General features: G+C 59.6%; 54 protein-coding genes. 2 read left to right on the forward strand and 52 right to left on the reverse strand.

All coding sequences use genetic code 11. The annotated features are described in order from the left end of the window. Nucleotides 1-55: 55 nt before the first annotated feature. Complete coding sequence (locus tag AAEZ03_RS16080; RefSeq protein WP_350579930.1) at nt 56-730, reverse strand: NmrA family NAD(P)-binding protein; 675 nt, start codon at nt 728-730, stop codon at nt 56-58. Between the two features lie 114 nt (nt 731-844). Here AAEZ03_RS16080 and AAEZ03_RS16085 point away from each other — a divergent pair, with 114 nt between their 5' ends. Beyond that, nucleotides 845-1747, forward strand: coding sequence for a LysR family transcriptional regulator (locus AAEZ03_RS16085; RefSeq protein WP_350579933.1), 903 nt, complete (start codon nt 845-847; stop codon nt 1745-1747). 110 nt (nt 1748-1857) lie between these two features. Next, nucleotides 1858-2796, forward strand: coding sequence for an RHS repeat-associated core domain-containing protein (locus tag AAEZ03_RS16090; protein ID WP_350579936.1), 939 nt, complete (start codon nt 1858-1860; stop codon nt 2794-2796). Between the two features lie 145 nt (nt 2797-2941). On the opposite strand, the gene AAEZ03_RS16095 is transcribed toward AAEZ03_RS16090, so the two are convergent. The 51 genes from AAEZ03_RS16095 to AAEZ03_RS16345 form a co-directional block, all read right to left on the reverse strand. Beyond that, the gene (locus AAEZ03_RS16095; RefSeq protein WP_048371360.1) at nt 2942-3334 is read right to left on the reverse strand and encodes a DUF2802 domain-containing protein; all 393 of its coding nucleotides are present in this window, start codon (nt 3332-3334) and stop codon (nt 2942-2944) included. Then, nucleotides 3335-3814 (reverse strand): chemotaxis protein CheW, encoded by a 480-nt coding sequence (locus AAEZ03_RS16100; protein WP_350579938.1) that lies wholly within the window; start codon nt 3812-3814, stop codon nt 3335-3337. 64 nt (nt 3815-3878) lie between these two features. Continuing rightward, a complete protein-coding gene (locus tag AAEZ03_RS16105) occupies nt 3879-4676 on the reverse strand; it encodes a CheW domain-containing protein (RefSeq protein ID WP_350579940.1) in 798 nt (265 codons plus the stop codon). Nucleotides 4677-4760: 84 nt separating this feature from the next. Continuing rightward, complete coding sequence (locus tag AAEZ03_RS16110) at nt 4761-5549, reverse strand: ParA family protein (RefSeq protein WP_123752209.1); 789 nt, start codon at nt 5547-5549, stop codon at nt 4761-4763. A gap of 50 nt (nt 5550-5599) precedes the next feature. Next, nucleotides 5600-6490, reverse strand: a complete 891-nt coding sequence (gene motD, locus AAEZ03_RS16115) for a flagellar motor protein MotD (protein WP_048371370.1) — start codon at nt 6488-6490, stop codon at nt 5600-5602. A gap of 2 nt (nt 6491-6492) precedes the next feature. After that, complete coding sequence (locus tag AAEZ03_RS16120; protein ID WP_350579943.1) at nt 6493-7233, reverse strand: flagellar motor protein; 741 nt, start codon at nt 7231-7233, stop codon at nt 6493-6495. Beyond that, nucleotides 7233-8363: a protein-glutamate methylesterase/protein-glutamine glutaminase gene (locus tag AAEZ03_RS16125; protein ID WP_278938955.1), complete on the reverse strand. Its 1131-nt coding sequence runs from the start codon at nt 8361-8363 to the stop codon at nt 7233-7235. Before AAEZ03_RS16125 ends, AAEZ03_RS16120 begins: the two co-directional genes overlap by 1 nt. A gap of 49 nt (nt 8364-8412) precedes the next feature. Continuing rightward, nucleotides 8413-10608, reverse strand: a complete 2196-nt coding sequence (locus AAEZ03_RS16130) for a chemotaxis protein CheA (protein ID WP_350579946.1) — start codon at nt 10606-10608, stop codon at nt 8413-8415. A 65-nt stretch (nt 10609-10673) separates the two neighbouring features. Then, nucleotides 10674-11462, reverse strand: coding sequence for a protein phosphatase CheZ (locus AAEZ03_RS16135; protein WP_048371378.1), 789 nt, complete (start codon nt 11460-11462; stop codon nt 10674-10676). 20 nt (nt 11463-11482) lie between these two features. After that, complete coding sequence (locus AAEZ03_RS16140; protein WP_162207692.1) at nt 11483-11854, reverse strand: chemotaxis response regulator CheY; 372 nt, start codon at nt 11852-11854, stop codon at nt 11483-11485. A 208-nt stretch (nt 11855-12062) separates the two neighbouring features. Beyond that, nucleotides 12063-12806: an RNA polymerase sigma factor FliA gene (gene fliA / locus AAEZ03_RS16145; protein WP_227024854.1), complete on the reverse strand. Its 744-nt coding sequence runs from the start codon at nt 12804-12806 to the stop codon at nt 12063-12065. Further along, nucleotides 12803-13633, reverse strand: coding sequence for a flagellar synthesis regulator FleN (fleN, locus tag AAEZ03_RS16150; protein ID WP_048371384.1), 831 nt, complete (start codon nt 13631-13633; stop codon nt 12803-12805). Before fleN ends, fliA begins: the two co-directional genes overlap by 4 nt. 116 nt (nt 13634-13749) lie before the next feature. Further along, nucleotides 13750-15069 (reverse strand): flagellar biosynthesis GTPase FlhF, encoded by a 1320-nt coding sequence (flhF, locus tag AAEZ03_RS16155; protein WP_123752205.1) that lies wholly within the window; start codon nt 15067-15069, stop codon nt 13750-13752. An 11-nt stretch (nt 15070-15080) separates the two neighbouring features. After that, nucleotides 15081-17210 carry a flagellar biosynthesis protein FlhA gene (gene flhA / locus AAEZ03_RS16160; protein ID WP_350580004.1) on the reverse strand — a complete coding sequence of 710 codons (2130 nt, stop codon included), beginning with the start codon at nt 17208-17210 and terminating at the stop codon, nt 15081-15083. 183 nt (nt 17211-17393) lie between these two features. Next, nucleotides 17394-17654 (reverse strand): short-chain dehydrogenase, encoded by a 261-nt coding sequence (locus AAEZ03_RS16165; protein WP_350579950.1) that lies wholly within the window; start codon nt 17652-17654, stop codon nt 17394-17396. A 230-nt stretch (nt 17655-17884) separates the two neighbouring features. After that, entirely contained in the window at nt 17885-18454 is a 570-nt protein-coding gene (locus AAEZ03_RS16170; RefSeq protein WP_262122994.1) for a hypothetical protein, read from the reverse strand. Nucleotides 18455-18590: 136 nt separating this feature from the next. After that, on the reverse strand, nt 18591-19727 hold the full coding sequence (flhB, locus tag AAEZ03_RS16175) for a flagellar biosynthesis protein FlhB (protein WP_350579954.1): 1137 nt from the start codon (nt 19725-19727) through the stop codon (nt 18591-18593). Nucleotides 19728-19729: 2 nt separating this feature from the next. Further along, a complete protein-coding gene (gene fliR, locus AAEZ03_RS16180; RefSeq protein WP_048371396.1) occupies nt 19730-20512 on the reverse strand; it encodes a flagellar biosynthetic protein FliR in 783 nt (260 codons plus the stop codon). After that, nucleotides 20513-20782 (reverse strand): flagellar biosynthesis protein FliQ, encoded by a 270-nt coding sequence (gene fliQ / locus AAEZ03_RS16185; protein ID WP_016781562.1) that lies wholly within the window; start codon nt 20780-20782, stop codon nt 20513-20515. A gap of 4 nt (nt 20783-20786) precedes the next feature. After that, complete coding sequence (gene fliP, locus AAEZ03_RS16190) at nt 20787-21530, reverse strand: flagellar type III secretion system pore protein FliP (RefSeq protein WP_350579958.1); 744 nt, start codon at nt 21528-21530, stop codon at nt 20787-20789. After that, on the reverse strand, nt 21530-21970 hold the full coding sequence (gene fliO / locus AAEZ03_RS16195; protein WP_048371402.1) for a flagellar biosynthetic protein FliO: 441 nt from the start codon (nt 21968-21970) through the stop codon (nt 21530-21532). Before fliO ends, fliP begins: the two co-directional genes overlap by 1 nt. Next, a complete protein-coding gene (fliN, locus tag AAEZ03_RS16200) occupies nt 21971-22435 on the reverse strand; it encodes a flagellar motor switch protein FliN (protein WP_048371405.1) in 465 nt (154 codons plus the stop codon). 37 nt (nt 22436-22472) lie between these two features. Continuing rightward, a complete protein-coding gene (gene fliM / locus AAEZ03_RS16205) occupies nt 22473-23441 on the reverse strand; it encodes a flagellar motor switch protein FliM (RefSeq protein ID WP_048371407.1) in 969 nt (322 codons plus the stop codon). An 8-nt stretch (nt 23442-23449) separates the two neighbouring features. Further along, the gene (gene fliL, locus AAEZ03_RS16210; protein ID WP_350579963.1) at nt 23450-23941 is read right to left on the reverse strand and encodes a flagellar basal body-associated protein FliL; all 492 of its coding nucleotides are present in this window, start codon (nt 23939-23941) and stop codon (nt 23450-23452) included. A 155-nt stretch (nt 23942-24096) separates the two neighbouring features. Next, entirely contained in the window at nt 24097-25359 is a 1263-nt protein-coding gene (locus AAEZ03_RS16215; RefSeq protein ID WP_350579966.1) for a flagellar hook-length control protein FliK, read from the reverse strand. A gap of 75 nt (nt 25360-25434) precedes the next feature. Beyond that, nucleotides 25435-25800 (reverse strand): Hpt domain-containing protein, encoded by a 366-nt coding sequence (locus tag AAEZ03_RS16220; RefSeq protein ID WP_178110214.1) that lies wholly within the window; start codon nt 25798-25800, stop codon nt 25435-25437. Nucleotides 25801-25830: 30 nt separating this feature from the next. Then, nucleotides 25831-27540, reverse strand: a complete 1710-nt coding sequence (locus tag AAEZ03_RS16225; RefSeq protein WP_350579969.1) for an ATP-binding SpoIIE family protein phosphatase — start codon at nt 27538-27540, stop codon at nt 25831-25833. Next, nucleotides 27537-27842 carry an STAS domain-containing protein gene (locus tag AAEZ03_RS16230; protein ID WP_350579972.1) on the reverse strand — a complete coding sequence of 102 codons (306 nt, stop codon included), beginning with the start codon at nt 27840-27842 and terminating at the stop codon, nt 27537-27539. Before AAEZ03_RS16230 ends, AAEZ03_RS16225 begins: the two co-directional genes overlap by 4 nt. Nucleotides 27843-28024: 182 nt before the next feature. Further along, the gene (gene fliJ / locus AAEZ03_RS16235) at nt 28025-28477 is read right to left on the reverse strand and encodes a flagellar export protein FliJ (protein WP_048371419.1); all 453 of its coding nucleotides are present in this window, start codon (nt 28475-28477) and stop codon (nt 28025-28027) included. A 6-nt stretch (nt 28478-28483) separates the two neighbouring features. Continuing rightward, entirely contained in the window at nt 28484-29842 is a 1359-nt protein-coding gene (gene fliI / locus AAEZ03_RS16240) for a flagellar protein export ATPase FliI (protein WP_262126159.1), read from the reverse strand. Continuing rightward, entirely contained in the window at nt 29832-30602 is a 771-nt protein-coding gene (gene fliH, locus AAEZ03_RS16245) for a flagellar assembly protein FliH (protein WP_123752029.1), read from the reverse strand. The genes fliI and fliH overlap by 11 nt, the downstream gene beginning before the upstream one ends. Continuing rightward, nucleotides 30603-31625: a flagellar motor switch protein FliG gene (gene fliG / locus AAEZ03_RS16250; protein ID WP_350579977.1), complete on the reverse strand. Its 1023-nt coding sequence runs from the start codon at nt 31623-31625 to the stop codon at nt 30603-30605. Next, the gene (gene fliF, locus AAEZ03_RS16255; RefSeq protein WP_048371426.1) at nt 31618-33408 is read right to left on the reverse strand and encodes a flagellar basal-body MS-ring/collar protein FliF; all 1791 of its coding nucleotides are present in this window, start codon (nt 33406-33408) and stop codon (nt 31618-31620) included. The genes fliG and fliF overlap by 8 nt, the downstream gene beginning before the upstream one ends. A gap of 15 nt (nt 33409-33423) precedes the next feature. Continuing rightward, nucleotides 33424-33756 (reverse strand): flagellar hook-basal body complex protein FliE, encoded by a 333-nt coding sequence (gene fliE / locus AAEZ03_RS16260; RefSeq protein ID WP_048371428.1) that lies wholly within the window; start codon nt 33754-33756, stop codon nt 33424-33426. Nucleotides 33757-33979: 223 nt separating this feature from the next. Beyond that, entirely contained in the window at nt 33980-35341 is a 1362-nt protein-coding gene (locus tag AAEZ03_RS16265) for a sigma-54-dependent transcriptional regulator (protein WP_350580007.1), read from the reverse strand. 5 nt (nt 35342-35346) lie between these two features. Then, nucleotides 35347-36492: a sensor histidine kinase gene (locus AAEZ03_RS16270; protein WP_314916593.1), complete on the reverse strand. Its 1146-nt coding sequence runs from the start codon at nt 36490-36492 to the stop codon at nt 35347-35349. A 285-nt stretch (nt 36493-36777) separates the two neighbouring features. Next, entirely contained in the window at nt 36778-38253 is a 1476-nt protein-coding gene (locus AAEZ03_RS16275; RefSeq protein WP_350579981.1) for a sigma-54 dependent transcriptional regulator, read from the reverse strand. Nucleotides 38254-38432: 179 nt separating this feature from the next. Then, on the reverse strand, nt 38433-38726 hold the full coding sequence (fliT, locus tag AAEZ03_RS16280) for a flagellar protein FliT (protein ID WP_048371434.1): 294 nt from the start codon (nt 38724-38726) through the stop codon (nt 38433-38435). Between the two features lie 18 nt (nt 38727-38744). Further along, complete coding sequence (fliS, locus tag AAEZ03_RS16285) at nt 38745-39140, reverse strand: flagellar export chaperone FliS (RefSeq protein ID WP_048371436.1); 396 nt, start codon at nt 39138-39140, stop codon at nt 38745-38747. Between the two features lie 96 nt (nt 39141-39236). Then, nucleotides 39237-40598, reverse strand: a complete 1362-nt coding sequence (gene fliD, locus AAEZ03_RS16290) for a flagellar filament capping protein FliD (protein ID WP_350579985.1) — start codon at nt 40596-40598, stop codon at nt 39237-39239. Between the two features lie 81 nt (nt 40599-40679). After that, on the reverse strand, nt 40680-41030 hold the full coding sequence (locus AAEZ03_RS16295) for a flagellar protein FlaG (protein ID WP_350579988.1): 351 nt from the start codon (nt 41028-41030) through the stop codon (nt 40680-40682). 72 nt (nt 41031-41102) lie between these two features. Continuing rightward, nucleotides 41103-42818, reverse strand: a complete 1716-nt coding sequence (locus AAEZ03_RS16300) for a flagellin N-terminal helical domain-containing protein (RefSeq protein ID WP_350579991.1) — start codon at nt 42816-42818, stop codon at nt 41103-41105. Between the two features lie 354 nt (nt 42819-43172). Next, nucleotides 43173-44102, reverse strand: a complete 930-nt coding sequence (locus AAEZ03_RS16305) for a ketoacyl-ACP synthase III (RefSeq protein ID WP_350579994.1) — start codon at nt 44100-44102, stop codon at nt 43173-43175. A 361-nt stretch (nt 44103-44463) separates the two neighbouring features. Further along, nucleotides 44464-46053, reverse strand: coding sequence for a flagellar hook-associated protein 3 (locus tag AAEZ03_RS16310; protein WP_350579997.1), 1590 nt, complete (start codon nt 46051-46053; stop codon nt 44464-44466). A gap of 14 nt (nt 46054-46067) precedes the next feature. Then, on the reverse strand, nt 46068-48113 hold the full coding sequence (flgK, locus tag AAEZ03_RS16315; protein WP_153392203.1) for a flagellar hook-associated protein FlgK: 2046 nt from the start codon (nt 48111-48113) through the stop codon (nt 46068-46070). A 10-nt stretch (nt 48114-48123) separates the two neighbouring features. After that, nucleotides 48124-49380 carry a flagellar assembly peptidoglycan hydrolase FlgJ gene (gene flgJ / locus AAEZ03_RS16320; protein ID WP_350580000.1) on the reverse strand — a complete coding sequence of 419 codons (1257 nt, stop codon included), beginning with the start codon at nt 49378-49380 and terminating at the stop codon, nt 48124-48126. Nucleotides 49381-49390: 10 nt separating this feature from the next. Next, the gene (locus AAEZ03_RS16325; RefSeq protein WP_048371451.1) at nt 49391-50500 is read right to left on the reverse strand and encodes a flagellar basal body P-ring protein FlgI; all 1110 of its coding nucleotides are present in this window, start codon (nt 50498-50500) and stop codon (nt 49391-49393) included. A gap of 11 nt (nt 50501-50511) precedes the next feature. Further along, a complete protein-coding gene (gene flgH, locus AAEZ03_RS16330) occupies nt 50512-51207 on the reverse strand; it encodes a flagellar basal body L-ring protein FlgH (RefSeq protein ID WP_048371453.1) in 696 nt (231 codons plus the stop codon). A 21-nt stretch (nt 51208-51228) separates the two neighbouring features. Next, nucleotides 51229-52014 carry a flagellar basal-body rod protein FlgG gene (gene flgG, locus AAEZ03_RS16335; RefSeq protein ID WP_048371455.1) on the reverse strand — a complete coding sequence of 262 codons (786 nt, stop codon included), beginning with the start codon at nt 52012-52014 and terminating at the stop codon, nt 51229-51231. Between the two features lie 46 nt (nt 52015-52060). Then, a complete protein-coding gene (locus AAEZ03_RS16340; RefSeq protein WP_048371638.1) occupies nt 52061-52801 on the reverse strand; it encodes a flagellar basal body rod protein FlgF in 741 nt (246 codons plus the stop codon). A gap of 301 nt (nt 52802-53102) precedes the next feature. Next, nucleotides 53103-54665 (reverse strand): sigma-54-dependent transcriptional regulator, encoded by a 1563-nt coding sequence (locus tag AAEZ03_RS16345; RefSeq protein ID WP_048371457.1) that lies wholly within the window; start codon nt 54663-54665, stop codon nt 53103-53105. Nucleotides 54666-54753 lie beyond the last annotated feature (88 nt).

Consider the following 54753-nt stretch of genomic DNA (forward strand, 5'->3'; position numbering starts at 1 on the left):
AGCTGGGATGGAGGCTTGAAAAAGCTGGGTAGTTTTTTTGAATAAAAACAATGGGTTATTTTATGTTTGATAAGAGCAAGCGGGCGAAGGTCTCGGCAATCTGGTTCGGGGTAATACGCTGCGCGCCTTCCAGTTCAACAATGCGCTGCCCTTGCCAGGTCTCCTGCAACAACTCGGCAGCTACCCGCCCCACGTCCGCCGTGGCAATCATGGGCACCGGCTTGTCCAACGGCTGCAAAAAGCTTGGGATCAACCCGCTCTCAATCGCCGGGGCGACATCCCACAAGGCGTTTTCCATAAACCAGCCGGGGCGCAGAAACGTCACCGGCATGGCCAATGACCTCAAGGCCTGTTCAAGCAGTTGCAACTGGTTCAGCAGGTTGGGCTGTGTGGCCTGAGCGCCGATGGTTGACAGGCAAACCACCTTGCCCGGCCGGGCGCATTGCAGTGCCTGGCGAATGTTGTCGACCAACACCCGCGCCTCAGGGAATCCCGGCGAAGGATCGAAGTTAGACGGCAACATGATGAACACCCCGTCGACACCGCTAAACGCCTGCGTCATGGCCTGGGCATCGTCGACTTCTGCCAGCGCCAGCTCACAACTCAATTGGGCCCAAGGCAGCCCTTTTTCGGCACTGCGCACCACCGCCCGCACCGGCTGACCGGCACCGAGCAATGCCCGCGCGACAGCGCCACCCACTTTCCCGGTAATGCCTGTGACTGCGTACATATGTGCCTCTCCTCAACTCAAACAACGGCTGTTGTGTTGGCAGAAATTATCCAGCGCAGACACCTGATTCTTCGATAGCATCAGTGTCATTGCATACGTGACAGGTAATCACTAATGAGCTTTGATCCGGGTTTGGCCAGCGGCATGGGCGTGTTGAGCGCGGTGGTCGACAGCGGCAGTTTTGCCAAGGCCGCCGACCGGCTGGACATGACGCCTTCCGGGGTGAGCCGGGCGATTTCGCGGCTGGAGAAACGCTTGGGCATTCGCCTGTTCGACCGCACCACGCGCTCGGTGCAATTGACCGATGAAGGGTGGCGCTTTTATCAGGAAGTCGCCCCGCTGCTGGCCGGGCTTGAAGACGCGGCCAATTCGGCGGCTGACAGCGCGCTGACCGTACGCGGGCGCTTGCGGGTCAATATCGACCCGTATTTCTCAAGGCTGGTACTGGGCCCGGTATTGGGCGAGTTCATGCGCCGCCACCCGCAATTGCAGTTGGACTTGCACACCAAGGACCAACTGGGCGATCTGGTGGCAGACGGCTTTGATCTGGCCATTCGCTTTGGCCACCCGCAGTCGTCTTCGCTGGTGGCGCGCAAGCTCATGGAGGTGCGTGTACTGACCGTCGCTGCACCCGCGTATTTTCAGCGTTACGGGCGCCCTGCCATACCGCAGGACCTTGAACACGGCCAGCATGTGTGCATCGACTTTCGCGACACGCAGACCGGGCGGCCGTTTGCATGGGAGTTTCATCGCGACGGGCACATACTCATCGTGCCCACCAATGGCCGGTTGATCATCAACGACGCCAGCACTTTGTACAGCGTGTGCGAGCACGGTCACGCGGTGGCGCAAATGCTCGATCTGGGGCTGGCGCCCGCGCTCAAGGACGGGCGCCTGGTAGACGTATTCCCCGACTGGCCCGATGAGCGTTTTCCGCTGTACGCGTTCTACCCGTCGCGGCATTTACCGGCGGCTAAAGTGCGGGCGTTTCTGGAGTTTGTGCAGGGGTTGTGTTGAGTTCACGTCGCAGACAATGACCATGATCTACCTGTCAGTTCTGCTAGTAGACAACGCCATTCATACAACCGATTCTGCGATCTTGAACTTACCTGACAGGAGTTCCGGGCATGGCCGCTATGTATCGTTATGATCCGCTGGATCGATTGATGAGTTGTTTGTCAGACACGCAAGCCAGCGGACAACGCTTTTATTGCGCCAATAAACTTGTGACAGACATTCAAGGACCGGCCAGTTATTCGCTGTTCCAATACGACAAAAACAGCTTGGCACAGTTTCGCCAACAAGGACCTCAACGGGAAAATATTCTATTAGCCAATGACCCACAAGGTTCGGTGACTCAAGCAATAACAGAAACGCAGTTTAATACCCTTACTTATACCATTTACGGATATCAGTCCGATCACAGCGGGTTCGTCAGTCTATTAGGTTTTAATGGCGAGCGTTGCGAGTCGTTGACCGGACATTATTTATTGGGCAATGGCACTCGCGCTTTCAATCCCGTACTGATGAGATTCAATAGCCCTGACCCCATGAGCCCCTTTGCGGGAGGAGGCATAAATGCTTATGCCTATTGTAAAAACGACCCCATTAACTGGCGTGATCCGTCGGGCAACATTCCCATAAAGACAATAGTTTCCTCAGTCTCTAAAACTCGAAGATCCAGGTCCGCAATGACTGCATTTCAGCGCACAAAACTACGACTTGCGGAAAATCTACGTAATCATCAAAAAAAACTTGATTATGATCTCGCCGTCGCCGCTGAGAAACGGGGTGAATTTATAGGTCGCGTCTCAATCCATGACACTCTGTCTTCTCCCACTGATATCGATAATGCTTACAAGCTTGCTAAAAAAGAGTACAAGTTTAATAAAATACCCTCACCCAATATAACTCCAGATTACTTCTCCGACCCTCTCGGCGGCCCTCTCGCAGTCGACACCTCCGCATTTGACGCTACCCACATTTATTTCAAAAAACAAAAAAAAAGAATTATTAAAAATACCCAGCGACAAAAGAAGCGAAAGACAAAGCAACGATTTAAATAATTCAAGACTCAGCTTAAAACTCAACAGAATGAACCGGCTTATACATATTCACAAATCGCTTAATAAAAACATCCGAAATTCCTGAATATTCACTCTAAAAAAACAATGCTGTATCAATACGCTGCCGAGCAAGAAGCAGCCTTTCTCACCCCTTGTGCATCTTGCTCATCAACTCGGCCTCGGCCTGGGTCAGGCCGCAGGACTGGGTCAGTTCGTCAACGCTGGCACCCATGCCGACCAGACGCGCGGCCTGGTCGAAGGACAGGCTGGTGGGGTCGCGTTGTTCAAGGCGGGTGAGTTTTTCTGGCAAGGGGGCCACCACCGAGCGCATTTCGTGCAGCTCTTCGCCCATTTGCACGTTGCCGTTCTGGTAGGTGTCCAGGCGGCGGCTGAGCTCCTTGAGGCGGCGGTCGCGGCGGGCGTCGGCCTCGGCCTGCTGCACGGCGGCCACGCGCTGTTTGCGCACGTAGAGCACAAACGCACACAGGCTCGCGGCCCACAGCAGGGCCAGCACGATTACCGCCACCTCAAGGATCAATCAGATGTTCTCCAGGTCTGACCACTCTTCTTCGGTCATCATTTTGTCCAGCTCAACCAGAATCAGCAACTCGCCGTTCTTGTTGCACACGCCTTGAATGAACTTGGCCGACTCGTCGTTGCCCACGTTCGGCGCCGTTTCGATTTCAGACTGACGCAGATACACCACTTCCGCCACGCTGTCGACCAGAATGCCCACCACTTGCTTGTCGGCTTCGATGATGACGATACGTGAGTTGTCGGTGATATCAGCGTTGTACAAACCAAAACGCTGGCGGGTGTCGATAACAGTCACCACATTGCCGCGCAGGTTGATGATGCCCAGCACGTAGGCTGGCGCACCCGGCACCGGGGCAATTTCGGTGTAGCGCAGCACTTCCTGCACCTGCATGACGTTGATGCCGTAGGTCTCGTTGTCCAGCTTGAAGGTGACCCATTGCAGGATCGGATCATCGGAACCCTGTGCGGCTGATTGCTTCATACCCCAAACCCCTGACTAAAAACTTAACGGTGTGTGTTGTCTAACCGCGCTCAAGCCCGGTCATTTATGTGTCTGCCTGATGGCGGGTCGCGCCGCTGGCGATCAAGTCGGCAAGTTCTGCCACGTCCAGCAACGCGCACATGTGTTCGATCACGGTGCCCGCCAACCACGGACGTTGCCCGCGCTGCGAACGCCATTTGATCTGGTTGGGGTCCAGGCGCAATGAACGGCTGACCTGATGCACCGCCAGCCCCCATTCATAGCCCTGAACCGAAATAACGTATTGCAGCCCTTCTCGAAAATCGTCGCGGTAACGCTCCGGCATCACCCAGCGCGCCGTGTCGAGCACATTAAGCTTGCCGCTCTGGCTTGGCAGAATCCCCAAAAACCAGTCAGGTTGACCAAACAGCGGGGTCAACTCGCGATTGTGCAACGCGTAAATCGACCCCAGGCACACCAGCGGCACCGCCAGGGTCAGCCCAGCGACATCGAACAGCAGGCATTCAAACGGCTCGCTGGCCCACGCCGGGCGACCATCGTCCTGCACCGGCAAGCGGGTGCCGGTTGCGTTCGGCCGCTGCACGTCGAGCAGCGGTGGCGCCATTAAGTCGGCATTCGGCAGCACCTCTGACAGCGGCACCGGCACCGCCAGTTCCTGCACAGGCTCTTGGGGCGCCAGGCGGGCATCACGGACTTGCTCTTCCAGCACCGCAGCGGCGAATTCGTCCAGCGCCTCGGGCTCGGCCGTCAGTACAGGCTCCGGCGCTTGCAGTGCCTCTTCGGTTGCATCAAACAGCAAATTGTCCAGGTAAGCCTGCAAGGCCACTTGCGGGCTTGTAGACAGCGCGACCGGTTGCTTCATCAGGTGCCTCACTCAACCTTGGCGCGACCATGACCTCTAGGGGTTATCGGCCACGTCATGCAGATACTTGAATGCACGCCCAGCTCACACCGGCTGCGGTGTGAGTTGCTGGGTCAACATGTGTTTGAGCAACGCGCGATACGCAATCGCACCCCGGCTTTTGCCGTCGAACTGCGAGGGCGTGAGCCCGGCCCGGCTGGCGTCACGCAGACGCGTATCGACCGGGATAAAGCCCTGCCACAGGGTTTCGGGGTGTGAATCACGCAGTACCCGCAAGGTGCTCATGGAGGCCTGGGTGCGGCGGTCAAACAGGGTCGGCACGATGCAGAACGGCAACGCCTGTTTGCGCGAACGGTTGATCATCGCCAGGGTGTTGACCATGCGCTCCAGGCCCATCAGGGCCAAGTGCTCGGTTTGCACCGGGATGATCAACTGCTGGCTGGCCGCCAATGCATTGACCATCAGCACGCCGAGCAAGGGCGGGCTGTCGATGATCGCGTAGTCGTAGTCCTGCCACAGTTGCGCCAGGGCACGGGCGATCACCAGGCCCAGGCCACTCTGGCCCGGCGATTGGCGCTCAAGCGTGGCCAGCGCGGTGCTGGCCGGCAACAAGGCAATCTGCTCGTTGCTGGTGGGCAACAGCAGTTGCGCGGTCAGGCCGTCGGGCACCAGCCCCTTGTGCAAGAACAGATCGTAATTGCTGTGCTCAAGGGCGTCCGGGTCATAACCGAAATAACTGGTCATGGAGCCATGCGGGTCGAGATCGACCACGACCACGCGCTTGCCCGCCTCAGCCAGCAAACCCGCCAGGGCGATGGAGGTGGTGGTCTTGCCGACCCCACCTTTTTGATTAGCTACAGTCCAGACTCTCATTCAGTTATTCCTCCCGGTTGCACGCGTGCCGACCGAGAATTGCCATGCACTTATAGGGACGGTGACGGGGAATTGACGGCATTCCCTCGAACCAGCGGCGTTGATCGTGGCGGTGCAGTTTGTGTGCCAGCACGCTTCAAGGCGGCATCTGGCGTGACGTTGGCGGCGCCGCTGCTGGTCAAACTGCGACGCACTTCCAGGTTACGTGACACCACGAGCACCACGCGACGGTTGAGCGCACGCCCTTCAGGCGTTGCGTTATTGGCCACCGGCTGAAACTCGGCGTAGCCCACCGACGCCATGCGCCCCGGGTCTACGCCTTGCATCGCCAGCATGCGCACAATGCTCGCCGAGCGCGCTGACGACAGTTCCCAGTTGGTGGGATATTGCGCAGTACGAATCGGCAAGTTATCGGTAAAGCCTTCGACGTGAATCGGGTTATCGAAGGGTTTGAGGATCGCCGCCACCTTGTCGATGATGCTGAACGCCAGGTCATTGGGCATCGCATCGCCACTGCCAAACAACAGGCTGGAGTTGAGTTCGATCTCGACCCACAGCTCGTTGCCACGCACGGTGAGCTGGTGTGAGGCAATCAAGTCGCCAAAGGCCTGGGTGATGTCATTGGCGATGGTTTTCAGCGGATCGTCCTGGGCCTGGCCCAACCCCGCGTCAGTGTTTTCGCTGTCTTTGATCAGCGGCTCGGCCGGTTTGGTGGTCAGTGGGCGCTCTTCGCCCACCGGGATCGGCTTGACGCTGCGCTCGGTGTCATTGAACACCCCCACCAGCGCCTGCGAGATCACTTTGTACTTGCCTTCGTTAATCGACGAGATCGAGTACATCACCACAAAAAAGGCAAACAGCAAGGTGATGAAGTCTGCGTAGGACACCAGCCAGCGTTCATGATTGACGTGCTCTTCAGCAGCGCGGCGGCGTCGGCTCATCGTTACCCCGTAAACCCTTGGAGTTTGAGTTCGATGGCCCGCGGGTTCTCGCCCTCGGCAATCGACAGGATGCCTTCGAGCAACATCTCGCGGTACAAGGACTGGCGCAGCGCAATGGCCTTGAGCTTGCTGGCCATGGGCAGCAACACCAGGTTGGCGCTGGCCACCCCGTAAATGGTCGCCACAAACGCCACGGCAATGCCGCTGCCCAACTGCGTCGGGTCGGCCAGGTTGCCCATCACATGGATCAAGCCCATCACCGCGCCAATGATGCCGATGGTCGGCGCATAACCGCCCATGCACTCAAACACTTTGGCGGCCTCAATGTCGCGGGTTTCCTGGGTCATGTAGTCGACCTCCAGCACGCTGCGAATGGCTTCGGGTTCAACCCCGTCCACCAGCAGTTGCAGGCCTTTGCGCGAATAGCTGTCGGGCTCGGAGTCGGCCATGCCTTCAAGGCCCAGCAAGCCTTCCTTGCGCGCCGTGAGGCTCCAGTTGACGACGCGGTTGATGCCGCCCGCCATGTCGATCTGCGGCGGGAAGAAAATCCAGCCCACGGTCTGGATCGCCCGCTTGAAGGCGCTCATGGGCGACTGCAACAGTGCGGCGCCAATGGTGCCGCCCAAAACGATGAGTGCCGCCGGGCCATTGGCCAGCGCGCCCAAGTGCCCGCCTTCGAGGTAATTGCCACCGATAATCGCGACAAAGGCCATGATGATGCCGATCAGGCTGAGCACGTCCATCAGTGACACGCCTCAACCAAGTGGCGGCCCATGTCATCAAGGCTGTACACCGCGTCAGCGAGGTTGGCCTTAACGATGGCCATCGGCATGCCGTAAATCACACAGCTGGCTTCGTCTTGCGCCCACACCTGGCTGCCGCCCTGCTTGAGCAGGCGTGCGCCTTCACGGCCGTCCGCGCCCATGCCGGTCAAGACCACCGCCAAAACTTTGTCACCGTAGGTTTTGGCCGCAGAGCCAAAGGTGATGTCGACACTGGGCTTGTAGTTCAGGCGCTCATCACCCGGCAGAATCCGTACCGTGCCGCGACCGTCGATCATCATTTGTTTGCCGCCCGGTGCCAGCAAGGCCAGCCCTGGGCGCAAGGTGTCACCGTCTTCGGCCTCCTTGACGCTGATGCGGCACAGCTTGTCCAGACGCTCGGCAAAGGCTTTGGTGAACGCCGCCGGCATGTGCTGCACCAGCACAATGGGCGCCGGGAAATTGCCCGGCAACTGGGTCAATACCCGCTGCAACGCGACCGGGCCACCGGTTGACGTGCCAATGGCCACCAACTTGTAAGGCTTGCGCTTGGGGGCAGACGAATGGGCGGCCGGGGCTGGCGCCGCACGGCTGGCAATCGGTGTGGTGCGGGTCGGCGCAGGTGCAGGCGTAGGCGCCCCAGCCAGCGGCGCACGGCTCACAGGTGCCGGGGCGGCAACGGGCGGCGGCGCGCTGTAACTGGACAGGCGCCGGTTACTGCGCGAAATGGTATGGACCTTTTCACACAGCAGCTGTTTGACCTTGTCGGGGTTGCGCGAGATGTCTTCGAAATTTTTCGGCAGGAAGTCCACGGCCCCGGCGTCCAGCGCATCGAGGGTCACGCGCGCGCCTTCATGGGTCAGCGACGAGAACATCAAGACCGGTGTCGGGCAGCGCTGCATGATGTGGCGCACCGCCGTGATGCCGTCCATCATCGGCATTTCGTAGTCCATGGTGATCACGTCGGGCTTGAGCGCCAACGCCTGATCAATTGCTTCCTTGCCATTGGTGGCGGTACCGATCACTTTAATCGTCGGGTCAGCCGACAGAATTTCCGACACACGACGGCGGAAAAACCCAGAATCGTCCACCACCAGGACCTTGACTACCATAAACACTCCGTTAGGCGGCAGGGCACGCTGGCGCGCCCTGCTACGAGAATCAAATACGCCGCGAGGCGTAGTGCTTGAGCATGCTCGGCACATCCAGGATCAAGGCAATGCGACCGTCACCGGTAATGGTGGCGCCCGACATGCCCGGCGTGCCCTGAAGCATTTTGCCCAACGGTTTGATCACCACTTCTTCCTGGCCCACCAGTTGATCGACCACAAAGCCGATGCGCTGGGTGCCAATCGAGATAATCACCACATGCCCTTCGCGTTGCTCTTCATGGGCGGCCGAGGCCACCAGCCAGCGCTTGAGGTAGAACAGCGGCAACGCTTTGTCGCGCACGATCACCACTTCCTGGCCGTCGACCACGTTGGTGCGTGACAGGTCGAGGTGGAAAATTTCGTTGACGTTGACCAGGGGGAAGGCAAATGCCTGATTGCCCAGCATGACCATCAGGGTCGGCATGATCGCCAAGGTCAGCGGTACCTTGATGACGATTTTGGAGCCCTTGCCCAAGGTCGACTCAATGGCCAGCGAGCCATTGAGCTGGGCGATTTTGGTTTTCACCACGTCCATGCCCACGCCACGGCCCGACACGTCAGAAATCTCGGTCTTGGTCGAAAAGCCCGGGGCAAAGATCAGGTTGTAGCAGTCGTTTTCGCTGAGGCGATCGGCGGCGTCCTTGTCCATCAGGCCTTTTTTGACAGCGATGGCGCGCAGCACATTGGCGTCCATGCCTTTGCCGTCGTCAGAGATCGACAGCAAGATATGGTCGCCTTCCTGTTCGGCCGACAGCACCACCCGCCCGCACCGCGACTTGCCCGCCGCTTCACGCTCTTCGGGGGTTTCACAGCCGTGGTCAACCGCGTTGCGCACCAAGTGCACCAACGGGTCGGCCAGCGCCTCCACGAGGTTTTTGTCGAGGTCGGTGTCTTCGCCCACCAGTTCCAGGCTGATTTCTTTTTTCAGTTGACGGGCCAAATCGCGAACCAGACGCGGGAAGCGGCCGAAGACTTTCTTGATCGGCTGCATGCGGGTCTTCATGACCGAGGTTTGCAGGTCTGCGGTAACCACGTCGAGGTTGGACAGCGCCTTGGCCATGGCTTCGTCATGAATGTTCAGGCCCAGGCGCACCAGGCGGTTACGCACCAGCACCAGCTCGCCAACCATGTTCATAATTTCGTCGAGCCGCGCGGTGTCTACCCGCACCGTGGTTTCGGCCTCGCTGGCCACCGGTTTTTCCTGCGGTGCAGGCGCCGCCCGGGCGGGCGCCGGGCGCGGGGCGGCAGGCTTGGCTTCGACCTTGTTGGCGACTGAGGCTGCTACTGCACTGACCGTCGCGGCAACCGCTGGGCTTTCGGCCGAAAACTGGCCTTTGCCATGCAACTCGTCGAGCAGCGCTTCAAATTCTTGATCGGTGATGTGGGCTGCCGGGGTGTCCGCGACGGGTTCAGCCGCGACGTCAGCAGGGGCAGCGGCGACAGCCTCAAGGGCGTCTGCGCTGAACGAGCCTTTGCCATGCAACTGATCCAGCAGCGCTTCGAATTCATCGTCGGTGATTTCATTGCTGGCCGCAGCAGACGCTGCCGGGGCAACAGCAGCAGGCGCGGTCACTGCGTTCGCAGAGAACTGGCCTTTGCCGTGCAACTGATCGAGCAATGACTCAAACTCGGCGTCGCTGATTTCGTCACTCAGGGTCGCGTCTTCAGGGGCTTGTTCGACAAGCGCCGCATCCGCTTTGACCGCATTCAGCGAGTCGAGCAGTTGTTCAAATTCGTTATCGGTAATGTCGCCGGCGGTGTCGTTAGACACGGTCTCGACCACCGCAGCCGGCGCTTCGACCGCTGCCGGCGCGGCGGCAGGCTCGGCCAAACGCGCCAACGCGGCCAGCAACTCGGGGCTGGCGGCGGTGATCGGGCTACGCTCGCGCACTTGGGCAAACATCCCGTTGACGGCGTCCAGGGCTTCAAGCACCACGTCCATCAATTCCGCGTCGACGCTTCGCTCACCCTTGCGCAGGATGTCGAACACGTTCTCGGCGATGTGGCAGCACTCCACCAACTCATTGAGCTGCAGGAAGCCGGCGCCTCCTTTTACAGTGTGAAAACCGCGAAAAATAGCATTGAGCAAGTCTGCATCATCCGGTCGGCTTTCCAGCTCGACCAGTTGTTCGGACAGCAACTCTAAAATTTCGCCGGCCTCAACCAAAAAATCCTGAAGGATTTCTTCATCGGCGCCGAAGCTCATGTGTGTGCTCCTTGAAGGAGGACCTTTCAGCGCCGGACAACAGCGCCCGCACGCCTACTCAAGACCTAGAAACCTAAACTGGACAGCAAATCGTCTACATCATCCTGGCCGGATACGACGTCACTACGCTTATCGGCATGAATCTGCGGACCTTCACCCTTCGTCAGGTTTTTTTGCGAATTATTTTCAGCACGCAGCGCTTCGTGGTCATGTTCGATCCCGGCAAAGCGATCGACCTGGCTGGCCATGAGCACCAACTTGAGCAAGTTCTGCTCGACGTCGGTGACCAACTGCGTGACCCGCTTGATCACCTGACCGGTCAGGTCCTGGTAATCCTGGGCCAGCAGAATGTCAGTCAGATTACTGGAGACGATCTGCTGCTCAGCTTCGCTGCGCGTCAAAAAACTGTCTACCCGACGTGCCAGCTCGCGAAACTCTTGCGCACCGACTTCGCGGCGCATAAAACGCCCCCAGTCCGCGCTCAAAGCTTTGGCTTCCTGGCCAAGGCCATTGACCAGCGGCGTGCAGTTCTCGACCAGATCCATGGTCCGGTTAGCGGCGGCTTCCGTCAGCTTCACAACATAAGCCAAGCGCTCGGTCGCATCCGTGATCTGCGACACTTCTTCGGCGCGCGGCATGGTCGGATCAATGTGAAAATCGACAATCGCGCTATGCAATTCACGCGTCAGCTTGCCGACTTCACGGTAAAGGCCACGATCGCGGGTCTGGTTCAGTTCATGAATCAGTTGTACCGCGTCGCCGAACTGGCCTTTTTCAAGGCTTTCAACCAGCTCTTGAGCATGTTTTTTCAGGGTCGATTCAAACTCGCCCACTGTTGATTCCTGCCGCTCCATAGTGCCCCCCGGGGAACCGTTCAACCGATGCGTTCAAAGATCTTTTCGATCTTGTCCTTGAGGGCGATGGCGGTGAATGGCTTGACCACATAACCGTTCACACCGGCTTGGGCAGCCTCGATGATCTGCTCGCGCTTGGCTTCGGCGGTGACCATCAAGACCGGCAAGTGCTTGAGTTTTTCGTCGGCACGCACATGGCGCAGCAAGTCGATACCGGTCATGCCGGGCATGTTCCAGTCGGTGACCAGAAAGTCGATATGCCCCAGATTGAGAATCGGAATCGCCGTGGTGCCGTCATCCGCCTCGACCGTGTTGGTGAACCCGAGATCACGCAACAGGTTTTTAATGATCCGCCTCATCGTTGAAAAATCATCAACGATGAGGATTTTCATGTCTTTGTTCAAGTCGACCTCCAGCAGTCTTAAACGCGATCTGTTTCTTAACGCGTCATTTCAATCAATTCGGTGCATTAACAATCGATAACCCTGTAGCCGCTGCCGCAGGCTGCGATGGGTTGCGCAGCGACCCTGCCTCGTAGAAGCGAAGGTCCTTCGGCCCTTATCGCAGCCTGCGGCAGCGGCTACAGGATTTGCGTATGCCTTAATGCGCTCGCCACTGCCCCAGGCGTGCGCGCAAACGGGCGGCGCACTGGCTGTGCAACTGGCTGACACGCGACTCGCTGACCCCCAGCACCTCACCGATTTCCTTGAGGTTGAGCTCTTCGTCGTAGTACAGCGCCAACACCAGCCGCTCACGCTCGGGCAACAAGCTGATGGCCTCGGCCAGCGCGGCCTGAAAACGCTCGTCTTCGAGGTCGCGCGACGGCTCAAGGTGCGCGCTGGCGCCATCTTCATGCAGCCCCTCGTGCTCGCCGTCCTGCAACAGGTCGTCGAAGCTGAACAGACGACTGCCCAGGGTGTCGTTCAAGATGGCGTAATAATCATCAAGGCTTAACTGGAGTTCGGCCGCAACCTCGTGATCTTTAGCGTCACAGCCGGTTTTTGCTTCAATAACGCGAATTGCGTCACTGACCATGCGCGTATTGCGGTGCACCGAGCGTGGCGCCCAGTCACCCTTGCGCACTTCATCGAGCATGGCACCGCGAATGCGAATGCCGGCGTAGGTCTCAAAACTCGCGCCCTTGGTGGCGTCGTACTTGCTCGAAACCTCGAGCAAGCCGATCATCCCGGCCTGAATCAGGTCGTCCACTTGCACGCTGGCAGGCAAACGCGCCAACAGGTGATAAGCGATGCGTTTGACCAACGGCGCATAGCGCTCGATCAGCTCATATTGGCTGTCACGTGACGGCTTGCTGTACATGCGATAGCCGCTGGCAGTCATCAGACTCGTCCTCCACCTGCTTGCTGTACCAAACGTTCGACAAAGAACTCCAGGTGGCCACGGGGGTTAGCCGGCAACGGCCAGGTATCGACCTTTTGCGCGATAGCCTTGAACGCCAGGGAGCACTTGGAACGCGGGAATGCTTCGTACACGGCGCGCTGCTTTTGCACGGCCTTGCGCACGCACTCGTCGTACGGCACGGCGCCCACATATTGCAGGGCAACGTCAAGAAAACGGTCAGTCACTTTGGTCAGCTTGGCGAACAGGTTGCGCCCTTCTTGCGGGCTCTGGACCATGTTCGCCAACACCCGAAAACGGTTCATGCCGTAGTCGCGGTTAAGCAGTTTGATCAACGCGTAGGCGTCGGTGATGGAGGTCGGCTCGTCACACACCACCAGCAAAACCTCCTGGGCGGCACGGACAAAACTGACCACTGACTCACCGATCCCGGCGGCGGTATCAATCACCAGCACATCGAGGTTGTCGCTCAGGTCACTGAACGCCTGAATCAGACCGGCGTGTTGCGCAGGGCTCAACTGCACCATGCTCTGGGCGCCAGACGCGGCGGGCACGATACGAATCCCGCCGGGGCCCAGGAGCAATACATCACGCAGCTCGCAGCGACCCTCGACCACATCTGCCAAGGTAAATTTCGGTGTCAGCCCCAACAGGACATCAACATTCGCCAATCCGAGATCGGCGTCCATCAACATGACGCGCCTGCCCAGTTCGGCCAGCGCGATGGACAAATTGACTGACACGTTAGTTTTACCGACGCCACCCTTGCCGCCGGTCACTGCGATCACCTGTACGGGATGCATGCTGCCCATGATCTTTTTTTACCTTGTCTTACTTAGACGCGGCTACAGAGAGTGCTGCGTGTTCCCCCAGGAACAACACTGTGCAGACCTTCAATGTAGGTACATTGCAACGTTTCATCTTTAACCTAGCCAACCCGTTTGGGCGGGCTGTGGTAAATGTCAGCGAACATATCGGCCATGGCTTCTTCGCTGGGTTCTTCCTGCATTTGCACACTCACCGCCCGGCTCACCAATTGGTGGCGGCGCGGCAAGTGCAGATCGTCCGGGATCCGTGGGCCGTCCGTGAGGTACGCCACGGGCAAGTCATTGCTGATCGCCAGGCTCAGTACTTCGCCAAGGCTGGCGGTTTCATCCAGCTTGGTCAGAATGCAACCGGCCAGCCCGCAGCGCTTGTAGCTCAGGTACGCGGCAGACAGCACCTGCTTCTGGCTGGTGGTGGCGAGGACCAGATAATTGCGCGCCTTGATCCCGCGCCCGGCGAGGCTGTCCAGTTGCAGGCGCAACGCCGGGTCACTGGCTTGCAGCCCGGCGGTGTCGACCAGCACCACGCGCTTGCGCGCCAGCGGCTCAAGGGTTTGGCCCAATGACTGGCCGGGGGCCACGTGGGTCACCGGCACGTTGAGAATGCGCCCCAGGGTTTTAAGCTGCTCCTGGGCGCCGATACGAAAGCTGTCCATGCTCACCAATGCAATATTTTGCGCGCCGTACTTGAGCACATAACGTGCCGCCAGCTTGGCCAGCGTTGTGGTTTTACCCATGCCTGCAGGACCGACCATTGCGATCACACCGCCCTCTTCCAGCGGCTCCAGTTCAGGGGTGGTAATCATCCGCGCCAGGTGCGCCAACAGCATGCGCCAGGCCTGACGCGGCTCTTCAATCTCGGTCACCTGGGTCAACAAACTATGGGACAACGGACCGGACAAGCCGATGCGCTGCAAACGCCGCCACAAATTGGCCTGTTCAGGCCTTGAGCCTTGCAACTGGTTCCAGGCCAGCGAGCCCAGCTGCACTTCGAGCAACTCGCGCAGGCCGTTCAGCTCATTGCGCATGTCGTCAAAAATCCGCTGGTCAATCGATGGCGCCGGTGCAGGTGCAGGCTGTGGCCGCGACGGTTCGTCAAAGCGCGGCTCAATCAACGGTTCTGCGGCGGTCAGCGGCAAGCCGGCAAACAACTGGCGGCTGGCATCCGTGTCGCCTTCTGCGCGCAAGCTCAACTCGGCCTGAGCCGAGACAATCTTGGACTGGGTCTTGCGCAGTTCTTCTTCCAGCTCAACGTTCGGCACCCGAGGTGCCAGCGCGGACAGCTTGTAGTCCAGCGCTGCGGTCAACTCAACACCGCCGGCGATCCGGCGATTGCCAATAATGGCGGCATCCGCGCCCAATTCATCACGAATGAGTTTCATGGCCTGACGCATGTCGGCGGCGAAAAATCGCTTCACTTGCATAGATCAAACCCTCAGCCGTTAGGGCCCACTGTCGCAACGATGGTCACTTGCTTGTTGTCAGGGATTTCCTGGTACGCCAGCACATGCAGGTTGGGCACCGCCAAACGGCCAAACCGCGAAAGCATCGCGCGTACCGGGCCTGCCACCAGCAAGATCACCGGGTTGCCTTGCATCTCCTGACGCTGCGCTGCGTCGATGAGTGAGCGCTGGAGTTTTTCTGCCATGCTTGGCTCCAGCAACACACCGTCTTCCTGGCCTTGTCCGGCCTTCTGCAAACTATTGAGCAATATTTGTTCCAACCTTGGCTCCAAGGTGATCACAGGCAGCTCAGACTCAACGCCGACAATGCTTTGCACGATGGCGCGGGACAAGCCGACACGCACGGCGGCAACCAAAGCGGCAGTATCTTGACTCTTGTGGGCATTGTTGGCGACGGCTTCGGCAATGCTGCGTATATCGCGCACCGGCACCTGCTCGGCCAGCAGCGCCTGCAAGACTTTGAGCAACTGCGACAGGCTCAACACGCCCGGCACCAATTCTTCGGCCAATTTAGGCGACGACTTGGCCAGCAATTGCATGAGTTGCTGCACTTCCTCATGGCCAATCAGCTCATGGGAATGCTTATACAGAATCTGGTTAAGGTGCGTCGCCACCACCGTACTGGCATCGACCACGGTGTAGCCCAGCGATTGCGCCTGGCTACGCTGGCTGACCTCGATCCACACGGCCTCCAGACCAAAGGCCGGGTCTTTGGCGGTGATCCCGTTGAGGGTGCCAAACACCTGGCCGGGGTTGATCGCCAGTTCGCGGTCCGGGTAAATCTCGGCCTCGGCCAGAATCACGCCCATGAGTGTCAGGCGATAAGCGCTCGGCGCCAGGTCGAGGTTGTCGCGGATGTGCACGGTGGGCATCAAAAAGCCGAGGTCCTGGGACAGCTTTTTACGCACACCCTTGATCCGCGCCAGCAATTGCCCGCCCTGGTTGCGATCCACCAGCGGGATCAGGCGATAGCCCACTTCCAGGCCGATCATGTCGATGGGCGTCACGTCATCCCAGCCCAGTTCTTTGGTCTCTTGGGCGCGGGCGGGCGAAGGCAGCAACTCTTGCTGGCGCTGCACTTCTTGCAGGGCTTGAACCTTGGCCACGTTTTGTTTTTTCCACATCCAGTAGGCGGCGCCACCGGCCACCACGGCGAGGCTGAGAAAGGACACATGGGGCATGCCCGGCACGATCCCCATCACCGCCATCAAACCGGCAGACACCGCCAGCGCCTTGGGCGAGGCGAACATCTGGCGATTGATTTGCTTGCCCATGTCTTCGGAGCCCGAAGCACGGGTCACCATGATCGCGGCGGCGGTCGACAACAGCAGCGACGGCAATTGCGCCACCAGACCGTCACCGATGGTCAGCAAGGCGTAGACCTTGCCCGCTTCGCTAAAACTCATGCTGTGCTGGAAGATGCCCACGGCCATGCCGCCGATTAGGTTGATAAACAGGATCAACAGACCGGCAATGGCGTCACCGCGCACAAACTTGCTGGCACCGTCCATAGAGCCGTAAAACTCGGCCTCTTGGGCGACTTCTTGACGGCGCAACTTGGCCTGGTTCTGATCGATCAGCCCGGCGTTGAGGTCGGCGTCAATCGCCATTTGTTTGCCGGGCATGGCGTCGAGGGTAAAGCGCGCGCTCACTTCGGAGATCCGCCCGGCACCTTTGGTCACCACCACGAAGTTGATGATCATCAAAATCGCGAACACCACCATACCGACCACATAGTTGCCGCCGATCACCACCTCACCGAAGGCCTGGATCACCTTACCGGCAGCGGCGTGGCCCTCTTGGCCGTGGAGCATCACCACCCGGGTCGACGCCACGTTGAGCGCCAGGCGCATCAGCGTTGCGACCAGCAAAATGGTGGGGAACACCGCGAAATCCAGCGGGCGCAGCGCGTACACGCACACCAGCAAGACCACAATCGACAGCGCGATGTTGAAGGTAAAAAACACATCCAGCAGAAACGCCGGGATGGGCAACATCATCATTGCCAGCATCACCAGCAGCAACAGCGGCACGCCCAACTGCCCGTGACCCAAACCGGCCAGACCGTTGCGTGCGGTGTTGATTAACTGAGAGCGATCCAATGACATGCCTAAACCTTTAGCAAACTTTTGACGCCAGATGCGTCTGCAAGCCTGCCACTGCAAGAAGCCTTCCAACTTTGGCAAAAGGCCACATTGCCGAGAGGTAAACCCAAAATCTGTAGGCGCGAGCTGGGGATCAAGATCAAAAGATCGCGAGCAAGCTCGCTCCTACAGGGGGTGTGGTTACACCGGCCTTAAGCGCCAGCCCAGCACGTCGCAGCCATCGCGCAGCAATAACACTGCGGTGTTGGCGAGGTGCTTGAGATCAATGGCGTCGGCCTCGGCCAGTTCGCGGTTGGCGAAGGTTTCCATCAGTTGGGTGACCGCCAAAACACGGGCAGCCGCGTTGGCATGCAACACGTCCAGTGGCGCGTTGCGGTCGATTAATAAGGCGGGAATGGTGCAGTCAATAGCGGTGAGCGGGATGTAAGGTGAATTCGTCATAAGTTAAGTCCAATGGTTAGACGCACTAACGTTATTCATCTTTTCATTCCAAGTCGCCAAACCTGGTCGCCATGAGGGCGAGCGCGGACTATAAGCGTCGGGGCACAACAGCGGCAAGCGCCAACGCTGTACGAAGCCGCCGATAAATCGGCAGGCAAACACAAAAATCTGTAGGAGCGAGCTTGCTCGCGATCTTTTGATCTGCCTCTGGCGAGGCAAAAAAGTGAGGCTCAGTTCCAGCGCCATTCGCCCAGGTCAATCACCAGGCACGCGCTGCTGCTTGAACCAAACACGACGTCTATCTTGCGGTTGGGCTCATAGCGGTCAGTGCCGCAGCCACCAATCAAAATGGCACCACAACGCCCATCCCGTACATGCGGGTGTTCTTCCCACACCGGCACGCTGTCCAGCTGCAACTGGCGAATGAGTTTGTACAGGATAAAACTGCGCACACAGCGCCCGTTGATGCCTTCAAAGCTCAATGACTTGCGCATAAACGTCAGTATCGAATCACGCTCTTTGTAGCAGCGCTCAACGATCGCACTGTAGTACTGCTCTCGCCCGCTGCTGTGGGGCACCGTGGGCAAGGAAATAACGGCCAGCAAATTAGTGCCTTCCGTACTGAAGCCCACAATGTGGCGGTCTTGCAATTGATCCAGCCAGAAAATCGCAAATGTGCCGTCCAGCGCAGGAAACTTCGGGAACAACCCCTCAAGATTAACCTTGGCTTTTTCTCGGGTATCGCTCAACACACAGGTTTTGATAGAGCCATTGGGAATAAGGGTTAACTCGATCGACATCGCGCATCTCCATTGCCTGCACACGAACCAAAAGCACTCGACCTCTCAAGTTAAGCAGGTTTGCGCAAAGCCTCTACTGTCAGAAATGACAGTCCGTCTTCAAATTTTCACCGCTTGTCAGCTCTTGGCTTCACATTTAGTCATCGCGGCGTAAATCCGGCGGGATCGGCAGGTCTTTCAGCGGATCAGGCCGCTTGCCTTTGCCCGCCTGGTGCTGGCGGATCTGGTAGACGTACGCCAGCACCTGCGCCACGGCCAGGTAGAGGCCCGCCGGGATCTCCTGCTCAAGTTCGGTGGAGTGGTAGATCGAGCGCGCCAGCGCCGGGGACTCCAGTAGCAGGATGTTGTGCTTGGCGCCGATTTCTCGAATTTTCAGCGCCAAAAAGTCGCTGCCCTTGGCCAACAACATCGGCGCCCCGCCCTTTTCGGGGTCGTATTTGAGGGCCACGGCGTAGTGCGTCGGGTTGGTGATGATCACGTCGGCATCGGGGATGGCGCTCATCATGCGGCGCTGGGACATTTCGCGCTGCACCTGGCGAATGCGCTGTTTAACTTCGGGCCGCCCTTCTTGGTCCTTGTGTTCGTCGCGCACTTCCTGCTTGGTCATCAGCAGTTTTTTATGGCTTTCCCATAGCTGCACCGGCACGTCGACGGCGGCAATCAAGATCAACCCGCAGGCCATCCACAACGCACTCCAACCCACCACTTGCAGGCTATGGACCACCGCCAGCTCCAGGGGCTCGTGGGCGATGCGCAGCAGGTCATCGATGTCGGACTTCAACACCAGCAAGGCGACGATCAAGATGATGAAAAACTTGGCCAGCGCCTTGAGCAGTTCCACCAGCGCCTTGGCCGAGAACATGCGCTTAAGCCCCGCCAGCGGGTTCATGCGACTGAATTTGGGGGCCAGGCTGCCTGCGGCAAACAGCCAGCCACCGAGAGCGATGGGGCCGACGATGGCGGCGATCAATAAGGTGATCAGCACCGGCTGTAAAGCGATCAGGGCGATTTTGCCCGAGTGCAGCAAAAAGGCGGCCATGGAGTCAGTGTTGTACAAGGTCTCGCGGCTGATGCTGAAGTTGTAACGCATCACTTCCATCAGGTCTTCAGCCAGCGCCCCGCCAAAAATCAGCAGCCCGGCTGAACCCGCGAGCATGATCGCCAAGGTATTGAGTTCTTTAGAGCGCGCGATTTCGCCCTTTTCCCTGGAGTCTTTTTTTCGTTTCTCCGTGGGGTCTTCTGTTTTATCGGCGCCGCTCTCGCTCTCTGCCATGGCTATTTCGCCTGTGCCAGTTCACGTAAAAACTGCAAAGCCTCAGAGGCCAGCGGCTGATACTGATTGAGAATGTCGGCCATGCTGATCCACAGAATGACCATGCCCAGCACCAGGGTCAGCGGAAAACCGATGGCGAAGATGTTGAGTTGCGGCGCCGCACGGGTCATGACGCCAAACGCGATGTTGACCACCAACAAGGCAGTGATCGCCGGCAGCACCAGCAACAGCGCCGCGCCCAGGACCCAACCCAGTTTGTTGGCGATTTCCCAGTAATGATTGGTCATCAGCCCGCCGCCAACCGGCAACGTGGTGAAGCTCTCGGTGAGCACTTCAAACACCACCAAGTGACCGTTCATGGACAAAAACAGCAGGCTCACCAGCATGGTGAAAAACTGCCCGATCACCGCCACGTTGACCCCGTTGGCCGGGTCGACCATAGAGGCGAAGCCCATGCCCATCTGCACCGCAACGATTTGCCCGGCCACCACAAACGCCTGGAAAAACAGCTGCAACGAGAAGCCGAGCAAGGCACCGATAATAATTTGCTCGGCAATCAGCATCAGGCCACTGAGGTCCAGCGGGTTGACGGTGGGCAGCGGCGGCAAACTGGGCATGATCGCCAGGGTGATCGCCAAGGCCAGAAACAGCTTGATGCGCTTGGGCACCAGCGTGGTACCGATGATCGGCATGGTGGCCAGCACCGCGCCCACCCGAAACAGCGGCAGCATAAAGCTGGCGACCCAGGTACTGATCTGCGCGTCCGTCAGGGCCAGCAGCGACATTTAGCCGATCAACTGCGGAATACTGCCGTACAACTGCAGGATGTATTCCATAAAGGTTTGCACCAACCATGGCCCGGCCACGATCAGGGTGACCAGCATCACCAGCAAACGCGGCAAAAAGCTCAGGGTCTGTTCGTTGATTTGCGTCGCAGCCTGGAACATCGCCACCAGCAAACCCACCAGCAAGCTGGGGATCACCAGCACCGCGACCATCATCGTGGTCAGCCACAACGCATTGCGAAACAGGTCGACTGCGACTTCTGGGGTCATGGGCTCAGACTCCGCCGAAACTGCTGGCCAAGGTGCCAATAATCAGCGCCCAACCGTCCACCAGCACGAACAGCATGATTTTGAACGGCAACGAAATGATCAACGGCGAGAGCATCATCATGCCCATGGCCATCAGCACACTGGCCACTACCAGGTCGATGATCAGGAACGGAATGAAGATCATAAAGCCGATCTGGAATGCAGTTTTAAGCTCGGAGGTGACGAAAGCGGGGACCAGAATGGTCAGCGGCGCCGCGTCGGGCGTCGGGATGTCTGTGCGCTTGGACAACCGCATAAACAGCTCAAGGTCGCTGGTGCGGGTCTGCGCCAGCATAAAGTCCTTGATCGGGCCTTCTGCCTTGAGGATCGCGTCCTGGGCCGTGAGTTTTTCCGCCAGGTACGGCTGCAGGGCGTCGCGGTTCACCTTGTCGAACACCGGCGCCATGATGAACAGGGTCAAAAACAGCGCCATGCCGGTGAGGATCTGGTTGGACGGGGTTTGTTGCAGCCCCAGCGCCTGACGCAGAATCGAAAACACGATGATGATCCGCGTAAAGCTGGTCATCAGCATCACGAACGCCGGGATAAAACTCAGGGCGGTCATGATCAGCAAGATTTGCAGGCTGACCGAATACTCCTGCTGCCCGTTGGCGCCGGTGCCCAGGGTGATCGCCGGGATCGACAACGGGTCGGCCGCCAAGGCGACCGGCGTGAGCAAGGCCAACAACAGTGCGACAGCTAAACGCATTACGGCTTGTCCTTTTGCTGGCCGAGGATTTCCATCAGCCGTTTGGCAAATTCAGGCGTGGCCGGTTGCGTGGTGTCCGGCGCTGCAACCGGCTCTTTGAGTACGTGCAGCGGGGTGATGCGGCCCGGCGTCAGGCCGAGCAGGATCTGCTCGTTGCCCACTTGCACCAGCACCAGCCGGTCACGGGTGCCCAAGGCCCGCGAGCTGATCAGTTCGATGACCTGTCCCTGGCGTGCGCCCCCTTGCTGAACCCGACGTAGCACCCAGGCCAGGGCAAAAATCAGCCCCAGCACCAGCAGCAAACCCAGCACCAGTTGCGTCAACTGGCCGCCCAGGCTGCTGGCGGCCACGGGCGCAACGGCGCTCGCGGTGCTGGCCACCGGCTCTGCTGCCAGGGCGCTCAAGGGTAGCGCCAGTAAACCGCCGAGAAGCCGCTTCACTTAGCGCAACTTCTTGATGCGTTCGCTTGGGCTGATCACGTCGGTCAGACGGATGCCAAACTTTTCGTTGACCACCACCACTTCGCCATGGGCAATCAATGTGCCGTTGACCAGCACGTCCAGCGGCTCACCGGCCAGGCGATCGAGTTCGATGACCGAGCCCTGGTTGAGTTGCAGCAGGTTACGAATGTTGATGTCGGTGCTACCCACTTCCATGGAAATCGACACCGGAATATCCAGAATCACGTCCAGGTTGGGACCGTCCAGCGACACCGGGTCGTTGTTGCGCGGCACGCTGCCGAACTCTTCCATGGGCAAGCGGTTGGACGCCGGCTTTTGCGCGGCATCAGCGGCCAGCAGCGCGTCGATATCGGCCTGGCCAACATCGCCGGTTTCTTCCAGCGCGGCGGCCCATTCATCGGCCAGCGCCTGGTCGGCGGCGCTTGTATCGTTTTCGTTAGCCATCAGGTGTCCTCACTGAGCAATTGGGGGAGTTCGGTGTTTAACGCCGAACGATGGGTTCAAGCACTTGCAAGGCCAGATTGCCTTTGTGCGAACCCAGTTTGACCTTGAACGTGGGCACGCCATTGGCGCGCATCACCAGTTCGTCCTGCAATTCGATCGGGATCACGTCCCCCGGCGCCATGTGCAAAATGTCGCGCAGGCGCAGTTGGCGGCGGGCCACGGTGGCGCTCAGCGGTACGCTGACGTCCAGCACGTCTTCGCGCAGGGCTTTGCTCCAGCGTTCGTCCTGGTCGTCGAGGTCTGACTGAAAGCCCGCATCGAGCATTTCGCGCACCGGCTCGATCATCGAGTACGGCATGGTCACGTGCAGGTCGCCGCCACCGCCATCGAGTTCGATGTGGAAGGTCGACACCACAATCGCTTCGCTGGGGCCGACGATGTTGGCCATGGCCGGGTTCACTTCCGAGTTGATGTACTCGAAATTGACTTCCATGATCGCCTGCCAGGCTTCTTTCAAATCGACGAAAGCCTGCTCCAGCACCATGCGCACGACGCGCAATTCGGTGGGGGTGAATTCGCGGCCTTCGATTTTGGCGTGACGGCCGTCGCCACCAAAAAAGTTGTCCACCAGCTTGAACACCAGCTTGGCGTCGAGGATGAACAGCGCGGTGCCGCGCAACGGCTTGATCTTGACCAGGTTGAGGCTGGTGGGCACGTACAGCGAGTGCACGTATTCACCGAACTTCATCACTTGCACACCGCCCACCGCCACGTCTGCCGAGCGGCGCAGCATGTTGAACATGCTGATGCGGGTGTAGCGGGCGAAACGCTCGTTGATCATTTCCAGGGTCGGCATGCGGCCCCGGACAATCCGGTCCTGACTGGTCAGGTCGTAACTTTTGACGCTGCCGGGTTCGGCAGCCGCCTCGGCCTGTACCAGACCGTCATCGACGCCATGCAGCAGCGCGTCGATCTCATCCTGGGACAGCAGGTCTTGCACGGCCATGTCGTGTCCTACTGCAATACAAAGTTAGTAAAGAGGGCCTGATCAATAACCACTTTGCCGAGTTCTTTTTGCGCAACTTCCTGCACGCTGGCAGTGGCTTTCTGACGCAACATTTCCTGCCCGACTGGAGTGGCGAGGCTGTCAAAGGTCTGTCCGGAGAACAGCATGACCAAGTTGTTGCGGATCACCGGCATATGCACCTTGAGTGCATTGAGGTCATTTTGATCCCGCGCCTGCAAGGTGATGCTCACTTGCAGATAGCGCTGGCGGCCGTTGTCATTGAGGTTGACCACAAAAGCGGGTGGCAGCGGCTCGTAGATGGCCGGGCGCTTGATGTTGGCGTCCACCACAGGCGGCGCGGCGCTTTTCTCGCCGCTCATGAAAAACCAGGTGGCACCCACCGACAGGCTGATGGCCAGCAACAGCGCCACGACCACCAGAATAATCAGCTTGAGTTTGCCTTTATCGGCGGGGTCTTTCGGTGCGTCGGTCGTCGCCATGCCAATAATCCGTCACTTTTGGGTTTTCACAGGTGCATGACTAGGCAGAGCAAGTGTTATGCCAGAACGGTAGGAGCTGGCGCAGGCTGCGATCTTTTGATCTGTGAAAGATCGCAGTCATCGTTCCTCGGCAGCTCCTACGGGCGCCTCGGGGTTCAGGCGTAGTAGTCCACGGCGCTGGTGCCCAGCACGATGCTCGGGGCAACGGGTTCGGCGGCGGCTAGCGGCGCATCGTCTTCAAGGCGTCCTCCACTGGCTTGAGAACGCTGCTGGCTTTGTTGTTCCTGGCTTTGCCCCTGCCAACTGCGCGATTGGTCAGACACGTTGACGTCGACCTGGCCCATGCCCTGTTGGGCGAGCATGTCGCGCAGGCGGTGCATCTGGCTGTCCAGCGCTTCTCGCACGGCCGCATGGCCGCTGACAAAGTTGACTTGCGTGGACTGGTCCGCCGCGACGTTGACGCGAATATCCAGGCGCCCAAGCTCCGCCGGCTGCAATTGGATGTCGGCGGATTTGAGGTTGGCGCTGGACAGGTACATCACTCGGTTGACGATTTCTTCTGACCAGCCGCTCTGGTGCATGGCCAGCGGCTGGTTGACCGGCAGCGCATTCGCGGTTTTCGGCACGGCCGCCTGGGTCAGCGCAGCCAGACGGTTGGCAAAGTCATCGACGCGGGTGTCGCTGGAAGCGTTTTTAAGGTCTTTGAGGCCGTCATCGACCAGCCCCTTGAAGGCTTTTTCACCACCCTCGCCCGTGCTGGAGGCATCGGCTTTTGGCTCGAGCATCTGCGCGATCGCATTCGGCTGGCCTTGGTTAGAGGCAGCCAAGTTGTCGGGTTGAGCATTTTTCGCCGGTGACTGGCTGCTGGCGGACACATGACCGCCCTGCTCCATGGCCAGGCGCACAGCCGGCATGTCATCCAGCGGATCGGCTTGCGGATCAAAGGTGTCAACCACCGCAGGCGGTGGCGGCGCTTGCACCGCCATGCTTGCGGCGGCGGCCAGTTGCGCGGCTTGCTCATCAGGCGGTGCCGGGGCGACAGGCGCAGGCGTTTCTGCAACCGCCGGGGGCGCTTGCACAGCAGGGGGTGCGATGTCGGGAGTCGGCAGGCCGTCGTCAGGTTTGACTGGGGCGTCATCTTGATCGGTGCTTTGAGACTTGCCAGCAGGCAAGGGTTTGCCGCTATCGGCAACAGCTGACGGTGGGTTTGCAGCGCTGTTATTGCTCGCATCGCGTGTGATAGCAGGCTTGCTGCTGGTGACACCCGAGGTGGCGTCAGACGCTTTGGCATAGACCTTGGAAAACGGCTCGCCCCCTGTTTTTACGGGCTCGACGTCAGGCTGTGCAGCTTTGCCCGTTGCGGCTTTGGACGCAGCGACGGCAGGTGTCTGAAGGAACGGGTTGGCGGCGAGTGGCATTGGCAAAGTCTCCGCTGTACGGCAGGCATCGGTACAGGTGGGAGAGACAGAGCAAGGTTCGGGCCAGCTTTGCCGTCAGTTGCCCGGGAGGTAACTGGAGACGCTCACCCGCTGGCGCTCGGCACGATACAGCTGGCGGACCATTTGGTATTCGTCATTGATTTCGATGACCAGCTCTTTGATGTCCGCCAGTTGCTTCTTTTGCGCACGCTCTTCGAGCTGACCGCACAACAGCGCCAGGCGGGTGGCGCCCATGTTGCTGCTGCTGCCTTTGAAGCTGTGCGCAACCAGGGTCAGATCGCGGGCTTCCTGGGCATTGTGCAATTGGTCGATACGTTCTTCGGAGTCTGAGAGAAAGGTGTCCAGCAGGTCTGCAAACCCCTCCTCCATCACCTCGCGTAACGAACTGATGACTTGCTCATCCATATGAATTTCAGACACTTGTTCACTCCTTGATCAAGAATGCTCGGATTATGCCAGAGCCTCCCATAAAAACTCTACGGTCGCTGTACGACCCTCGTCGGACCACCGCGCGGACGGGCAGAGCTGGCGCACCAGACTTAAACCGCGCCCCGACAAACGGTCGAGATCAAGCGGTCTGGCCAGCATGCTGGCGACGTCAAAGCCCGGCCCACTGTCTTCTACGTGCAGTGTCAGGCGACCACCCTGGCGCTCGGGCACCACGCACATAGCAATACGCACGAACCCACTTTTTAACGCAATCAGGCGCTGATTGCGCAATTCGTAATATCTCGCAAAACCTTTAGCGTCCCGCTTGAGCCGAGAATCCAGCCCCAGCACGCCATGTTCCAGCGCATTGCTGTACAGCTCGGACAGTACCGCATGGATCTGCGCGCCCTGGGCACGCAGGCCGTGCACCTCCATCAGCATGTGCAGCAAATAAGGCAGAGGGTTGAACTGTTGCAGCGTCGACGCCCGGAATTCGAAACGGGCGGACCAGTCGAGCGGGCTGCATTGGCCGCTGTCGGTGTAGAGCATCGCGGGCATGCCCAGGCGCTGCGGTACCTGCGAGGTGATCTGCACCATGCTGACGTCATCACGGATCTGCCCTTGAAACTGTCGCAACGCCTGCTCGACTTCATCGATCAAGTGCTGCGGATCGCGATTGGCCTCCAGCACGCGCTGCAACCGTTGCGCACCAAACAGCTGTTCATCCGGGCCTGTGGTTTCGGTCACGCCATCGGTGAGCAAGAACAGTTGGTCGCCGGGCAGCATGGGCAGCACCCGGGTCGAATGGTCAAACGCCTTGGCCTTCAACACCCCCAGCGGCAAATGCTGCGAGCTGAGCGCGGTACGCTGCCCCGTGGCCAGGGTGTGCAAATAGCCATCGGGCATTCCCCCGCTCCACACTTCAAGGCTGCGCCTCAGCGCGCTGACACAGACCACGTGGGCGCAGCAGAACATGTCGACCGGCAGGATACGTTTGAGCTTGGCATTCATTTCACGGAGCATTTCGCCCAGGCCGTAGCCCTTGGCCGTCATGCTGTAGAACACCTCAGCCAAAGGCATTGCGCCAATCGCTGCCGGCAAACCGTGGCCGGTAAAGTCAGCCAGCAGCAGGTGGGTATCACCCGAAGGCGTGTGGGCAGCAAGCAACAAGTCGCCGTTGAACAAGGCGTATGGCGACTGCCGATACTGGATATTCGGGGCGCTCAGGCAGCCCTCGTGGGCCACCCGGTCAAACACCGCCTTGGCCACACGCTGCTCATTGAGCAAATACACATTGTGCCGGGCGATCTGGTCACGTTGCTGCAACACGGTGTCTTGCAAGCGCCGCAGGCGATCCATAACCGTGATCTTGGCGGCCAGCAGCATCGGGTTATACGGCTTGAGCAACACATCATCACCGCCCGCCTCCAGGGTGCGGGTCAATGCATCGGCGTGATTGAGTGAAGTCAGAAAGATGATCGGCACCAGCACTTCCCCGGCCAGCGCCTTGATCTGCCGCGTCGCCTCAAAGCCGTCCATCACCGGCATCAGGCCATCCATCAGCACCAGATGCGGGCGCTGATGGCAGAAGACCTCCACAGCCTCGGCACCGTTGCTGGCCAGCAACACGGTATGGCCCAGGCGCTGCACGATAGTGGCCAGCAACAGCCGGTCCGCAGCGCTGTCTTCGGCGATCAATATCGTCAGGCCGCGAGCCTGGGGCGGGTTCACTTGATGTCGAACAACTGGTCGAAATTGGATATCTCGAAGGTTTTGCGTACATCGTTGCTGCTGTTGACCACTTGAATCTCGGCTTCATCGCCACCGGCGTGATCGCGCAGCAGCAACAGCATGCCCAGGGCGGAGCTGTCGATGTAGGTGGCCTCTTTCAAGTCCACGACAATCGACTCGGGTATGAGGTCGTTTTTTTCGTAAGCAGCACGAAAGTCTTGATGCTTGGCAAAATCAAACCGCCCCTTGATGGCGATGGTCAGTTGGTTGCCGTCGGCTGAAACGTGAGAAGTCACGGCCATGGGGTAGCTCCTGGTTCAGGTATCGATTGACCTGAACTATAGACGCTCTGAAAACCTGCGCCTAAACCTGTAGTCGCTGACGAGGTACGAGGCTGCGATACGGGCCACAGGACCGCCAATCAGGGCCGCTTCGCGCCCCATCGCAGCCTCGTGCCTCGTCAGCGGCTACAGGGAATGCGGGATTAGTAGACTTCTTTGCGTGGCAGGCGCTGGGACAGTTCGTCCATCAGTTTTTGTTCGCGCTTGTCTTCAAGCTGGCGCGCTTCGTCGGCGTAGCGCTGGACCAGTTTGCGCAACCCTTCAACCCGGGCGTAGGCCTGTTGCCAGGATTCGCGGGCTTTGTTGAGGTTGTTTTCATGCCATTGCAGGCTTTGGCGTTGCTGGCCCACCGCGGTTTCAAGCTGGCCCAGAAAGTATTGATAGTTGCGCAGCCATTGGCCGGTTACGCCCTGGCTGCCGCGCTCGACCCATTGCGCCTGGTATTCGCCCCGAAAGTTTTCAAGGTCGCCCAGCTTGCTGTTGGCCAGATTGACCTGGCCCTGAAAGTGGCCCAATCGCTGGGCGGCTGCCTTTTCCGTTTTTTCGGCCATTTCGACCACCGGCGCCAGACGCGCTGCCCTTCCTCCGCTCGCCATAATCGTTTAACCACCCGCCGCCGGGGCGAACAGGCTGGCCAGGTGGCCGCCGCTTTCGCCCAGGCTGATGTTGTCGTTCAGCCCTTGGCGCAGGTACGCGACCATGGCCGGTTGCAAGGCAATGGCGGTGTCGGTTTCACGGTCGCCACCGGCTACGTAGGCGCCCACGCTGATCAAGTCCCGTGCTTGCTGGAAGCGTGACCACAGTTGTTTGAATTGCTGCGCCCGGCGCATGTGCTCGGCGCTGACCACCGACGGCATGACCCGGCTGATGGACGCTTCAATGTCGATGGCCGGGTAATGGCCCTCTTCGGCCAAACGCCGCGACAGCACGATATGCCCGTCGAGCACGCCCCGCGCCGAGTCGGCAATCGGGTCTTGCTGGTCATCGCCCTCGGACAACACGGTATAAAACGCAGTAATCGAGCCACCCCCGGCCTCGGCATTACCGGCGCGCTCCACCAGCTTGGGCAGCTTGGCGAACACAGACGGCGGGTAGCCCTTAGTTGCGGGCGGTTCGCCAATGGCCAGGGCAATTTCGCGCTGGGCCTGAGCAAAACGGGTTAGCGAGTCCATCAGCAGCAGGACGTTTTTGCCCTTGTCGCGAAAATATTCGGCAATCCGCGTGCAGTACATGGCCGCGCGCAAACGCATCAGCGGCGCATCGTCGGCAGGCGAAGCAACCACCACAGAGCGCTTGAGGCCTTCTTCACCGAGGATGTGCTCGATAAATTCCTTCACCTCACGGCCCCGCTCACCAATCAGGCCCACCACGATAATGTCGGCCTCGGTAAAGCGCGTCATCATGCCCAACAGCACACTCTTGCCCACGCCGGTACCGGCAAACAGGCCAAGACGCTGGCCACGGCCGACCGTCAATAATCCGTTGATGCTGCGAATGCCCACGTCCAGCGGCACGCTGATGGGGTCGCGCTTGAGCGGGTTGATGGTCGGGCCGTCCATCGGCACCCAGTCTTCGGCTTTCATCAAGCCTTTGCCGTCCAGGGCCCGGCCCGCGCCGTCGAGCACCCGGCCGAGCATGCTCATGCCCATCGGCAAGCGGCCGGTGTCGGCCAAGGGCACCACGCGGGCACCTGGCGCGATCCCGGCCACGCTGCCCACCGGCATCAGGAAGATTTTGCTGCCGGAAAAACCCATCACTTCGGCTTCGACTTCAACCGGGTGAAAGAGGTCGTCGTTGATCACCAGGCAGCGGCTGCCCATGGCGGCACGCAGGCCTTCGGCTTCAAGGGTCAGGCCGACCATGCGCAACAGCCGCCCTTCGACCACCGGCTGGGCCGGTAAAGACACCGCCGGGGCGTAGCCGCTCAGGCGCTTGGCGAAGCTGGTGCGCTTAAGGTGCATGGGGCTGGTCCAGGTCGACGTCGATGTCCGGCGCGGCCGGGTGCAGCGACTGCTCGTGCAGTTGGTCAAACATCTGGCTCATTGCCAGTTTGATCCGCGTTTCGATGCTGGCGTCGATGCGGCTGTGTTCGGTTTCGATGCGGCAGCCGCCCGGTTGCAGGCTGTCGTCTTCGACAATTTTCCAGCGCTCGTCATGGCGCTCGCGCAAGGCTTTGATCTGGTCAAAGTCTTGCGGGTTGATAAACAGACGGATGTTGTCGGCGCCCATCGGCAGCAGTTTCAAGCCGTCGCGCAGCACTTGCTCGATGTGGCTTGAGTCGGTTTTGAGTTCGCGCTGGATCACCAGCCGGGTCATGTGCTCGACCAGCCCGACCATGGCTTTTTCCAGCTGCTGGTCCTGCTCGGCCAACGGCGCCAGCAGGCTGCCCATTAAACGTTCGAGGCTGGCGACCTTGGCATTCAAGGCCACTTCGGCTTCCTGGCGCACCTTGAGCTGGGTACTGTGAAACCCTTCTTTTTCGCCGGTGGCAAAGCCTTCGTTCCAGGCTTCCTGGCGAATACTTTCGAGCTCTTCGAGGGTCAGCGGCTGGACTTCTTCGAGCGGCACTTCTTCGCTGTCGGCGGGCAGTTCTTCAACCGGTTCCGGCTCAGGTTCTTCGGGCTCTTCCTGCCAGGGGTCAAAACTGGGCAGCCCCCATACGTCGAACGCACCGACATCCTTGGCGCGGATTACATCCCCGGGTGACTCGCCGTTGCTCACTTAGATCATCTCTTCGCCGCCCTTCCCGCCGAGAACGATTTCTCCGGCTTCGGCCATACGGCGGGCAATGGTGAGGATTTCTTTTTGCGCGGTTTCGACGTCGCTGACGCGCACCGGGCCTTTGGCTTCCAGGTCGTCGCGCAGCAGTTCGGCCGCGCGCTTGGACATGTTCTTGAAGATCTTGTCCTGAACGTTGTCGTCCGAGCCCTTGAGCGCCAGCACCAGCACGTCCGAAGACACTTCGCGCAGCAGCGCCTGAATGCCGCGGTCGTCGACATCGGCCAGGTTGTTGAAGACGAACATCAGGTCTTCGATCTGCCCGGACAGGTCTTCGTCGATGTCGCGAATTGAGTCCATCAACTGCGCTTCCATCGAGCTGTCGAGGAAGTTCATGATGTCGGCGGCCCGCTTGATCCCGCCCAGCGAAGTACGCGCCGCGTTGGAGTTACCGGCGAACTGCTTCTCGAGGATCTGGTTGAGCTCTTTCAACGCCGCCGGTTGCACGGTGTTGAGCGAGGACACGCGCAGGATGATGTCCAGCCGCGCCTTCTGGTCGAAATGACCGAGCACTTCGCCTGCCTGATCGGGGTCGAGGTAGGCCACCACGATGGCCTGGATTTGCGGGTGTTCGAAGCGGATCACGTCGGCCACGGCGCGCGGCTCCATCCACTTCAGGCTGTCGAGGCCGCTGGTGTTGCCGCCCAGCAGAATGCGGTCGATCAGGCCATTGGCCTTGTCTTCGCCGAGGGCCGACGTCAGCATTTTGCGAATATAGCTGTCAGAGCCGACGCCGAGACTGGTCTGATCGCCGACGATTTCGACGAACTCGCTCATCACCTGCTCGACTTGCTCACGGTGCACGTTGCGCATTTGCGCCATCGCCACACCCACGCGCTGCACTTCTTTGGGCCCCATGAGCCGCAATACTTGCGCGGCATCGGCTTCGCCCAGCGACAGCAGCAAAATCGCCGCCTTGTCGACCCGGGTCAGCTTGGCATTGGCGGCAGCTCGGTTATCACTCATCGGCGTTGATCCACTCTTTGACGACCTGGGCCACGCGGCCCGGGTCTTCGGCTACCAGACTCTTGATGGCATTCAGTTGTGCGTCATAGCCTTCGCTCGGGCTTGGCAACATGATGCTTTGCGGCCCGCCCAGGCTCACACGATCGTTTGCCAGCTCACCGTCCAGACCGCCCATGCCGGCCATTTCGGCATCGCTGCCAATACCCGCCACCTGCTTGTTGCGGCCGTTGCCGGTGATGTTGTTGAGCACCGGGCGCAGCACGCCGAATACCAGCACCAGAATGAACAGCACGCCCAGCACTTGCTTGACCACATCCCAGAACCAGGGCTGCGAGTAGAACGGAATATCAGCAATCACTTCGCCGCGCTCGGAGGAGAACGGCACGTTGATCACGCTCACGCTGTCCCCGCGGCTGGCATCAAAGCCCACGGCGTCCTGCACCAGGCGGGTGAAGCGCGCCAATTGATCGGCGCTCCACGGCGTGCGGGTGACTTCGCCGTTGGCCGGATTGACGATGGCCTGATCATCGATGACCACGGCCACCGACAAACGATTGACTTTGCCCTGCTGCTGTTTGGTGTGGCTAATGGAGCGGTCGAGCTCAAAGTTGCGGGTCGACTGCGAGCGCTTGTCGGCCGGGTACGGCGCCAGCATCGGCTGGCCGGTGGCCGGGTCCATGATTTGCTGGCCGTTGGCATCCAGCAGCGGCTGGCCCGGTTGCACCATGCCTGCACCCGCCGCTCCGGCCTGGCCGGTTTGCTGCGGCGCGGTGGCCGGGGCTGGCGGCTGATTGCTCAATGCCCCCGGTACGCCTTGCGGGCCGTTGCTGGCGGTGCGTTGTTCGTTGGTGGATTGCTCGCTGCGCAAGGCCGGCTGGTCAGGGTTGAACTGCTCGGAGGTGGACTCGACCGAGCTGAAATCAACGTCTGCCGACACTTCGGCCTTGTAGCGATCATTGCCCAACACCGGTTGCAGGATGTTGTGCACGCGTTGGGTGAGCATGCCTTCCATGCGTCGGCTGTAATCAAATTGCTTGCCGGCCATGGTCAGCTCGGAGTTTTCCGCCTGATCCGAGAGCAAGTTGCCCTTTTGGTCGACCACGGTGACTTGGGACTTGATCAACTCCGGCACGCTGGTGGCCACCAGATTGATGATCGCCATCACCTGCCCCGGCTCCAGCGAGCGGCCAGGATACAGCTCAACCAGCACCGAGGCGCTGGGCTTGCGCTCATCGCGCACGAACACCGAGCTTTTCGGGATCGCCAGGTGCACGCGGGCAGCCTTGATGTTGTTGAGGCTGGAAATGGTCCGCGCCAGTTCGCCTTCCAGACCACGGCGATAGCGCGTGGCTTCCATAAACTGGCTGGTGCCCAGGCCCTGGTCTTTATCGAGGATTTCGAAGCCGATGTTGCCGTCTGAAGGGGTGACGCCTGCGGCCGCGAGCTTGAGCCGCGCGCGCGAGACGTCATCAGCCTTGACCAGCAAGGCGCCGGAATTGGGTTCAACGGTGTAGGCAATATCAGCGGCGGCCAGGGTTTCCATGACCTGCTTGGCGTCCATCCCGGCCAGGCTGCCGTACAGCGGCCGGTAATCGGGCTGTTGCGACCACAACACCACGGCAAAACCGATTGCCACGCTCGCCGCCAGACCGACCATAAGGCCGACCTGACGCAACATGGTCATCTCGGCCAGGTTGTCCAGAAAGGACAAGCCGAACAGCGGCCCTTTGCCGCCACCCAGGCCTGACTTGGCCGGAACGTTTTCCGGAAGTGCATCTGCCATGACTTAATATCGCCCTTAAACCGGCATCTGCATGATGTCTTGGTACGCCTGAACCAGCTTGTTACGCACTTGCGTGATCGCCTGGAAAGACACACTGGCCTTTTGCGAGGCAACCATCACGTCGGTCAGGTCGACACCGCTTTTACCGATTTCGAACGCGTTGGACAGCTGCGACGACGCTTGCTGCGTCTCGCTGACCTTGTTGATCGCGTTGCCGAGCATGTCGGAGAAGCTCGGTGCACCCGCTTCAGGAGCGGCCTGCACAGCCGATTTCGGTTGGGCCATGGCGTCCATTTGCATGGCCCGCATATCCAACATCAATCGATTAAATTCAATACCTTGGCTCATGGACTATGGCCTCCGCCGACCCGCATTTTTTTGACACTTTCACTGCTCGTAGTGAGGTATAGCAACAAGGGTGCCAGCTCTTTGTCGTTTTCGCACGATTAACGTTACAAAACATCGCAAGCGCCGGTCAGATTCATCCTTGTAGGAGCGAGCTTGCTCGCGAGCTTTTGCTTTTGAAGATCAAAAGATCGCGAGCAAGCTCGCTCCTACAGAGATGTAATCATCAGGTTGCGGCAAACAAGTACGCCTCAACATCCATTCCGGCATCACGCATTTGCGCCAGCTTGTAGCGCAAGGTGCGCGGGCTGATGCCCAGACGCTCGGCCGCTTCTTTGCGCCGCCCTCGCTCGGCACGCAAGGTGTCGATGATCATTTCAAACTCATGACGACGCAGGTCGTCGCCCAACGCGCCGGACGACTCGACCGGTGCCACCGCAGGCAGCGGCGCGTACGTCACCGGCCCAGCCAGGCAGAAGTCGGCCGCTTCAATCAAGCCGCTTTGTTGCAGGATCAGCGCCCGCTGGATCGCGTTGTCCAGTTCACGCACGTTGCCCGGCCACGGGTAACCCACCAGACACGCCTGGGCCTGCGCCGAGAAACGCACCGGGGCGTGTTTCATTTTGCTGATGTGCTTGGCCAGCAGCCGCTCGGCCAACGGCACTATATCGGCGGTGCGTTCGCGCAACGGGCGCCAGGCCAGCGGGAACACCGACAGCCGATAGTACAAATCTTCGCGGAAGCGCCCTGCCGCCACTTCCCCGGCCAAGTCACGGTTGGTGGTGGCAATCACGCGGATATCCAGGGCAATCGGTTTACGCCCGCCCACGCGCTCGACTTCACGCTCCTGCAACACCCGCAGCAACTTGGCTTGCAGGCCCAGCGGCATTTCCGAGATTTCGTCGAGCAGCAAGGTGCCGCCATCGGCCTGCTCGAACTTGCCCGCCTGCGCTGCAATGGCGCCGGTAAACGAGCCTTTTTCGTGGCCGAACAAGGTGGCTTCGAGCATGTTGTCCGGGATCGCCGCGCAGTTGATCGCCACGAATGGCTGATCGACCCGGCTGGAATGCTGGTGGATGTAACGCGCCAGCACTTCTTTACCGGTGCCCGACTCCCCGGAAATCAACACCGTCGAGTCACTTTTGGCCACCCGTGCCGCCAGCGCCAACAGCTGCGTGCTGGCCGGTTCAACCGCCACCGGGCCTTCGCTGTCAGCCGCGCCCAGGCTGCCCAGCGCATGGCGCGCCACCAGATCAAGCAAGGCCTTGGGTTCAAACGGCTTGACCAGGTAATCCGCAGCGCCCTGGCGCATGGCATCTACGGCGCGTTCTACCGCGCCGTGGGCGGTCATCAACAGCACCGGCAACTGCGGATGGCTGGCGCGCAGGCGGCCCAGCAGTTGGTGGCCATCCATGCCCGGCATATTGACGTCGCTGACCACCAGGCTGAATGCCTCGCCCGCCACCGCGTGCAGCGCTTCTTCGCCGGAACCGACGGCCTTGAAGTCATGACCGGCTAATAACAACGTGTCAGCCAGCGCTTCACGCAAGGCGCGGTCATCCTCGACCAGCAGCACTTTGATTTGCATCGCCATCAGTTAGCCTCCCCTGCAACGGCAATCAGCGGCAAGCTGAGCAAGGCACAGGTGCCTCGCCCCAGCCGCGAACGTAAGCCCAGATCACCCTGGTGCGCACGCACCACGGCGGTGACCACAGCAAGACCGAGCCCGGTGCCGGTGGCCTTGGTGGTGAAAAAAGGTTCGCCCAAACGCTCCAGCACTTTGGGTTCGATGCCGCTGCCGCTGTCGCTCACGCACAGGCGCAACTGGTTGTCGCGGGCATATAAGTGCACCTTGAGGCGCACCGCACCGGCTTGCAGGGCGTTTTCGATGAGGTTGAGCAACGCGCCCACCAGCGTGTCGCGGTTGCACAGCACCAACCCGCCGTGCACATCGCACTGCCAACGCATTGACACACCCTCAACGTGGGTCTGTGCCGCTGCCTGCAAGGCCTGCATCAAGGCCTTAGGGGAAACCCGATCCGCCAGCGGCAGTTCGCCACGGGCAAACACCAGCATGTCGCGCACCTGGTGTTCCAGTTCGTGCAGGCGCTCTTTCAAGCGCCCGGCAAAGCGCTGCTGGGTTTCGACCGGCAGCGTTTGTTCAGTCAAATGGCTGGCGTAGATCAACGCCGCCGACAAGGGCGTGCGGATCTGATGCGCGAGGGAGGTGACCATGCGCCCCAGCGACGACAAACGCTCATGCCGGGACAGCTGGTCTTGCAGGCGCCGGGTTTCTGTCAGGTCGTTGAGCAACACCAGTTGCCCCGGCTCCGGGTCCAGCGAGCGGGTGGCAATCGACAGGCGACGGCCGTCTTTAAGCGAGATTTCATGGCCATCGTCTTCACGCGGCGCAAAGCTGCGGGCAATCACCTGGCGCCACAACTCACCTTGCAGCGGCAGCCCCAACAGCTCGCACGCCGCCGGGTTGGCCTCGCTGACCAGGCCGCGATCGTCGATCACGATAACGCCGCCGGGCAGCAAGTCCAGCAGGTGCTGCAAGCGATTGGCCAGTCGCTGGTTTTCTGCCAGCTCAGCCACGCGCCGCTCACCGGCCAGCGCCAGCTCGCCTTTAAGCTCTGCAACCCGGGCTTCCAGCAGGCTGTAGGAGTCGGTCAACTGGGTCGACATCTGATTGAACAGCGAGAACGCCTGCTCAAGCTGCGCCGCGTTGGCGGGCATGTTGCTCAGAGACGCGGCAGCCCCTGCGAGATCAGGGACCGAGGACTGTTGGGCGGCGTGGGGCATGGGACGTTCTCGCTTGGCTGACCGTCATAAAACGGTTCGTTAACCCAAGCAAAGCAATACCCGTGCCCGAAAAATAACATTGGCGAACTGAAGGGGGTTGTGTTGATGCAGATCAAAGGATTGATGCAAAACCCTGTAGGAGCGAGCTTGTCTCGCGAGCTTTTGTTTTAAAGATCAAAAGATCGCGAGCAAGCTCGCTCCTACAGTTTTTGGGTGGGGTTAGTCGTCGCCCTGCTCTTCGCCTTCGCGGCGGCTCATGCCGTATTTGCGCATTTTTTCAACCAGGGTGGTACGGCGAATCCGCAGGCGTTCGGCCGCGCGAGCGACGATGCCGTTGGCGTCGTCCAGCGCTTGCTTGATCAAGCTTTGTTCCAGCCCGCCCAAGTAGTCCTTGAGGTCCAGGCCTTCGGGCGGCAGCATCGCGCCGGTGGTGAAGTCCGGCGTGTGGCTGTTGATGGCCACGCGTTCTTCCATGTCACTGCGCAGGCTGTCGACCAACTGCTCGTCTTCATCGTCGACATAGCGGAATTTTTTCGGCAGCTCTGCCACGCCGATCACGCCATAAGGATGCATGATCGCCATGCGCTCAACCAGGTTGGCCAGCTCGCGGACGTTGCCCGGCCAGGCGTGGCGGCACAGCGACATGATGGCGCCCGAGTTAAAGCGGATCGAACCGCGCTTTTCGTGCTCCATGCGTGAAATCAGCTCGTTGAGCAGCAGCGGAATGTCTTCCACCCGCTCACGCAGAGGCGCCATTTCAATCGGGAACACGTTGAGGCGGTAGTACAAGTCTTCGCGGAAGGCGCCGACCTCGATCATGCTTTCGAGGTTTTTATGGGTAGCCGCAATGATCCGCACATCGGCACTTTGGGTCTTGTTGCTGCCCACGCGCTCAAAGGTGCGCTCCTGCAACACCCGCAGCAGTTTCACTTGCATCGGCAGCGGCATGTCGCCGATTTCATCGAGGAACAATGTGCCGCCATTGGCTAGTTCGAAGCGCCCGGCACGGCTGGTGATGGCCCCGGTGAACGCGCCCTTTTCGTGCCCGAACAGCTCGCTTTCAAGCAGCTCTGCGGGGATCGCCCCGCAATTGACCGGCACAAACGGCGCATCGCGGCGCTTGGAATGGTAATGCAGGTTGCGCGCGACCACTTCCTTGCCGGTCCCGGACTCGCCGAGGATCAACACGCTGGCGTCGGTATCGGCCACTTGCTGCATCATCTGGCGCACGTGCTGAATCGCCCGGCTGGTGCCGACGAGGCTGCGGAACAGGTTGGGCTCACGATGACGACCGCGCTCACGGGCCTGATCGTACATTTCACGATAGACCTGGGCACGGTGCAGCGAATCGAGCAATTTGCTGTAGCTGGGCGGCATTTCGAGGCTGGACAGCACGCGGCGACGCTGGTCGTCGGGCAGCTCGGTCGAAGAAATATCACCTAAAAGCAGAATGGGCAGGAACTCATCCCAGGCTGCGAGTGTCTTAAGCAGGCTTGAGATTCCGCCAGCAGCGCTCACGGTGCCAATCAGCACGCAGAGCACCTCACGGCTGGACGACAGGCCTGTAACCGCCTGCTCCCACTCGTGACTAGGGCTGGTTAAATTCTCTTCGCCGAGAAAACTTAAAATTACCGCCAGGTCATGGCGGCGGACGCTATCGTCATCGATCAGCAGAATTTTGGTTTCACGCCACATGCAATAGCAACTTCCCTAGTCAACTCAGCGCTCCGGATAATGTGGAGCACACTAGCCGCCCCGATCCTGTTGGATGTGTGAGGCGACTGAAACAGAATACGTACTAGTTAAGTCAAAAAAACATACACAGTCAAATTTATGGCGCCGCTTAAACGGATTAACCCTATACTTCTTATGCCTTAACCGAACAAATGGTAAACCTTTGAAGCATTTTTTGCTTGGTTGATCTGCGCCATTTGCTCGACTACCAGTTGCCGCTCGTCCGTAGCGGCCTCCAGCAGCATGCGATACACCACCAACAACCCCTCCAGATTTTCGCGCAGCACCGCTTCGTCCAGCGGGCGCTCGTCGAGTACTGTCTCAACACATTCACGGCACGCCGAGTCAAGCTCGCCGATGGCATCCCAGTTGCGCGCCGCTAGGGCATCGATCAGCGCGTCGCGGGTTTCTTGAATTCGTTGCAGCTGGCTCATGACGCACTCCTCAGGCCATTAGATTGATTGCGGGGCGATCTCGTCCCAGCCGCTTTTCACCGTGATCAGCAGGCGTGCGACTTCGTCGATGATTTCAGGATCGTTTTTGATATTGGCCTGGGTCAGACGCACGGCCATGTACTCGTACAGGTCATCGAGTTGCTGCAGCGCCGCCTTGTCGTCGGTCTTGTCAGCATCCAGGCCCTGACGCAAACCGCCAATAATGTCGACGGCTTTGGTCAGCAACAGTGCCTTCTGCGGGATATCGCCACGGCTCAACGCACCTTTGGCCTGGGCCATGCGCTCCAGGCCGCCTTCCATCAGCATTTGAATCAAGCGATGAGGGCTGGCTTCGGAGATTTGAGCGTGGGAATTGACCTTCTGATACTGACGAAGGGCGCGCATCGGGTTCATGTTTCTACCTCATCACAAATGGGCTAAGTCTTACTTCTTATGTCGGCGCCGGGGCTCAAAGCTTTAGCGCTCAAGCCGCACCAGATGCCCGGAAAATCAGTTATTCGACTTCGGGTTATTCAGCGAATTGAGCGTGGTCATGATGCTGGAACTGCTGGCGTTGATCTTCGCGATCAAGCCGTCCATCGCCGTGTATTTGGCGGTGAGCGTGGTTTTCAGCGTGTCCATGCGGCTGTCCAGCGCTTTTTGCTGCTCGGTCAGATCGGTCAACTTGGTGTTCAAGTCGGCGGCACGGGTGGTCAGCAGCCCGCTGGTGCCGACATAACTGTCCGTGGCCTTGGTCATGCGCGTGATCAAACCGGTGTCGCCGGTGAATACCTTGGCAATCTCGGTCGGACCATTGGGGGTCGCCACGGCGGCGTTCCACTTGGTGTCATCCAGGGTCAGCAAACCGGTTTTCTGATCGGTACTGATGCCCATTTGCGCCAGGTTGCCCACGGTGGAACCGCCGGAGTTTTGCAACAGTTCACTACGAATGCCGTTGACCAATTGGCGCATTGACGAATCACCGGTCAACGCACCGGTTGTGGTCGTGGCCGCATCACCGGTTGCAGTGACTTTGGTCTGGGTGTTGATGCTGGTCATCAGTGCGTTATAGGCACTGACAAACGACTGCACCGATGTCTTCAAGGTGGTGGTGTTGGACGCCACGGTAATGGTCGACGGCTTGGTGTCCAACAGCTCAAGACTCACACCACTGATGGCCGAGGTGATCTTGTTGCTCTTGGACTCCATGGCAATGTTGTCGATGGTGTACTCGGCATTGACCGGCGGTTTTCCGGCATCATAGCCAGTTGCCAGCTCAGAATCGCCACTGAGGGTAATGTCCGTGCCCTTACCGGTGCTTTGCGAACTGATGACCAGACGCGAGCCGTTGGCGTCGGTGAGCACGTTGGCGCTGATGCCCTTGGATTGCAGTTGCGTGTTGATCGCGTCACGGGTCTGCTGCATCGTCGCACCCGCCGGGACCTTGACGTCGTAGCTGCTATCAGACTGCGAAATGGTCAGCGTGGTGTCTTTGCCGCTGGAGTTAACCACTGCAGAACTGCCTTCGAACACCTTGCTGGTGACCTTTGAAGCCGTGGCCAATTGCGTGACGTTAAGCGCATAGGTACCGCTTGCGGCTTTATCGCCCAGGGTGACCTTGGAAATTTTCTCGTCAGAAGACGTGCCCGCAAGCCCGTTGAAACTGGCTTCCGTGTTGAGTTTGGCGATGGCCGCACGATAGGTATCAAGCGACGCCTTGACCGTGCCCACCGCCGACAGCTGGGTGGTGGTCGTGGTTTGCAGCTTGGTAATTTGCGCCTGCTTGGGGGCTTTTTCAGCATCCACCAACGCTTTGACGATTCCTACCGTATCGAAACCCGAACCGACGCCGGTAATCGTTGAACTGGCCATCTTTTTCTCCTTGTTCGGTGGCTGTCGCTTTATTGGCTAAGAACAGCGAAGCCACAAACACCATCACATTTCATGCCACCTTCAAACGCTGGCGTTAAAAAGCAGGCTATTGGGGTCTGCCAGATTTTGCGCCAACTTGAGGGCCACTTCTGAAGGTAGCTGGCGAATCACTTCACCGCTTTGGGTGGCGATGACCTTGACCACCATGATGCCGGTGGTGTCATCAATCGAAAAATCCAGCTGACGCTGGTGAGACTGCGCGAAGTCGCGTAAATCACTGACCGCTTTTTCAACCTCGATACGCTCAGGCGGCTTGCCTGGCGGCACGATATCACTGACATCAGCCCTGGCAATGGCAGCCGGTGCTGGCGCGGGGCTGGACGGCCCAGCGGCGGTTGGGTAGGCGGAATTCAGTTTGATGCTCATGTCCATGTCATCACCTCACCACTGAAAAAACAAAAGGGCACGTAAACGCGCCCTTCCGTTATCAACCGTGCGCTGAAATTACTGAAGCAGCTTCATCACAGCGGATGGCAGTTGGTTCGCCTGAGACAGGATCGCGGTGGATGCCTGTTGCAGAGTTTGTTGCTTGGTCAGTTGAGCGGCTTCGGATGCGAAGTCAGTGTCCTGAACACGACCCAGCGCAGCGGTCGAGTTCTCGGAGATGCTTTGCAGGTTAGCCACGGTGCTGTCGAAACGGTTTTGTACGGCACCCAGTGCAGAGCGCTGAGAGTCGATTTGCTGGATGGCATCACCCAGCGCCTGAATGGTGCGCTGAGAGTCAGCAGCGGTCAGGATGCTCAGATCAGAAACGGTAGTTTCTACGGTGGTGGCTTTGTTGGTAGCAGCCGTTGAAGCAGCTGTCAGCCCCAAAGCTTCCAGACCTGAACCTGCAGCACCATCCTTGATTGAAATGTCCTTGTTTGAGAACAACTTCAACGTACCGTCGTCATTTTTGCTAGCCGTAACGCCGGTGCTGGCGCTGTTGATCGTCGACACGATGCTGTCAGTGGTGTCGCCTTTCTTGAACTTGACTTCAACGCCATTCAGCTCAATCGAAGTGTCTTTTGTCAATTTAGCCTGAGAAGTGCCTGCCGAGAGACCCAACTGAGCCAAGGAGCCGCCAGTGGTGTTTGCAAGCTTGATGTCTTTACCGTCGGTGGAAGTTACTGTAACGCGGCCATCGGTAAGAGTAGCTGTAGCCTTATCTCCTGCTTGAGCTGCAATTTTTCCAAGCACTTCACTCATCTTTTCAGTTGCTTTCCAAGCAACTGCTTTGCCATTTACTGAGATTTCACCGGCCTTCCCTATAACAGTGTCTTTATCAGGAGTTGTTGCAGGTGTATTAGCTGCAAGCCCACCCAACGCTGCCAGAGGGGTGCCTGCGGCATTGGCAAGAGTAATAGCCTTATCAGACTTTAAAGTTAGCTTTCCATCCTCAACAGATGCAGTAACGCCAGTATTCGCAGTTTCAGCATTTATTGCTCGCTGAGCCTCTGTAAGAACATTCGCCCCACCAGTAGCAGCAATCGCAGCATTAAAAGAGATCGTCACGTTGTTAACAGTCAGCTTGTCCGTATCAGCAAGCGTAGCAGCATCGCCCACAGCTGCACCACTCGTGACACTGGCTCCAGCTAAAGAAGCACCAGTTGTAGTAGCACTCAACCCCTTCAGCGCAGCACCACTGGTGCTAGCCTCACTGTAAGAACCCTTCAAGCCCGTAGCACTGATATCTGTCATACCAAACGAAATAGTCTGGTTGGCATCAGCGCCCACTTGGAAAGCCTGGTTCTGGAACGAACCGTCCAGGATGTTACGGCCACCAAAGGTAGTGGTTTGAGCAATACGGGTCAGCTCGCCGGTTTTGGCGGTGAATTCTTGTTGCAGGGACGCACGGTCTGCGTCGCTTTTGTCACCGTTGGAGGCTTGCAGGGCCAGTTCACGCAGACGTTGCAGAATGTTGGTCGACTCTTGCATCGCGCCTTCAGCGGTCTGTGCAATCGAGCTGCCGTTGTTGGCGTTGGCGATCGCTACGGTCATGCCTTTGGTCTGCGAAGTCAGACGGTTGGCCATCTGCAGGCCAGCGGCGTCGTCTTTGGCGCTGTTGATTTTCAGGCCGGAAGACAGACGGGTCATCGAGGTGCTCAGCGCATCACCGGCTTTGTTCAGGTTTTTCTGAACGGTCAGGGACGTGACGTTGGTGTTTACGGATAAAGCCATGACGAAATCCTCATTAGATAAATACTGCGGCTTCCGGCCCTGGCAACCGCCGGGTGTGGCCTAGAGAACCTTCGTAATAGTTATCGTCGTGATGGCAGGATGCTTGAGGGCTTTTTTGATTTTTTTTACAGGCGGGGGTTCATGCCTTGTGTTTCAAGGGGTTGCGCGCGTAGACAAGCAGAGTCAAAACCTGTGGGAGCGGGCTTGCTCGCGATTCAAGCACCTTGCCGGGTCAGACGTATCGAGGTGCTGGCATCGCGAGCAAGCCCGCTCCCACAGGAGATTTCTGTTTCTTCACAATGCAAAACGCCCAAGGTTTTGCGGCCTTGGGCGTTTTGTGTGTCTGGCGAGTGCTTAGTCGCGATAGATGATCGCCGAGCCCCACGACAGGCCCACGCCGAACCCGCTCAGCGCGACGCGCCTCCAGGCGGCGTCCATCACGTGTTTTTCCAGCAGCAGCGGAATGCTCGACGACACGGTGTTGCCGGTCTCGACCATGTCTTTGATGAATTTCTCTGGCTCGCTTTCTTCAAAACGACGGGCCACGGCGTCAACAATCGCTGCGCTGCCCTGGTGGATGCAGAACGCGTCGATGTCTGTGGCTTTGAGTTCGGACTCGTCCAGCAGTTCGTGCAGGTGCGCCGGGACTTTGACCAAGGCGAAGTTGAACACCTGGCGACCGTTCATAAAGAACACGCCGTCGCTGACTTTCAGGTGCGGTGCGCCCGAGCCGTCGGTGCCGAATTTGGCTTTGCCCAGCTGCCAGGTGGCGTCTTCGCCCATCCAGGTGGCGGTGGCGGCGTCGCCAAACAGCATGGTGGTGTTGCGGTCTTCAGGGTCGACGATTTTGGAGTACGGGTCGGCGGTCACCAGCAAGCCGTTTTTCAGGCCCGCGGCTTCCATAAAGCCTTTCATGGCGTAGATGCCATACACGTAGCCCGAGCAGCCCAGGGAGATGTCGAACGCGGCCACGTGGGTCGGCAGGCCCAGCTTGTCTTGCACAATGGCGGCGGTGTGCGGCAGACCTTCGGCGTCACCGTTCTGGGTGACGACGATCAACGCGTCGATGGATTCACGCGAGAGCTGCGGGTTGTTGGCGAACAGTGCGTTGACGGCTTCTACGCACAGGTCTGAGGTTTCCTGGTCAGCATCTTTACGCGGCAAGAAGGCCGAGCCAATCTTGCCCAGAATGAAGTCTTCGTCCTTGGAGAACTTCGCGCCCTGAGCGTAGTTGTCTACGCCGTTTGCAGGCACGTAACTGGCGATGCTTTTAATGCCAATCATTGTGGCTTCCCAATACTAATAGCTGGAGATCACCCGCTCAGCTAACCGAGGGGCGTTGACAATAAGAGGGCTTCGTCGCGCAAAAACAGCGGCGAAATGGGCACCTGACACCTGCAAAAAACCACACAAATCAGCTGAAAATAGCCCGGCGCCCGCCCAAACGTTTCACACGATACAGTGAAGATGCGCGTTGTGACTCATAGGTCACTCTAATTTGTGTGGTTTTATACAAAAGATTTCAGAGAAGTTGTAGTCGCTGTCGAGGCACGAGGCTGCGATGCGGGCCGCTGGACCGCCAAAACAGGGGTCGCTTCGCAACCCATCGCAGCCTCGTGCCTCGTCAGCGACTACGGGATTTAGATCACAGCTGGTTGAACAGGCTGAGCTGGGAGATTTTGACGAACGCCAGTTGCGAGGCTTCGAGCATGGATTTCTGGAAGGCCAGTTGGGTGGCCGCGCTCGCGGTGTCGGTGTTGCCGATGGCCGCGGTGGTGGAGTCGTTGGCCAGGCCCATGCTGGTGTTTTCGTCGAATTGAATGTCTACCGCGTTCAACCGCGCACCGATTGAGCCTCGGGCGGTGTCGATGCTGGCGCTGGCGTTTTTCAGGTTGCCAATCGCGGTGTTGATGGCGTCACGCTGCATGCGCGAGGCCGCCGCGTCTTTTTCACTCGGCACCACCAACGCTTTGCGCAGCTCGCTGATGGTGTCCAGCGCGCTCTGGCTTTGGTGGTTGTTGTTGCTGACGACAAACTGGTCGCCCGAAGCCGGGGTGCCGGTGAAGTCAAATTTGACGCCCATGGCTTCCAGCGAGCCATCGGCCAGGGTGCCCTTGGCAATCGACTTGCTGCTGTCGGTCACCGGCTGCGCATAGACCTCGTACTCGGTGGCGCTGGTGAACTTGATCACCGCGCCATTGCTCGGAAAGCTGTCGCCGTAAGTGCCCGCGCTGGTCACGTTGGAGCCGGTGATTTGCGCCGTCGAGCTGTTGCTCGGGGTGCGCGAGGCATTGAAGGTGTCGGGCTTGGCTTGCAGGGTGAAGGTATGGCCCTTGACCGCCGCGTCCTGGTCGGTCGGGGCAATGTCCTTGAGGTTCAGGTTGATGTCAAAGGACACCCCGCGCAGGCTGATGCTGTGCGCGCCCTCTTTGGTCGAATCGAACACGCCGTTGCCCGGGATCTCCGAGGTCACGTCTTTGCCGTCGGCATCTTTGAGGGTGTATTGGGTGCTGCTGGTGAATTCAAGGGTATACGGCTGGCCTGCGGCAAAGCTCTTGTTGAACACCGCGCTGGAGGTCACCAGACCCGATGACACCGCAACCACGCCCTTGTCCGGCACCACCGCGCCATCCGGGTCGAGCATCGGCTGCAAGGTGCTCTGGGTGCGCCCGGTGTTTACCGAGTTCTCCATAAAGCTTTTGGCCGTGTCGCTGCCCGCCAGGGTCAGGGTGTCCGAGACCTTGAGGTTGAGCTGGGTGTCATCGCCCTGATAGATGTAGGTGCCATCGTTGTTGCGGATGTACGGCTGGGTGTCGGTCTTGGAGCCCGAGAACATGTAGTTGCCCGCGGAGTCTTTGCTGTTGAGCAGGCTGAACACTTGGTCTTCGATGCTGCCCAGCTCGTTGGCCACCGCCAAACGGTCGGCGTCGTTGGTGAGGCCGCCCGCCCGCAGCGCCAGCTCACCGGCTTTTTGCAGGGAATTATTGATGCTATCGAGCACGCTTTCCTGGTTGCTCAGCGACGACTTGATGCTGTCCATATTGGCGGAATACTGGCCCAGCATGTCCTTTTGCTGCTGCAATTGCAGCAAACGTGCGGCGCCCACCGGATCATCGGCAGCGGTCTGGATGCGCACGCCGGAGTCGATCTGCTGCTGGGTTTTGATCACCGACGAGAAGTTGTTCTGGTAGGTGGTGCTGGTCGACTCAAAAAACTGGGCAGTGGAAATACGCATCGTCGAGTGCTCCCTTAAAGACTGTTGATCAGCGTGCTGAAGGTTTCTTGCGCCGCTTTGATGATTTGCGACGATGCGGTGTAGTACTGCTGGAACTTGACCAGGTTGGAGGCTTCTTCGTCCAGGTTGACCTGCGACACAGAGTTGCGGGTTTGCGTGGCGTACGCCAGGGCGGCCGTGTTGGCGGTGCCGTCGACGCTGGCCTGGCTGGCTTTGCCGCCGACCTTGGAGACCAACTGGCTGTACGAGGTGCCGAGGCTCGCCCCGCCCCCGCCGCCGGTCACGCCTACGGTCTGTTTGGTTTGCAGGCCCAACAGTTGGTTGGCGTTGCTGTTGTCCGCCTTGCCGTCCTTGTTGAAGCGAATATCAAAGCTGTCCCCTTTGGCCGGGGAGCCGCTGAGGGTGGTGTCGAAGTTGACGGTTTTTGGCGTGCCGTCCGGGTTGGTCACCGCCGCGCCTGAGGCATCGAGCACCGGCACCTTGATCGTGACTTTGTTGTCCTGGCCCGGAACGATGGTGCCTTCGCCGATCTTCTCGCCCTTTTCATTGAGGATGCGATAGCCCTGGGTGCCGCCGCTGGCTTCGTCAAAGGCAATGCGTACTGGCATCGCGCCTTCGATTTCGCTTTGCGCTTTGCCCAAGTCCGCGCCGCCATAAATATTCAGCGCCTGCGACAGGCTCAGGCCGCTCGCGGCGCCGGTGCCGCTGTTGGAACCGCCTTTAACGGCCACCAAAGGCCCTGCGAACGCCAATTTACTGGCATCGGTCATTTGCACATTGAGGCTGCTGGCGCCATTGGCGGTGGGGCTGACTTTGAAGCTGTCGCCCTTGCTCAACGCGCCGCCATTGAGGCTCATGCTGAAGCCGTCGATCACCGCCGGCGGGTCTTGATCGAGCTTGAAGGCACCCATGTTGGTGCCGTCCGAGCGCTTGACCGTGTACTCGTTGTCGCTGGTGAACGTGACCTGATAGTCGTAGGTGGTCAGTGCACCGCTGTTGGTGATTTTTACGTCGAGGTTGCCCGAGCCTGCGCTGTTGCCGGTCGCGGCCAGGCTGCGCTGGCTGATCGCCTTGTCACTGTTGATGCTGCTGAACAGGGACGAGCCAAACTCGCCGTTGGCGTCCAGCCCCTGCCCCAACTGCTGATTGAAGGCATCGGCCAACACAATGGCCGTGCGCCCCAGTTCGTTGATGGACGGAGCCAGCACGTCTTCGCGATAACGCAGCAGGCCGCCGATTTTGCCGCCGGTGAGCACCGAAGTGACGTCGGAGCTGGACTGCGGGTAGTTGATCTGGATGCTGAACTGGCTTTTGTCGGTTTTGCCCGGCACCGCCGACAAGGTGTTCGAGGTATTGCCCTGCACCAGCGCCTGACCAGTGCCGAGGGTGATGTCGTACACATTGTCGTGCTCTTGAACCGACACCCCGACCAACTCGTTGAGGGTGCGCACTGCTTCGTTGCGGGCATCCATCAGGTCGTTGGGGGTGTTGCCCGCCGTGGTGGCCTGGGCAATTTGCTTGTTCAGCGAGGCGATGGTGGCCGTGTGCTGGTTGACCATCGAGGTCAGGGTGTCCAGCTGGCTGTTGATGCCGTCGTTTTGCTGATTGAGCTGAGTCGAAATCGAGTTGAAGCGGTTGCTCAGGGTTTGCGCATTGGTCAGCAGCAGTTGGCGCGTGGAGCTGTCGCCTGGCGCCCCGGCCGCTGTTTGCAGGGAGGCGAAAAAACTGTTCAGCGCCGACGACACACCGGTGCTTTTGTCCGAGAGCAGTTTGTCGATTGAACCGATCTGGTCGAGATACGCCTGGGCGTCGCCGTTGAGCGACGTGGTGGCTTGCAACTGGGCGTCGAGGTAGGAGTTGTACACCCGGCGTACGTCGGCCAGGGTGGTCCCGGTGCCGATAAACACCCCGCTCACTTGCTGCGAGCCCGCGCTGCTCTGCACCACTTGCTGACGCGAGTAGCCCGAGGTATTGGCGTTGGCAATGTTATTGCCCACGGTGGCCAAGGCCCCTTGGCTGGCGTTAAGCCCCGACATCCCGATGTTGATCAAACTCGCCATGGTTCAAACCTTATAAATGCGTGAGAGAACCCGTCGAGACGTAGCTCTGGTAGGTTTTCATTTGCTTGGCAATCTGCGAAATCTTGCTCGCGTACTCAGGGTCGGTCGCGTAACCGGCCTTCTGCAGTTCACGAACAAACTGCTCTGGTTTATCGGCTGCGTTGAGCACTTCTTTATAACGATTGTTGCTCTGCAACAGGGTCACCAGGTCGTGGAAGCTGTCTTGGTAGGAGTTGTAGGAACGGAAGTCCGCCGTCTCCTTGACCATCTGCCCGTCGCGAAACTCACTGGTAATGGCCCGCGCCTGCGCGCCCTGCCAATTGCCGGTGGCCTTGATGCCGAACAGGTTGTAACTGCTGTTGCCGTTTTGTTGACGCATGACCGATTTGCCCCAACCGGTTTCCAGCGCCGCTTGCGCCACCAGGTACAGCGGGTCAACGCCGATTCGGTCGGCCGCCTGCTGCGCCATCGGCAACATGGTGGCAACGAACGCATCCGGCGATTCAAAGGCTTGTTTGGCCGGTGCCAACGGCGGCTGGGCCACGGCGCGACCATAAATCTGCATGCGCCCGTGCACCCCGGAGGCGCTGAGCATCGGTTGACGGCTGCCCTTGATCACCGCGTCCAGCGCCGGGCTGGTGCGGCCCGGCACGGTGCTGGTGTTGACGGTTGAGCGCGGCGGGTCAGCCGACGGCACAATCCCGGCCAACAGGCGGTCGGTCAATTTGCTCGGTAACGCCAGACGACGTTGATTGAGCATCGCCATGTCATTTTTGTGCCCGCCATCGACCGCAGGCGTGGCCACCCGCGCAGCCCACAAGGCGCGCTGGCCGTTGGAGCGCACGAACGGGCTGTTGGTCGTGGTCGTCGCAGGCGCTGCGGCCTTGGTTTCGGCGGCCACCGCGGGCGTGGCGGGTACGTCACCCGGCACCACCGATTTGTTTTTCGACATCTGGCGCATCAATACGTCGGCCAAGCCAATGCCGCCGCCCTGGCGTGACAAAGTCACCGACAGTTGCTGGTCGTACATTTCCTGGTATTGCTTGGCCGCAGGCGTGTTCAGCGGGTTGTCCTTGCCCAGCACTTCGTTGGCCGATCGCATGGACTTGAGCATTTCGTTGAGAAACAGCGACTCGAATTCCTGCGCAACCTTGCGCATATTGCCGTCGCTGTTACGGTCGCCGACCTTCAGGTTGTTCAGACGATTGAGGTCGCTGAACGCCCCCGAATCGCTGTCACTGACGACGCCACTCTTACGCATGTCCATGCCGTTGGCCTCAGATCACGATCAGGTCGGCTTGCAAGGCGCCGGCCTGTTTCAGGGCTTCGAGGATCGCCATCAGATCCCCCGGCGCCGCACCCACCTGATTCACCGCCCGGACGATTTCGTCGAGGGTAGTGCCCGGGCCGAACTTGAACATCGGCTTGGCTTCTTGCTGGGCGTTGATCCGCGAGCGCGGCACCACCGCCGTCTGGCCGTTGGACAGCGGGCCCGGCTGGCTGACGATTGGGTCTTCGGTGATGGTCACGGTCAAGCTGCCGTGGGTCACCGCCGCCGGCGATACCTTGACGTTCTGCCCGATCACGATGGTGCCGGTGCGCGAGTTGATGATGACCTTGGCCACGGCCTGGCCCGGGTCCACTTCGAGGTTTTCCAGAATCGACAGGTAGTCGACGCGCTGGCTAGGGTCCAAGGGCGCGGTGACGCGGATCGAGCCGCCATCAATCGCCTGAGCCACACCCGGCCCCAGCAGGTCGTTGATCTTGTCTACCACGCGCTTGGCAGTGGTGAAGTCGGAACGGTTGAGGTTCAGGGTCAGGCTGTTGCCCTGGTTGAAACCGCTGGGCACGGCGCGCTCAACCGATGCACCGCCCGGAATGCGCCCGGCTGACGGTACGTTGACGGTGATTTTCGAGCCGTCACGGCCTTCAGCGTCAAAGCCGCCGACCACCAGATTGCCTTGGGCAACCGCGTAGACGTTGCCGTCAATGCCCTTGAGCGGGGTCAGCAACAGCGTGCCGCCGCGCAGGCTTTTCGAGTTGCCGATGGACGACACGGTGATGTCGATCACCTGCCCTGGCTTAGCGAACGCGGGCAAATCGGCGCTGATCGACACCGCGGCGACGTTTTTCAACTGCACGTTGCCCGAACCCGGCGGCACTTTGATGCCGAACTGCGAGAGCATGTTGTTGAAGGTCTGCAGGGTAAACGGGGTTTGCGTGGTCTGGTCGCCCGTGCCGTTAAGCCCGACCACCAGGCCATACCCAATCAATTGGTTGGAACGCACGCCCGAAATGCTGGCGATGTCTTTCAACCGCTCGGCGTGTGCGCCCAGGGTTGTCGACAGCAGCAGTACGGCTGCCAGCAGGTGCTTGAGATTCGGCATGGTCGGTCCGGTCAGAAAGGAAACAGTGGGCTAAGGAAGAAGCGGTCAAACCAGCCCGGCTGGCTGGCATCGGCAAACGAGCCCGTCCCCGAGTAGGTAATGCGCGCATCGGCCACGCGGGTCGAGGACACGGTGTTGTCGGTAGAGATGTCATCCGCCCGGACCAGCCCGGCGATTCGCACCAGTTCGTCGCCGGTGTTCAAGGTCATCCACTTCTCGCCGCGCACGGCGATGATGCCGTTAGGCAGAACGTCGGCCACTGTCACGGTGATCGAACCGGTCAGGCTGTTGCCCTGCCCGGCCTTGCTGTCGCCCTTGGTGGCACGGCTGCCGCTGTAGCCTGCGTTGAGGCTCAGGTCAGCACCGCCCAACGGGTTGTTGGTGGTCATGCCGCCACCGAACAGCGAGGTCAGGCCGATGTTGGTGTTGCTGTTTTTACCGATGGCCGAGTTGGCGTTTTTGCTCGCCTGGGTGCGCTCGTTCAAGGTGATGGTGATGATGTCACCCACCCGGAATGCCTTGCGGTCGCTGTACAGGTTCTGTTCAAAACCGGCCTGGTAAATCGAGCCGTTGTTCGCCGCAGCCGGCAGCGGCGTGCGCGGCAGTACCGGGGCGTAGTACGGATCGTTAGGACGTGGCGGCGGGCTGACACAACCCGCCAGAAAAGTAACGCCACCCAGTGCCAGAACAGAAATAAAGCGTTTCATGACCTCTCCCGCTTCACGTAATTACAGATTTTGCGTCACAAACGACAACATTTGATCGGCGGTGGAGATCACTTTGGAGTTCATCTCGTAAGCGCGTTGGGTGGTGATCATGTTGACCATCTCTTCAACGGTGCTGACGTTTGAGGTTTCGAGGGTGTTCTGCATGGTGGTGCCGAAACCGTTCAGGCCCGGCGTGCCGATTTGCGGCGCGCCGCTGGAGGCGGTCTCAAGGAACAGGTTGCCGCCCTGTGCCTGCAAGCCGGCCGGGTTGATAAAGTCGGCGGTTTGCAGGTTGCCGATGATCTGCGCAGCGGCGTTGCCGGGCACGGTGACCGACACGGTGCCGTCCTGGCCGACGGTGAACGTCTCGGCATCGGCAGGCACGACAATCGCTGGCTCCAGGGTGAAACCGCTGGCGGTGACGATCTGGCCGTTGGAGTCAAGGTGGAAAGTACCGTCACGGGTGTAGGCCGTGGTCCCGTCGGGCTGCATGATCTGGAAAAACCCACGGCCATTGATGGCCATGTCCAGCGGCTGCTCGGTGGTTTGCAGGCTACCGGCGGTGAAGTTCTTTTGTGTGCCGACAATGCGCACACCGGTACCCAGTTGCAGGCCGGAAGGCAGCTCGCTGTCTTGGGTCGATTGCGCGCCGGGCTGGCGTTTGATCTGGTAGAGCAAGTCCTGGAACTCGGCACGATCACGCTTGAAGCCGGTGGTCGAGACGTTGGCCAAGTTGTTGGAAATTGTCGTCAGGTTGGTGTCTTGTGCAGCCAAACCCGTTTTTGCAACCCACAGTGCCGGAAGCATGCGTGCTCTCCTCGTGCGCCGGTTTTTCGGCGCAACGTGTCAGTAATTAGCTCATGGCCAGGACGCGAGTCATGGCCTGGTCGTCTTCTTTGGCGGTGTTCATCATTTTGATGTGCAACTCGAACTGCTTGGACAGGGCCAGCACCGAGGTCATCTCTTCGACGGCATTGACGTTGCTGGCCTCCAGAAACCCGGAGGTCACCCGCACATTGGCGTCGAATGGCGCAGGCTGGCCGTTGGCGGTGTGGATCAGGCCGTCGAGGCCTTTAGTCATGGAGCGCAGGTCAGGTTGAACCAGCTTGATGCGGTCCACTTCAGCCATCACGCGCGGGCCCTCGCCCATGGCGCGAATGCTGATGGTGCCGTCTTCGCCCACTTCAATTTGTTGCTGCGGCGGCACGGCGATCGGCCCGCCGTTGCCCATGACCGGCATGCCGTTGCCGGCTCGCAGAATGCCCAGCGAGTCGACATTCATGCTGGCGGTGCGCACATAGGCTTCGCTGCCATCGGGCGCCTGCACGGCCAGCCAGCCATCGCCTTTGACGGCGATGTCCAGGTCACGCCCGGTTTGCACCAGCGCACCCGGCGTGAAATCCGTGGCAGGTCGCTCGGTCATGGCAAAGGCCCGCGCGGGAAAGCTGTCGCCAAACACCGGCATTGAGCGCGCCTGTTCCAGATCGCGCTGAAAGCCGTTGGTTGAGATGTTCGCCAGATTGTTGGCATGTGCCTTTTGCGCCAGAGCATTCTGGCTGGCGCCGGTCATTGCCACATAAAGGTACTTGTCCACACTCATTCCTCTGCCTGACGGACGCTTGCCGCCCACCGCTGTACTGAATGGGTACTAGCAATTTGCGCACCAACTTTTTATTGACGGTGAAAAGGCCGTGCTCGTGGGGTTTGAGGGGGGTTATATGGCGTCACAGAAATGGCAAAACGGCGTGGTTATGCCGGTTGCGGCAAAGGGCGGCCTGTACGGCACAAAAAAACGGTGGGAGCGGGCTTGCTCGCGATGCAAGCGACTCGGTGTACTTGACACTGCGCATCGTTCCAATCGCGAGCAAGCCCGCTCCCACAAGGTTTTCGCGTTTTTAATCCCGACCAGGCTTGATGATGTCGTGCTCGCGCAGTTTGTTGGCGATGGTGGTGTGGGATACGCCCAAGCGCTTGCCCAGCAGGCGGCTGCTCGGGTGTTCGGAGTACAGGCGCTCCAGCACGGCTTTTTCAAAGCGCCCGACGATTTGATCCAGCCCGCCTTCCATCGAGAACTCACCCAGCGGCTGGCGCACGCCGTAGTCCGGCAAGCGGATGTGTTCGGCCTTGACCACGCCGCCATCGCACAGCGACACCGCCTGGAACAACACGTTTTCCAATTGCCGCACGTTGCCCGGCCAATGGTAGTGGCTCAAACGGTCCATGGCCGCCGGAGCGAGGCGCGGCAACGCACAGCCAATTTGCCGACTGGCCTGATCGAGAAAATGCTCGACCAACGGCTCCAGGCCATCCAGGCAATCGCGCAACGGCGGGATGTGCAACGACAAGACGTTAAGGCGGTGGTAAAGGTCCTGACGGAATTCGCCACGGGCGCACAGCTCAGACAAATCCACCTGCGTGGCGCACATCACGCGCACATCGAGGTAGACCTCTTCGTCGCTGCCGACACGGCGAAAGCAACCGTCCTGCAGAAAACGCAGCAACTTGACCTGCAAACGCGGGCTCATTTCGCCCACGCCATCCAGAAACAACGTACCGCCTGCGGTCAGTTCCAACAGCCCCAACTTGCCCTCGGCCCGCGCCCCTTCGAATGCACCCGGCCCGTAGCCGAACAGTTCGGTTTCGGCCATCGACTCGGGCAAACCGGCGCAGTTGAGCGCCATCAGCGGCGATTGCCCCCGCGGGCTGGCCAAGTGACAGGCGCGAGCCAGCAATTCTTTGCCGGTGCCGGTTTCGCCTTCTATTAATAGAGGCGCATCCAGCGGCGCCATGCGTCGGGCTTCACGGACCACCGCGGCCATGACTTTTGAGCTTTGGAAAATGCTGTCGAAGCCGCGCAACTCCTGCTTGCGCACGTTGTAGATCTGCTCACCCAGACGGTCGGCCCGGTGCAAGGTAAGCACCGCGCCAGCCATCGCTTCGCTGTCATCGTGTTCCAGTTGCAGCGGCGCGATGTCAGCGAGGAACACATGCCCCTTGATCTTGACCCGCAGGCCATTGATCCGCGATTTGTTGGCCCGCACCAGCTCCGGCAAGTCGAAGTCTTCGGCGTAGCGCGACAGGGCAATACCCGGCACTTCATCGACGCGTACGCCGAGCAACTGCGCCGCCGCACGGTTGGCCGCCACAATCGAGCCGCCCATGTCGATGGACAGCACGGGGAATTCCAGCGCACCGAGCAAGGCGTTGAGTTCCATATGCCTGCGCTCGCTAGGCATCAGCCCTACACGTTTGACGCCAAAAACCCCGGCAATGGTTTCAAACTTCGGGCGCAGTGCCTGGAACTGAAGGTTGATCAGATTTGGGCAAAACAGATAGATCGCATTGCCCTGATCGCCGCCCACCTCGCCGCGCTTGACGTTGATGCCGTAGGCCACCAACAGGTTGAGGATGTCACGCAGGATGCCAATCCGGTTTTGGCAGTGGACTTTGATACGCATGGGGCAAGGCTCGGCAATTGATCTGCTAACTGTAGGAGCGAGCTTGCTCGCGATCTTTTAAAAAGATCAAAAGATCGCGAGCAAGCTC

Source organism: Pseudomonas sp. HY2-MNA-CIBAN-0224 (assembly GCF_040310285.1).
Lineage (GTDB): Bacteria > Pseudomonadota > Gammaproteobacteria > Pseudomonadales > Pseudomonadaceae > Aquipseudomonas > Aquipseudomonas helleri.

Coding starts and splice junctions, on each gene's coding strand:
- AAEZ03_RS16080 (WP_350579930.1), bottom strand. CDS start 730: ATGTACGCAGTCACAGGCATTACCGGGAAAGTGGGTGGCGCTGTCGCG.
- AAEZ03_RS16085 (WP_350579933.1), top strand. CDS start 845: ATGAGCTTTGATCCGGGTTTGGCCAGCGGCATGGGCGTGTTGAGCGCG.
- AAEZ03_RS16090 (WP_350579936.1), top strand. CDS start 1,858: ATGGCCGCTATGTATCGTTATGATCCGCTGGATCGATTGATGAGTTGT.
- AAEZ03_RS16100 (WP_350579938.1), bottom strand. CDS start 3,814: ATGAAGCAATCAGCCGCACAGGGTTCCGATGATCCGATCCTGCAATGG.
- AAEZ03_RS16105 (WP_350579940.1), bottom strand. CDS start 4,676: ATGAAGCAACCGGTCGCGCTGTCTACAAGCCCGCAAGTGGCCTTGCAG.
- AAEZ03_RS16110 (WP_123752209.1), bottom strand. CDS start 5,549: ATGAGAGTCTGGACTGTAGCTAATCAAAAAGGTGGGGTCGGCAAGACC.
- motD (WP_048371370.1), bottom strand. CDS start 6,490: ATGAGCCGACGCCGCCGCGCTGCTGAAGAGCACGTCAATCATGAACGC.
- AAEZ03_RS16120 (WP_350579943.1), bottom strand. CDS start 7,233: ATGGACGTGCTCAGCCTGATCGGCATCATCATGGCCTTTGTCGCGATT.
- AAEZ03_RS16125 (WP_278938955.1), bottom strand. CDS start 8,363: ATGGTAGTCAAGGTCCTGGTGGTGGACGATTCTGGGTTTTTCCGCCGT.
- AAEZ03_RS16130 (WP_350579946.1), bottom strand. CDS start 10,608: ATGAGCTTCGGCGCCGATGAAGAAATCCTTCAGGATTTTTTGGTTGAG.
- AAEZ03_RS16135 (WP_048371378.1), bottom strand. CDS start 11,462: ATGGAGCGGCAGGAATCAACAGTGGGCGAGTTTGAATCGACCCTGAAA.
- AAEZ03_RS16140 (WP_162207692.1), bottom strand. CDS start 11,854: ATGAAAATCCTCATCGTTGATGATTTTTCAACGATGAGGCGGATCATT.
- fleN (WP_048371384.1), bottom strand. CDS start 13,633: ATGGGCAGCATGCATCCCGTACAGGTGATCGCAGTGACCGGCGGCAAG.
- flhF (WP_123752205.1), bottom strand. CDS start 15,069: ATGCAAGTGAAGCGATTTTTCGCCGCCGACATGCGTCAGGCCATGAAA.
- AAEZ03_RS16165 (WP_350579950.1), bottom strand. CDS start 17,654: ATGACGAATTCACCTTACATCCCGCTCACCGCTATTGACTGCACCATT.
- AAEZ03_RS16170 (WP_262122994.1), bottom strand. CDS start 18,454: ATGTCGATCGAGTTAACCCTTATTCCCAATGGCTCTATCAAAACCTGT.
- flhB (WP_350579954.1), bottom strand. CDS start 19,727: ATGGCAGAGAGCGAGAGCGGCGCCGATAAAACAGAAGACCCCACGGAG.
- fliR (WP_048371396.1), bottom strand. CDS start 20,512: ATGTCGCTGCTGGCCCTGACGGACGCGCAGATCAGTACCTGGGTCGCC.
- fliQ (WP_016781562.1), bottom strand. CDS start 20,782: ATGACCCCAGAAGTCGCAGTCGACCTGTTTCGCAATGCGTTGTGGCTG.
- fliP (WP_350579958.1), bottom strand. CDS start 21,530: ATGCGTTTAGCTGTCGCACTGTTGTTGGCCTTGCTCACGCCGGTCGCC.
- fliN (WP_048371405.1), bottom strand. CDS start 22,435: ATGGCTAACGAAAACGATACAAGCGCCGCCGACCAGGCGCTGGCCGAT.
- fliM (WP_048371407.1), bottom strand. CDS start 23,441: ATGGCCGTGCAAGACCTGCTGTCCCAGGATGAGATCGACGCGCTGCTG.
- fliL (WP_350579963.1), bottom strand. CDS start 23,941: ATGGCGACGACCGACGCACCGAAAGACCCCGCCGATAAAGGCAAACTC.
- AAEZ03_RS16215 (WP_350579966.1), bottom strand. CDS start 25,359: ATGCCACTCGCCGCCAACCCGTTCCTTCAGACACCTGCCGTCGCTGCG.
- AAEZ03_RS16230 (WP_350579972.1), bottom strand. CDS start 27,842: ATGGCCGTGACTTCTCACGTTTCAGCCGACGGCAACCAACTGACCATC.
- fliJ (WP_048371419.1), bottom strand. CDS start 28,477: ATGGCGAGCGGAGGAAGGGCAGCGCGTCTGGCGCCGGTGGTCGAAATG.
- fliI (WP_262126159.1), bottom strand. CDS start 29,842: ATGCACCTTAAGCGCACCAGCTTCGCCAAGCGCCTGAGCGGCTACGCC.
- fliG (WP_350579977.1), bottom strand. CDS start 31,625: ATGAGTGATAACCGAGCTGCCGCCAATGCCAAGCTGACCCGGGTCGAC.
- fliF (WP_048371426.1), bottom strand. CDS start 33,408: ATGGCAGATGCACTTCCGGAAAACGTTCCGGCCAAGTCAGGCCTGGGT.
- fliE (WP_048371428.1), bottom strand. CDS start 33,756: ATGAGCCAAGGTATTGAATTTAATCGATTGATGTTGGATATGCGGGCC.
- AAEZ03_RS16265 (WP_350580007.1), bottom strand. CDS start 35,341: ATGCAAATCAAAGTGCTGCTGGTCGAGGATGACCGCGCCTTGCGTGAA.
- AAEZ03_RS16270 (WP_314916593.1), bottom strand. CDS start 36,492: ATGCCCGCCAACGCGGCGCAGCTTGAGCAGGCGTTCTCGCTGTTCAAT.
- AAEZ03_RS16275 (WP_350579981.1), bottom strand. CDS start 38,253: ATGTGGCGTGAAACCAAAATTCTGCTGATCGATGACGATAGCGTCCGC.
- fliT (WP_048371434.1), bottom strand. CDS start 38,726: ATGAGCCAGCTGCAACGAATTCAAGAAACCCGCGACGCGCTGATCGAT.
- fliS (WP_048371436.1), bottom strand. CDS start 39,140: ATGAACCCGATGCGCGCCCTTCGTCAGTATCAGAAGGTCAATTCCCAC.
- fliD (WP_350579985.1), bottom strand. CDS start 40,598: ATGGCCAGTTCAACGATTACCGGCGTCGGTTCGGGTTTCGATACGGTA.
- AAEZ03_RS16295 (WP_350579988.1), bottom strand. CDS start 41,030: ATGGACATGAGCATCAAACTGAATTCCGCCTACCCAACCGCCGCTGGG.
- AAEZ03_RS16300 (WP_350579991.1), bottom strand. CDS start 42,818: ATGGCTTTATCCGTAAACACCAACGTCACGTCCCTGACCGTTCAGAAA.
- AAEZ03_RS16305 (WP_350579994.1), bottom strand. CDS start 44,102: ATGATTGGCATTAAAAGCATCGCCAGTTACGTGCCTGCAAACGGCGTA.
- AAEZ03_RS16310 (WP_350579997.1), bottom strand. CDS start 46,053: ATGCGTATTTCCACTGCCCAGTTTTTTGAGTCGACCAGCACCACCTAC.
- flgK (WP_153392203.1), bottom strand. CDS start 48,113: ATGGCGAGTTTGATCAACATCGGGATGTCGGGGCTTAACGCCAGCCAA.
- flgJ (WP_350580000.1), bottom strand. CDS start 49,380: ATGGACATGCGTAAGAGTGGCGTCGTCAGTGACAGCGATTCGGGGGCG.
- AAEZ03_RS16325 (WP_048371451.1), bottom strand. CDS start 50,500: ATGCCGAATCTCAAGCACCTGCTGGCAGCCGTACTGCTGCTGTCGACA.
- flgH (WP_048371453.1), bottom strand. CDS start 51,207: ATGAAACGCTTTATTTCTGTTCTGGCACTGGGTGGCGTTACTTTTCTG.
- flgG (WP_048371455.1), bottom strand. CDS start 52,014: ATGCTTCCGGCACTGTGGGTTGCAAAAACGGGTTTGGCTGCACAAGAC.
- AAEZ03_RS16345 (WP_048371457.1), bottom strand. CDS start 54,665: ATGCGTATCAAAGTCCACTGCCAAAACCGGATTGGCATCCTGCGTGAC.